This is a genomic window from Simplicispira hankyongi (genome assembly GCF_003570885.1).
GTDB classification, from domain to species: Bacteria; Pseudomonadota; Gammaproteobacteria; order Burkholderiales; family Burkholderiaceae_C; genus Simplicispira; species Simplicispira hankyongi.
In genome coordinates, this window is the sequence record NZ_QXJC01000005.1 from 225,103 (window position 1) to 271,394 (window position 46,292).

Annotated in this window: 45 protein-coding genes (1 of these 45 running past the window's edge); 33 read left to right on the forward strand and 12 right to left on the reverse strand. The window is 63.4% G+C overall.

Annotated elements, in window-relative coordinates; genetic code table 11:
- From fmt to pyk, 7 genes are all read left to right on the forward strand, one after another.
- Positions 1 to 23, forward strand: the final stretch of a protein-coding gene (gene fmt / locus D3F03_RS13045) for a methionyl-tRNA formyltransferase (protein WP_119109842.1). It extends 964 nt beyond the left edge of the window; 23 of the gene's 987 nt are visible here — the last part of the coding sequence; the start codon falls outside the window, past its left edge; its stop codon occupies positions 21 to 23.
- Positions 20 to 778 carry an AzlC family ABC transporter permease gene (locus D3F03_RS13050; protein WP_199665467.1) on the forward strand — a complete coding sequence of 253 codons (759 nt, stop codon included), beginning with the start codon at positions 20 to 22 and terminating at the stop codon, positions 776 to 778. The genes fmt and D3F03_RS13050 overlap by 4 nt, the downstream gene beginning before the upstream one ends.
- A complete protein-coding gene (locus tag D3F03_RS13055) occupies positions 775 to 1,110 on the forward strand; it encodes an AzlD domain-containing protein (protein WP_119109844.1) in 336 nt (111 codons plus the stop codon). Before D3F03_RS13050 ends, D3F03_RS13055 begins: the two co-directional genes overlap by 4 nt.
- Positions 1,111 to 1,226: 116 nt before the next feature.
- Complete coding sequence (locus D3F03_RS13060; RefSeq protein WP_119109845.1) at positions 1,227 to 2,423, forward strand: phosphoglycerate kinase; 1,197 nt, start codon at positions 1,227 to 1,229, stop codon at positions 2,421 to 2,423.
- A gap of 168 nt (positions 2,424 to 2,591) precedes the next feature.
- Positions 2,592 to 3,284, forward strand: a complete 693-nt coding sequence (locus D3F03_RS13065; RefSeq protein WP_119109846.1) for a hypothetical protein — start codon at positions 2,592 to 2,594, stop codon at positions 3,282 to 3,284.
- A complete protein-coding gene (locus D3F03_RS13070; RefSeq protein WP_119109847.1) occupies positions 3,281 to 3,835 on the forward strand; it encodes a FlgO family outer membrane protein in 555 nt (184 codons plus the stop codon). Before D3F03_RS13065 ends, D3F03_RS13070 begins: the two co-directional genes overlap by 4 nt.
- Before the next feature lie 149 nt (positions 3,836 to 3,984).
- Positions 3,985 to 5,421 (forward strand): pyruvate kinase, encoded by a 1,437-nt coding sequence (pyk, locus tag D3F03_RS13075; protein ID WP_119109848.1) that lies wholly within the window; start codon positions 3,985 to 3,987, stop codon positions 5,419 to 5,421.
- A gap of 65 nt (positions 5,422 to 5,486) precedes the next feature.
- Here the strand turns inward: pyk and D3F03_RS13080 are convergent, their stop codons facing one another.
- Entirely contained in the window at positions 5,487 to 6,062 is a 576-nt protein-coding gene (locus D3F03_RS13080) for a phosphatase PAP2 family protein (RefSeq protein ID WP_425453130.1), read from the reverse strand.
- A gap of 267 nt (positions 6,063 to 6,329) precedes the next feature.
- Between D3F03_RS13080 and D3F03_RS13085 the strand changes: the two genes are divergently transcribed.
- From D3F03_RS13085 to D3F03_RS13115, 7 genes are all read left to right on the forward strand, one after another.
- Entirely contained in the window at positions 6,330 to 7,028 is a 699-nt protein-coding gene (locus D3F03_RS13085; protein ID WP_119109914.1) for a winged helix-turn-helix domain-containing protein, read from the forward strand.
- A 32-nt stretch (positions 7,029 to 7,060) separates the two neighbouring features.
- Positions 7,061 to 8,389 (forward strand): histidine kinase dimerization/phospho-acceptor domain-containing protein, encoded by a 1,329-nt coding sequence (locus D3F03_RS13090; protein WP_119109850.1) that lies wholly within the window; start codon positions 7,061 to 7,063, stop codon positions 8,387 to 8,389.
- 69 nt (positions 8,390 to 8,458) lie between these two features.
- Positions 8,459 to 9,523 (forward strand): class II fructose-bisphosphate aldolase, encoded by a 1,065-nt coding sequence (fba, locus tag D3F03_RS13095; RefSeq protein ID WP_119109851.1) that lies wholly within the window; start codon positions 8,459 to 8,461, stop codon positions 9,521 to 9,523.
- 240 nt (positions 9,524 to 9,763) lie between these two features.
- Entirely contained in the window at positions 9,764 to 11,365 is a 1,602-nt protein-coding gene (locus D3F03_RS13100; protein ID WP_119109852.1) for a Re/Si-specific NAD(P)(+) transhydrogenase subunit alpha, read from the forward strand.
- Positions 11,366 to 11,403: 38 nt separating this feature from the next.
- On the forward strand, positions 11,404 to 12,816 hold the full coding sequence (gene pntB / locus D3F03_RS13105) for a Re/Si-specific NAD(P)(+) transhydrogenase subunit beta (protein WP_119109853.1): 1,413 nt from the start codon (positions 11,404 to 11,406) through the stop codon (positions 12,814 to 12,816).
- 81 nt (positions 12,817 to 12,897) lie between these two features.
- Positions 12,898 to 14,577 (forward strand): long-chain-fatty-acid--CoA ligase, encoded by a 1,680-nt coding sequence (locus D3F03_RS13110; protein WP_119109854.1) that lies wholly within the window; start codon positions 12,898 to 12,900, stop codon positions 14,575 to 14,577.
- A 201-nt stretch (positions 14,578 to 14,778) separates the two neighbouring features.
- Positions 14,779 to 15,537 (forward strand): 5'-methylthioadenosine/adenosylhomocysteine nucleosidase, encoded by a 759-nt coding sequence (locus D3F03_RS13115; protein ID WP_119109855.1) that lies wholly within the window; start codon positions 14,779 to 14,781, stop codon positions 15,535 to 15,537.
- Between the two features lie 150 nt (positions 15,538 to 15,687).
- Here D3F03_RS13115 and corA read toward each other — a convergent pair whose 3' ends face one another.
- The 4 genes from corA to tsaB form a co-directional block, all read right to left on the reverse strand.
- Positions 15,688 to 16,674 (reverse strand): magnesium/cobalt transporter CorA, encoded by a 987-nt coding sequence (gene corA, locus D3F03_RS13120; RefSeq protein WP_119109856.1) that lies wholly within the window; start codon positions 16,672 to 16,674, stop codon positions 15,688 to 15,690.
- Between the two features lie 133 nt (positions 16,675 to 16,807).
- Positions 16,808 to 17,557, reverse strand: coding sequence for a uracil-DNA glycosylase family protein (locus tag D3F03_RS13125; RefSeq protein WP_119109857.1), 750 nt, complete (start codon positions 17,555 to 17,557; stop codon positions 16,808 to 16,810).
- Positions 17,554 to 18,033: a ribosomal protein S18-alanine N-acetyltransferase gene (gene rimI / locus D3F03_RS13130; protein WP_119109858.1), complete on the reverse strand. Its 480-nt coding sequence runs from the start codon at positions 18,031 to 18,033 to the stop codon at positions 17,554 to 17,556. The genes D3F03_RS13125 and rimI overlap by 4 nt, the downstream gene beginning before the upstream one ends.
- Positions 18,034 to 18,088: 55 nt before the next feature.
- Positions 18,089 to 18,781, reverse strand: a complete 693-nt coding sequence (gene tsaB / locus D3F03_RS13135) for a tRNA (adenosine(37)-N6)-threonylcarbamoyltransferase complex dimerization subunit type 1 TsaB (RefSeq protein ID WP_119109915.1) — start codon at positions 18,779 to 18,781, stop codon at positions 18,089 to 18,091.
- Between the two features lie 74 nt (positions 18,782 to 18,855).
- On the opposite strand from tsaB, the gene dacB reads away from it, so the two are divergent.
- The 3 genes from dacB (at position 18,856) to D3F03_RS13150 (ending at position 22,376) form a co-directional block, all read left to right on the forward strand.
- Positions 18,856 to 20,304, forward strand: coding sequence for a D-alanyl-D-alanine carboxypeptidase/D-alanyl-D-alanine endopeptidase (gene dacB / locus D3F03_RS13140; RefSeq protein WP_119109859.1), 1,449 nt, complete (start codon positions 18,856 to 18,858; stop codon positions 20,302 to 20,304).
- 227 nt (positions 20,305 to 20,531) lie between these two features.
- Positions 20,532 to 21,677 (forward strand): SGNH/GDSL hydrolase family protein, encoded by a 1,146-nt coding sequence (locus D3F03_RS13145; protein ID WP_119109860.1) that lies wholly within the window; start codon positions 20,532 to 20,534, stop codon positions 21,675 to 21,677.
- 21 nt (positions 21,678 to 21,698) lie between these two features.
- A complete protein-coding gene (locus D3F03_RS13150; protein ID WP_119109861.1) occupies positions 21,699 to 22,376 on the forward strand; it encodes an OmpW/AlkL family protein in 678 nt (225 codons plus the stop codon).
- Between the two features lie 69 nt (positions 22,377 to 22,445).
- Here the strand turns inward: D3F03_RS13150 and D3F03_RS13155 are convergent, their stop codons facing one another.
- The 4 genes from D3F03_RS13155 to purE are packed head-to-tail and all read right to left on the reverse strand — an operon-like array spanning position 22,446 to position 26,119.
- Positions 22,446 to 23,399 (reverse strand): SGNH/GDSL hydrolase family protein, encoded by a 954-nt coding sequence (locus D3F03_RS13155; protein ID WP_119109862.1) that lies wholly within the window; start codon positions 23,397 to 23,399, stop codon positions 22,446 to 22,448.
- 50 nt (positions 23,400 to 23,449) lie between these two features.
- Positions 23,450 to 24,451 carry an L-threonylcarbamoyladenylate synthase gene (locus tag D3F03_RS13160; RefSeq protein WP_119109863.1) on the reverse strand — a complete coding sequence of 334 codons (1,002 nt, stop codon included), beginning with the start codon at positions 24,449 to 24,451 and terminating at the stop codon, positions 23,450 to 23,452.
- Between the two features lie 10 nt (positions 24,452 to 24,461).
- Entirely contained in the window at positions 24,462 to 25,631 is a 1,170-nt protein-coding gene (locus D3F03_RS13165; protein WP_119109864.1) for a 5-(carboxyamino)imidazole ribonucleotide synthase, read from the reverse strand.
- A complete protein-coding gene (gene purE, locus D3F03_RS13170; RefSeq protein ID WP_119109865.1) occupies positions 25,628 to 26,119 on the reverse strand; it encodes a 5-(carboxyamino)imidazole ribonucleotide mutase in 492 nt (163 codons plus the stop codon). Before purE ends, D3F03_RS13165 begins: the two co-directional genes overlap by 4 nt.
- Before the next feature lie 102 nt (positions 26,120 to 26,221).
- On the opposite strand from purE, the gene D3F03_RS13175 reads away from it, so the two are divergent.
- The gene (locus tag D3F03_RS13175) at positions 26,222 to 27,190 is read left to right on the forward strand and encodes a tetratricopeptide repeat protein (protein WP_119109866.1); all 969 of its coding nucleotides are present in this window, start codon (positions 26,222 to 26,224) and stop codon (positions 27,188 to 27,190) included.
- Between the two features lie 81 nt (positions 27,191 to 27,271).
- Here D3F03_RS13175 and D3F03_RS13180 read toward each other — a convergent pair whose 3' ends face one another.
- Positions 27,272 to 28,192: a phosphoribosylaminoimidazolesuccinocarboxamide synthase gene (locus tag D3F03_RS13180; RefSeq protein ID WP_119109867.1), complete on the reverse strand. Its 921-nt coding sequence runs from the start codon at positions 28,190 to 28,192 to the stop codon at positions 27,272 to 27,274.
- A gap of 336 nt (positions 28,193 to 28,528) precedes the next feature.
- Here D3F03_RS13180 and hpf point away from each other — a divergent pair, with 336 nt between their 5' ends.
- The 3 genes from hpf to hprK all read left to right on the forward strand — a co-directional run bounded on the left by hpf (position 28,529) and on the right by hprK (position 30,428).
- Complete coding sequence (gene hpf / locus D3F03_RS13185; protein WP_119109868.1) at positions 28,529 to 28,876, forward strand: ribosome hibernation-promoting factor, HPF/YfiA family; 348 nt, start codon at positions 28,529 to 28,531, stop codon at positions 28,874 to 28,876.
- 119 nt (positions 28,877 to 28,995) lie between these two features.
- Positions 28,996 to 29,463 (forward strand): PTS sugar transporter subunit IIA, encoded by a 468-nt coding sequence (locus tag D3F03_RS13190; protein ID WP_119109869.1) that lies wholly within the window; start codon positions 28,996 to 28,998, stop codon positions 29,461 to 29,463.
- A gap of 17 nt (positions 29,464 to 29,480) precedes the next feature.
- Positions 29,481 to 30,428 (forward strand): HPr(Ser) kinase/phosphatase, encoded by a 948-nt coding sequence (gene hprK / locus D3F03_RS13195; protein WP_119109870.1) that lies wholly within the window; start codon positions 29,481 to 29,483, stop codon positions 30,426 to 30,428.
- 10 nt (positions 30,429 to 30,438) lie between these two features.
- Here hprK and fur read toward each other — a convergent pair whose 3' ends face one another.
- Positions 30,439 to 30,870: a ferric iron uptake transcriptional regulator gene (fur, locus tag D3F03_RS13200; protein WP_119109916.1), complete on the reverse strand. Its 432-nt coding sequence runs from the start codon at positions 30,868 to 30,870 to the stop codon at positions 30,439 to 30,441.
- A 104-nt stretch (positions 30,871 to 30,974) separates the two neighbouring features.
- Between fur and D3F03_RS13205 the strand changes: the two genes are divergently transcribed.
- The 6 genes from D3F03_RS13205 to D3F03_RS13230 all read left to right on the forward strand — a co-directional run bounded on the left by D3F03_RS13205 (position 30,975) and on the right by D3F03_RS13230 (position 36,906).
- Positions 30,975 to 31,535 (forward strand): outer membrane protein assembly factor BamE, encoded by a 561-nt coding sequence (locus tag D3F03_RS13205; RefSeq protein WP_119109871.1) that lies wholly within the window; start codon positions 30,975 to 30,977, stop codon positions 31,533 to 31,535.
- Between the two features lie 42 nt (positions 31,536 to 31,577).
- The gene (gene dapB, locus D3F03_RS13210) at positions 31,578 to 32,411 is read left to right on the forward strand and encodes a 4-hydroxy-tetrahydrodipicolinate reductase (protein ID WP_119109872.1); all 834 of its coding nucleotides are present in this window, start codon (positions 31,578 to 31,580) and stop codon (positions 32,409 to 32,411) included.
- A 17-nt stretch (positions 32,412 to 32,428) separates the two neighbouring features.
- Positions 32,429 to 33,109, forward strand: a complete 681-nt coding sequence (locus D3F03_RS13215) for a MotA/TolQ/ExbB proton channel family protein (RefSeq protein WP_119109873.1) — start codon at positions 32,429 to 32,431, stop codon at positions 33,107 to 33,109.
- 2 nt (positions 33,110 to 33,111) lie between these two features.
- Entirely contained in the window at positions 33,112 to 33,543 is a 432-nt protein-coding gene (locus D3F03_RS13220) for an ExbD/TolR family protein (protein WP_119109917.1), read from the forward strand.
- 66 nt (positions 33,544 to 33,609) lie between these two features.
- Positions 33,610 to 36,405, forward strand: coding sequence for a leucine--tRNA ligase (gene leuS, locus D3F03_RS13225; RefSeq protein WP_119109874.1), 2,796 nt, complete (start codon positions 33,610 to 33,612; stop codon positions 36,403 to 36,405).
- A 3-nt stretch (positions 36,406 to 36,408) separates the two neighbouring features.
- Entirely contained in the window at positions 36,409 to 36,906 is a 498-nt protein-coding gene (locus tag D3F03_RS13230) for an LPS-assembly lipoprotein LptE (RefSeq protein ID WP_119109875.1), read from the forward strand.
- A 19-nt stretch (positions 36,907 to 36,925) separates the two neighbouring features.
- Here the strand turns inward: D3F03_RS13230 and rocF are convergent, their stop codons facing one another.
- Positions 36,926 to 37,882, reverse strand: coding sequence for an arginase (rocF, locus tag D3F03_RS13235; protein WP_119109876.1), 957 nt, complete (start codon positions 37,880 to 37,882; stop codon positions 36,926 to 36,928).
- A 163-nt stretch (positions 37,883 to 38,045) separates the two neighbouring features.
- On the opposite strand from rocF, the gene holA reads away from it, so the two are divergent.
- The 6 genes from holA to gshB all read left to right on the forward strand — a co-directional run bounded on the left by holA (position 38,046) and on the right by gshB (position 46,171).
- Positions 38,046 to 39,101: a DNA polymerase III subunit delta gene (gene holA / locus D3F03_RS13240; RefSeq protein ID WP_119109877.1), complete on the forward strand. Its 1,056-nt coding sequence runs from the start codon at positions 38,046 to 38,048 to the stop codon at positions 39,099 to 39,101.
- Positions 39,102 to 39,174: 73 nt separating this feature from the next.
- The gene (locus D3F03_RS13245; RefSeq protein WP_119109878.1) at positions 39,175 to 40,455 is read left to right on the forward strand and encodes a glutamate-5-semialdehyde dehydrogenase; all 1,281 of its coding nucleotides are present in this window, start codon (positions 39,175 to 39,177) and stop codon (positions 40,453 to 40,455) included.
- Positions 40,456 to 40,582: 127 nt separating this feature from the next.
- Entirely contained in the window at positions 40,583 to 41,878 is a 1,296-nt protein-coding gene (gshA, locus tag D3F03_RS13250) for a glutamate--cysteine ligase (protein WP_119109879.1), read from the forward strand.
- A gap of 167 nt (positions 41,879 to 42,045) precedes the next feature.
- Complete coding sequence (locus tag D3F03_RS13255; RefSeq protein ID WP_119109880.1) at positions 42,046 to 43,914, forward strand: potassium transporter Kup; 1,869 nt, start codon at positions 42,046 to 42,048, stop codon at positions 43,912 to 43,914.
- 59 nt (positions 43,915 to 43,973) lie between these two features.
- Complete coding sequence (locus D3F03_RS13260) at positions 43,974 to 45,164, forward strand: benzoate/H(+) symporter BenE family transporter (protein ID WP_119109918.1); 1,191 nt, start codon at positions 43,974 to 43,976, stop codon at positions 45,162 to 45,164.
- Between the two features lie 38 nt (positions 45,165 to 45,202).
- A complete protein-coding gene (gshB, locus tag D3F03_RS13265) occupies positions 45,203 to 46,171 on the forward strand; it encodes a glutathione synthase (protein WP_119109881.1) in 969 nt (322 codons plus the stop codon).
- The last annotated feature ends 121 nt before the right edge of the window (positions 46,172 to 46,292 follow it).

The following is a 46,292-nucleotide window of genomic DNA, read 5'->3' on the forward strand; positions in this document are numbered from 1 at the left end:
AACCGAATGGGGCCGCGCCTTGAGCTTGTCGCGGCTGGCGGCACAGCTGCGCCAACCGGCGTTTCGCGATGGCGTAGTGGATTTGATTGGGCCGGCCGTGGGCGTCGGTGCCTGGGGACTTGTGACGGGCGTGGCCATGGTCAAGAGCGGCATGAGCGTGTGGCTGGCGCTGCTGATGTCGCTCGTTGTCTATGCCGGAAGCGCCCAGCTCTCGGTCATCCCTTTGCTGGCGGTCGGTGCGCCTTTGTGGGTCGTGTGGCTCACGGCGACTTGCGTCAACCTGCGTTTCGTGATCTTCAGCACCTTGTGGCGCGGCTACTTTCAGGCGCAGCCCTTGGTTCAACGCCTGGCCATTGGTTACTTCAGCGGCGATGTGATCTTCGTCGCCTTCATGAAGCGCTTTCCACGCGTGGAGCCGGCGCCTGAGCAACTGCCGTATTTCTGGGGTGCTGCCTCGCTCAACTGGCTGGCCTGGCAAATTCCGTCGGTGGCAGGCATCTTGCTGGCAAATGCGATACCGCTCTCGTGGGGGCTCGGCTTTGCTGGTGTGTTGGCCATCCTGGGCGTGCTGCTCTCACTGCTGGTAGACCGTGCAACCGGGGTGGCGACCGCCGTGGCCGCTGCCGCTGCCGTGGCTGCCTGGGCACTACCGCTCAAGCTCAATATCTTGGTCGCGGTCGTTGCTGCCGTGGCGGCCGGTCTCGCCATGGAATCGGGCGAACGCCATGCACGCCAGAATGCCTTGCGCCGCCGTGCTGCCGGGGAGCAGAAGCGATGAGCGCCGAAAATTTGTATGGACTCGCCGCCATCGCCGGCTTGGCCCTCGTCACCCTCATCGCGCGCACGTTCTTCATGCTGCCCGAGCGCGAGCTTCCCATGCCCGACTGGCTCAAGCGCGGTCTCAAGTACGCTCCGCTGGCGGCACTCACCGCGGTGATTGCCCCCGAGGTATTGATGACGCAGGGCGCGCTGGTCAACACCCTGCAGGATGCCCGCCTGCCGGCAGTGCTGTGCGCCTGTGCGTACTACTTCTGGCGCCGCGGCATCCTCGGCACCATCGTGGCCGGCATGGCGGTGTATTTGCCGCTGCATATCGGCTGGGGCTGGTAGCGCCGGAAGCATTGCCGGGCGACTGGGTCAGCGAGGCCTGTCAAAGCGGGTGCCTAAAATGTGGCGACTTCCCAGCCATTCTCCAACGCCGTTTTCGGCCTTGAACAGACACCACCATGCACATTCTTCGTTTTTCCGACCTTTGCGCACAAGGCCAGGTCGCCGGCAAGCGCGTCTTCATTCGTGCCGACCTCAATGTGCCGCTGGATGCGAGTGGCCACATCACCGAAGACACCCGCATTCGCGCCTCGGTGCCCTGCATTCGCATGGCCCTCGAAGCGGGCGCGGCTGTGATGGTCACCAGCCACCTGGGGCGGCCCGTGGAAGGGCAATTCAAGCCAGAGGACTCGCTAGCTCCCGTGGCACGGCGACTGTCGGAACTGCTCGGCCGTGCAGTGCCGCTGCGCGCGGATTGGGTCGGCGGCGTGGCGGTGCAGCCCGGTGAGCTGGTCTTGCTGGAAAACTGCCGCGTCAACCCTGGGGAGAAGAAAAACGACGAGACACTGGCACGCGCTATCGCGGCACTGTGCGATATTTTCGTGAACGATGCTTTTGGCACCGCGCACCGTGCAGAGGCCACCACCTACGGAGTCGCTCAGTACGCGCCTACCGCCTGTGCGGGGCCGTTGCTGGCAGCAGAAATCGACGCATTGACCAAGGCCCTGGCGCATCCAGCACGCCCCTTGGCAGCTATCGTCGCCGGGTCCAAGGTGTCCACCAAACTCACGATTTTGAAAAGCTTGGCGGGCAAAGTGGATCAGTTGATCGTGGGGGGTGGCATTGCCAATACTTTCATGCTGGCTGCCGGCTTGCCTATTGGCAAGAGCTTGGCGGAGCCAGGCCTGGTAGACGAAGCACGCGCCGTGATGGCCGCCATGAAGGCAAGAGGAGCCGAGGTGCCCATTCCAACCGACGTGGTGACTGCCAAATCGTTCTCGGCCGAGGCTCCTGCAGCCACCAAGCGCGCTGAAGATGTGCAGGAAGATGACCTGATTCTCGATATTGGCCCTGAAACTGCCAACCACCTTGCGAGCCAGCTGCATCAGGCGGGCACCATTGTGTGGAACGGCCCCGTGGGTGTATTCGAATTTCCCGCGTTTGAAAATGGCACGCGCGTACTCGCCCAGGCCATTGCCGATTCCAAGGCTTTCAGCATTGCCGGTGGTGGCGACACCTTGGCCGCCATTGCCAAATACGGCATTGAAGACCGCGTGGGCTATATCTCGACTGGAGGAGGCGCCTTTTTGGAGGTGCTGGAGGGGCGTACGCTACCGGCATTCGAGATTCTGGAAAAGCGGGCTGCAGAAAAATAACGCACCGCCGTGAAAGACTGTGACAAAAACAACAAGGGGTGTGTAGTTCAGCGCTCTTAGCGCATCTTTTTCTTGTTTTTGTTGAGCCGCGCGCCCAGAATTATTTTGATCCGGGTTGTGGGTGCCAGTTGGCCCGTTGCCCCCGCTTTCATTCGTTAGGAGGGAATCATGGTGTTTTCAAAGGCAATCAGTGCCGCCTTGTTGGCTGGCGCTGTAGCGAGCATGATGGGCTGCGCGACCAAGTCGCCCATTCCGCTTGCGGAGAATTTCGATCTCACCGTGCAACCCAAGGTGCGTTCGGCGGGCCACTGGGACTTGGTGTCCCGCGATGTGGTTTCCCAGACTCTTGCGACGCTTGATAAGTCGGGTATCCCGGCCGGAACCCAAGTTCACGTGGGCTTGCCCCCCAATCCAAGCCAGTTTGATTTGGCGTTTCGCGATTTCCTGATCACGAAATTCGTGCAGAGCGGTGCAAATGTGCAACAAGCACCTGGGCACGGTCTTGAGGTGAGCTACCACGCTCAGGTGGTGCGCCACAACAGCGACAGGCCGCATTTCATTCCTGGTGAATTCACCATGATTACCGCCGGTGTGATGGCCGCTTATGGTTTGCGCCATGAATACATTGATACGCAGCTTGCGGCCGGACTCGGCCTGGCGGCTTTGGCCGACTACGGTGCAAGTGTCAATACAGGCGGCCCTACCAATACCGAGATGGTACTCACCACCACCGTGATGCGCGGCGGGCAATACGTAGCACGCAAGACCGACGTGTACTATCTTGAGAATGTAGACGCACCGCTGTTCATGCGGTCGCCGCCTCCCTACCAGAGCGTGAACATGAAGGTGGTGTCGCAATGAAATCCTATGCCCTGTTGACTCTGTGCGCCGGCGCCTTGCTGGCCGGCTGTGCCAACAACGCCGCCCCATTGCGTGTTGAACCTACTTACCAGGAGGCGGCCAGCAGCCAGTTTTTGCTGAGCAGTGCCGATGCCATTGCCAAGTTGACGGCTGGCTTTGATATGCCGGCTGTGAGCGGCGGTCCAGTACTCGTGGCGACAATTGTCAATGTCAATGATCTCAGTCGCTCTGCTCCGCTGGGGCGCACGCTCTCCGAGCAGTACGCCTCGTCGATGGCTGACAAGGGCTTCAATGTCAAGGAAGTGAAGCTGCGTGGCGATGTATTTGTGAAGGAAGGTGCGGGTGAATTGCTGCTTTCCCGTGAAATCAAGGACATTGCGCGCAGCCACAACGCAGCTCTCGTGCTCGTGGGCACTTATTCGGCAGCAGCGAACTTCACTTATGTGAGTCTCAAGCTTGTGCGTACCGAGGACAGCCGTATTGTGCGTGGCTATGACTATGCGCTGCCCAACGATAGGGATGTGCAGCGACTGCTTCAGGCCGCACGGTAGGCTGGTACGTCGTTTCAAAATGGGCTCCTTCGGGAGCCCATTTTGTTTTAGCGGGAATGTCGCTCGCTTACCGTCCGGAAGGGCTTTCGATGTAACCGAATTAGTGAGAAAATTGAAACTCAATTACATATCTACCCAGAGAGATTCATATGCCCTTGCGCCGCGCCACCAAAATCGTAGCCACCCTCGGCCCCGCATCGGGCGAGTTGGCCATGTTGGAGAAGATGGTGCTGGCAGGCGTGAATGTGGTTCGACTGAACTTCAGCCACGGGCAGGCGCAAGACCATATTGAGCGCGCCCGCCTTGTGCGCGAGGCGGCCAAACGTGCCGGGCGCGAGGTGGCCATCATGGCGGATCTGCAGGGTCCGAAGATACGGGTTGGCAAATTTTCCGAAGGGCGCGTCATGCTGGAGGAGGGGGCGCCCTTTGTGCTCGATGCGTCGCGTACCGAGCCCGGAGATCAGGCCGGGGTAGGTCTTGACTACAAAGAATTGCCACGGGACACCCGACCGGGCGACGTGCTGTTGCTTAACGACGGCCTGATCGTCCTCGTGGTCGATGCGGTGCGGGGTGAAGCCGTACATACCACCGTGCGAGTGGGCGGGGAGCTGTCCAACAACAAGGGCATTAACAAGCAAGGCGGGGGGTTGACTGCGCCAGCGCTGACGGCCAAGGACATGGAGGATATCCGTACGGCGATGAGCTTTCAGGCCGATTACGTGGCCGTCAGTTTTCCAAAGAATGCGACGGATATGGAAATGGCGCGCCAGTTATGCAACGTGGCAGCGGCGCAGTACCGGCACAAGCCTGGCTTGATAGCGAAGATAGAGCGCGCCGAGGCGATTCCGCGACTGGAAGAGATCCTGCGGGTGAGCGACGGCATCATGGTGGCACGCGGTGATCTCGCGGTGGAAGTGGGCAATGCAGTGGTACCGGCCTTGCAGAAAAAAATGATTCGCATGGCACGCGACATGGACAAACTCGTCATCACCGCGACGCAGATGATGGAGAGCATGATCACCAACGCTTCGCCTACGCGCGCTGAAGTGAGCGATGTGGCCAACGCCGTACTCGATGGAACCGATGCGGTCATGCTCAGCGCAGAAACCGCAGCGGGGCGCTACCCGCTCGAGACGGTGCAAGAAATGGCCAAAATTTGCGCAGCTGCAGAATCTGCAGAGGATGTGCAGCTCGACGCAGACTTCAGTGGGCGGACCTTTGGCGCCATCGACCACTCGATCGCCATGGGCGCACTCTTCACGGCCCACCACCTGGGTGCAAAAGCCATCGTCGCCATGACCGAGAGCGGCTCAACGGCACTGTGGATGAGTCGCCACCGCATCCACATTCCTATCTACGCACTCACGCCCAAGGTTGCCACCCAAAGGCGGATGGCGCTGTACCGCAATGTCCGGCCGATTTTGATGGATACCAGTGCCGACCGCGACACGGCGCTCGAGCAAGCCGAGCGCCATCTGAAGGACCGGGGCATTGTCAGTTCAGGCGACGTCTATGCCATCACTTGTGGTGAACCCATGGGGGCGCCCGGTGGGACCAATATGCTGAAGATTTGCCGCGCTACCTGAATCGGGACGGGACCAGATTCGTATTCGCGAAGATGGCGTGAAAAGGCGCTGGATCGAGCCAGAGTTCAGCTACCAGATCGCACTGCAGGAATGTCGGGCACGCTGTGTGTGGGACGCAGGTGCATGACCACGTCAACCGCCCAGGCACAAATCCAGCACAACCAACCAGTCCAAAGCGTATGGCTTTGGAAATGCGCGCCGCGCATCTGCTGGGCGAAGCCCAAGACCGTGCCTGCGCACAGTGCGCAAGCGAGCCAGACGCGTGCGGCGCGCGGCTGGCTCCTGCGCAATGCGAAGTAGCCGCCGACGAATGCGAAACCCGCTGATGCGTGCCCTCCTGGAAAGCACTTCCCGGCGCCGCCGTCAGCCAAGCCCCACGTCCAGTGCGAGACATACCGTGCGACGCCACCGAATTCGTTGAGGTCCCAGGGGCAACTGGTGGCGCTGGCGTACCTGATGCTCGTCACCAAGGCCACCGCCGCCAAGGTGGTGATCGCCAGTTGCAGGCGCTCAGGGCGGCTCGTCGTGCGCAGCACCCAGAAGGGCCACCAAATGGCGAATACCAGTACCAACACGAGGGCCCAAGCCAGACGTCGTGCGTCCTCGTGCATGACCTGCACCAGGAACCAGTTGCTACGCAAGGGGAATCCCTGGCTACCGCCAAATACATGTGCAAGCGCCCGATCCATGCCGGACGCATCCCACAAAATCAGCGCAGTAAGCGAGACGATTGTCCATAGAAGAAGGTGCCAAAAATTCTTCTGCGCAGATGATTCTGGGTGTGCTGAAGGGTCGAAGTGAACAGGCATGCTGTGCTTTAAGCGGAATGACTTGAGCGCGAATGAAGCGAATCGTGCAATCTACCAAAGAGACAGTTCATGCGGGCCAACTCCTGCAAAAATGCCATCATGCGGATATTGGTAGTCGAAGACGATGCGGGCATCGCCAATGGACTTGTTGTGAACCTCAGCAAGCGTGGATATGCCGTGGACCTGTGCTCCAGCGTGGCTGGTGCCTGGGGCGCCCTGTGCAGCGAGCGTTTTGCTGCCGTCGTGCTTGATCTCGGTTTGGTGGATGGAGATGGTGAAGAGCTGCTCCAGCGTTTGCGCGCGAGTCCCGTTCTGGATGACCGCATCGGGCAGCTGCCGGACCCTGCCACGCCAGTGCTGATCATGACGGCACGCGACGGGGTGGAGCAGCGCATTGCCGGGCTCGACAAAGGGGCGGACGATTACCTCGTCAAACCCTTTGATGTGAATGAACTTGGTGCACGCTTGCGTGCGCTGCTGCGCCGTTCGGTGGGCCGTGCGCAGCCGCTGGTGGAGCATGGGGACATTTCCTTGGACCCGGCAACCCGTACCGTTCTTCGTGCCGGTCAGCAAGTCGATGTGTCGCCGCGCGAATTTGCCATCCTGCTCGTATTGCTGGAAGCGCGTGGTCACGTGCTGTCGCGCGCGCAACTGGAGGAGCGCCTCTACAGTTGGAACACCGCCATCGAGAGCAATGCCATTGAAGTCCATATTCACCATTTGCGCCGCAAGTTGGGCAATGGGCTGATCCAGACCATGCGCGGTGTGGGCTACTTTGTCCCCAGGAGTGCAGATTGAAGTTCCCTCTCGCCTGGCGAGAGGCCTCGTTGATGCGCCAACTGCTGCTGTGGTCCTTGGGCGCGCTGGTAGTCGTATGGGGATGCTTCGTATTCCTTGCGTACCGAACGGGAATAGAAGAGGCCGATGAGCTGACCGATGGGCATCTGGCCAGCGTCGCGGTACTTTTGCTAGGCATTCAGGACTTGCCGTCATTGAGGCAGGTACCAGAAGTCCTGCGGCTGCGCCAGGAGCGACTCAAAAACCACGATTATCAGCAATCGTTCAGTGTGCTTGTGTGGGATGCGCAGGGCAAACTGCGCTGGCGCAGCGGCGCTGCGCCAGTGATCGTCTTTGATCCCGGTGAAGGCTACGCAACACTGCTGGCGGGCGATGAGCAGCAAGCTTGGCGAACCTTCTCGCAGTGGAACCAAGAACACACGCAAAAAATCGCGGTCATGCTCTTGTTGGAGAAGCGCGATGCGCTTGCCCAGGATATCGCGGGCCAGATGATGGAGCCTGGACTGTGGTTGCTGCCCGTCGTGGCCCTTGCGTTGGGCCTTGCCATTTCGCGGGGGCTGCTGCCCCTCGTTGAACTCTCCGACGAGGTGGCGGCGCTGGACGTACAGAGTGCGAACAGCCTGGTGGCGCGCCATCCGGTGCGGGAATTTGATTCCGTAGTGGCCTCGATCAACACATTGCTTGAGCGCCAGCAGCAAGCCTTGCTGCGCGAACGGCGGCTTGCAAGCGAGATAGCGCATGAGCTGCGTACGCCACTCACGTCTATCGTTCTGCAAGTACAAGCGCTGGAGGCAGACCCCAGGTTTCAAGCACAGGGCGACGTATTGGCGCGTATTCGATTGGACACCCTGCGTGCCGGTCACGTGTTGACGCAGCTCCTGGCCTTGGCACGGTCAAGCCGAGGTGGTGCGGGAGGCGCGCCGGAGCTTGTAGACATCACCCAGCTCGTGCGCCTCGTCGCTGCGCAATACGCCCAATCTGCCTGGAAACGACGTGACTCCATCGAAGTGCAAGCTCCGATGTCCGTACGCGTAGTCGGTCAGCCGATGCTGCTGGACATCGCCCTACGCAATTTGGTCGAAAATGCATTGCGCCATACGCCAAAAGGAACGCGCATCAGCATCCAGTGCGGAGCCGTTGGCGAAGGAGGGGCAGCATGGCTGCAGGTGTGCGACGATGGGCGGCGCGCCAATGCGGATGCCGACCCTCCACCTGCCGACAGCCTTCACCTGGGGCACGAAATTGTCGGGCGAGTGGCTGCTGCACATGGGGCGGTTTTTTCGGCTGCTCCTGCGCCTACCCCCTACACCACCTGCTACCGGATCGATTTCCCTGCCAACGCTTGCCAAGGGCTTGGCTAAAATGCAGAGTTACCAAGCGGTTACATGTCGTGTGCCGCGTCCTACTACTTTCACCGGATACACAAGATCATGCCTCTCGTCTCGATGCGACAGCTCCTGGACCACGCCGCCGAATGTGGCTACGGCATTCCCGCTTTCAACGTCAACAATCTTGAACAGGTGCAGGCTGTCATGGCAGCCGCTGATGAAACGGGTGCGCCGGTGATTCTTCAGGCCAGTGCCGGTGCGCGCAAATATGCCGGGGAAGCCTTTGTCAAGCACCTGATCCAGGCTGCGTGCGAAGCCTACCCCCACATTCCGCTGGTCATGCACCAAGACCATGGCACATCGCCCGCCATTTGCCAGGGTGCGCTCACTCTGGGATTTGGCTCGGTGATGATGGACGGCTCGCTGATGGAGGATGGCAAGACGCCGTCGTCCTTCGACTACAACGTGGACGTGACACGCAAGGTCGTCGCCATGGCCCATAAGGTAGGTGCCACGGTTGAAGGAGAGCTGGGTTGTCTGGGTTCGCTGGAAACTGGAGAGGCGGGTGAGGAAGACGGCGTGGGAGCGGTAGGCAAACTCGACCACAGCCAGATGCTCACCGACCCTGAGGAAGCGGCCCAATTTGTCAAAGCGACCCAGCTCGACGCGCTGGCCATTGCCATTGGCACCAGCCACGGCGCCTACAAGTTCACGCGCAAGCCCACGGGCGACATTCTGGCCATCAGCCGTGTCCAGGCGATCAATGCCCGCATTCCCAACACCCACTTGGTGATGCACGGGAGTTCCAGCGTCCCGCAAGACTTGCTTGCCATCATCAACCAGTACGGTGGCAAGATGAAGGAGACCTATGGCGTGCCGGTTGAGGAGATCCAGAAGGCCATCCAGTTCGGGGTGCGCAAGATCAACATCGACACAGACATTCGCCTGGCCATGACGGGCGCGGTACGCAAGTTTCTGGCAGAGAACCCGGAAAAATTCGACGCCCGTGAATGGCTCAAGCCTGCGCGCGAGGCGGCCAAGGCCATCTGCAAACAGCGCTATATCGAGTTTGGTTGCGAAGGCCAGGGCGGCAAGATCAAGGGCGTGTCGCTGAGCGTGATGGCGCAGCGGTACGCCGCAGGCGACTTGGCCCAAGTCGTGAACTGAAAGTCCAGCATCCCATCCCGTGCAAACCGGCAGCCTCGTGCTGCCAGTTTTGTATTGAGGCACTTCTCGACAGAAACGTATCCGATGGGCGATAGAAGCCGAATATTCTTAATGTAAGCTCGCGGTCAGTTAACCCGTGCGGGCTGGGGTACTGAGCGGAGCCTCCTGGCTAGGCGCTATCGCGCATGCAAGCCTCCGGGGTGCCGGTGCAACGATTTTGAAACTCGGAGGAGGCGATTCATGCAAACAAGCCCAACACCAGCGGTGCAGTGCATCGGCGTGCCCAGGGAAACCTTCCACGGCGAAAAGCGTGTGGCCACCGTGCCGGACGCGGTGGAAAAACTCGTCAAACTCGGTTTCAAGGTCGCTGTTGAGTCTGGCGCTGGCGATGCAGCCCATTGCAGCGATGACACTTACCGCGCCGCAGGCGCAGAGGTGTTGCCAAGTGCCGCCGCGCTGTGGGCTGCTTCGGATATTGTGCTCAAGGTCCGTCCGCCAAGCAGTGACGAAGTCGCGCTGATGCGCGAAGGCGGCACGCTCATCGGGTTTATCTGGCCTGCGCAGAACCCGGAATTGGTGCAGCAGCTCACGGCCAGGAAAGCCACGGTACTGGCCATTGACTGCCTGCCGCGGACCTTGAGCCGCGCACAGAAGATGGACGCGCTGACCTCTACCGCCGGTGTGAGCGGTTACCGCGCCGTCATTGAAGCGGCCAACGCCTTCGGCCGCTATTTCAACGGCCAGATCACGGCAGCGGGCAAGGTGCCTCCGGCCAAAGTGTTCATTGCCGGTGCGGGCGTCGCGGGCCTGGCAGCCATTGGCACGGCAGCCAGCCTGGGCGCCATCGTGCGCGCCAACGATACACGCGCCGAGGTGGCCGACCAGGTCAAGTCGCTGGGTGGCGAGTTCATCAAAGTCGACTATGAGGAAGATGGTGCCGGCGGGGGTGGTTACGCCAAGGTGATGAGCGAGGGTTTTCAGGCCGCGCAGCGCCAGATGTATGCCACACAGGCGAAGGACGCTGACATCATCATCACCACGGCGCTGATCCCCGGCAAGCCGGCGCCCAAGCTCATCACCGCCGAGATGGTGCAGTCAATGAAGCCCGGCAGCGTGATCGTGGACATGGCTGCCGAGCAGGGCGGCAACTGCGAGCTGACCGTCCCGGGTGAAGCCGTGGAGCGCCACGGCGTGACCATCATTGGCTACACCGACCTGCCCTCGCGCCTGGCCAAGCAATCGTCCACGCTGTATGCCAACAACCTGTTGCGCCTGGTCGAAGAATTGTGCAAGGCCAAGGATGGCGTGGCCGTGGTCAACATGGAAGACGATGCGATCCGTGGCCTTACCGTCACCAAGGACGGCGCCATCACCTGGCCGGCACCGCCACTCAAGGCGGCGCCGGCTCCCGCGCCCAAGCCAGCGGCTGTGCCCGTGGCCGAGAAGAAGGGCGGCCACGGTCATGGCGGCCCCGTGCCTGCCAAGAATCTGGCCATCATCTTTGCCGTGGCCGCGCTGGCGTTCTGGTTCATCGGAGCCTATGCGCCTGCCGCTTTCCTGGGGCACCTGACGGTGTTCGTGCTCGCCTGCTTTATTGGCTACATGGTGGTGTGGAACGTGACGCCTGCGCTGCATACGCCGCTGATGAGCGTGACCAACGCCATTTCCAGCATCATCGCCATCGGTGCGCTGGTGCAGATCGCACCGCCGGAAGCGGCCGTCAATGGGCGCCCGGGTGGGTTGATCCTCTGGCTGGCTTTTGCCGCCCTCGTGCTCACGTCCGTCAATATGTTCGGCGGCTTTGCCGTGACGCGCCGCATGCTTGCCATGTTCCGCAAATAAGAACACGACACCACTAGAACAAGCTAGGAAAGACGCACATGTCCCAAAGTCTCGTCACGGTGGCGTATATCGGCGCCGCCATTCTCTTCATCCTGAGCCTGGGGGGGTTATCCCATCCGGAAAGCTCGCGGCGCGGGAATCTGTTAGGCATGGTCGGCATGGCATTGGCCGTGTTGGCCACGGTGTTCGGCCCGCGCGTGGGTAGCGCGGGCATCGCCTGGATCGTCGGGGCGCTGGTCGTCGGCGGCAGCATTGGCCTGTATGCGGCCAAGGTTGTGAAGATGACGCAAATGCCCGAGCTGATCGCACTCATGCACAGCCTGGTGGGTCTGGCGGCCTGCATTGTGGGCTTTGCCAGCTACGTGGATACCTCGCTTCAGTTGCAAGGTACGGAAAAAACCATCCACGAGGTGGAGATCTACATCGGCATCCTGATTGGCGCGATCACCTTCTCGGGTTCGCTGATTGCCTTCGGCAAGCTCAACGGCAAGATCGGTGGCAAGCCACTTCTATTGCCCGCGCGCCATTGGCTCAACCTGGTTGCGCTGCTGTTGGTGATCTGGTTTGGCAAGCAATTCTTGGTTGCGCACGACGTGCAGGCCGGCATGCTGCCGCTGATCGTGATGGCCGCCATTGCCTTGCTGCTTGGCGTCCACATGGTCATGGCCATTGGCGGTGCCGATATGCCGGTGGTGGTGTCCATGCTCAACAGCTACTCGGGCTGGGCCGCTGCGGCCACGGGCTTCATGCTGGGCAATGACCTGCTGATCGTGACCGGTGCGCTGGTGGGGTCCTCGGGCGCCATCCTGTCCTACATCATGTGCAATGCGATGAACCGCAACTTCATCAGCGTGATCGCGGGCGGCTTCGGCTCAGGCGGCGGCAAGCCTGCCAAGAAGGGCGAGGTTGCCGAGCCCCAGGGTGAAGTGGTGCCCGTCAGTTCCGCCGAGACCGCCGAGCTGTTGCGCGATGCCAAGAGCGTCATCATCGTGCCCGGCTATGGCATGGCGGTGGCCCAAGCGCAGCACACGGTGTACGAAATTACGCAAACCCTGCGCGAGCGAGGTGTCAATGTGCGCTTCGGCATCCACCCGGTCGCCGGTCGCATGCCCGGCCACATGAACGTGCTGCTGGCCGAGGCGAAGGTGCCCTACGACATCGTGATGGAAATGGATGAGATCAACGAGGACTTCCCCGACACCGATGTGGCCATGGTGATCGGTGCCAACGACATCGTGAACCCGAGCGCGCTGGATGACCCGTCCAGCCCGATTGCCGGAATGCCAGTGCTTCAAGTATGGAAGGCCAAGACCTCGATCGTGATGAAGCGCTCCATGGCCTCGGGCTATGCGGGAGTGGACAACCCACTCTTCTACAAGGACAACAACCGCATGCTGTTTGGTGACGCCAAGAAGATGCTCGACGAGGTGCTGGTGGCGCTCAAGAGCTGACGAGGCAGAAAAAAGTATGACCGTGCCAAATAATTTTGGCACGGTCAAAACTACGCGAAAGTAGACCAGGAGATTTTGGAGATGACCGAGCGCATTTGGCTGAAAAGTTACCCGACGGGCGTGCCCGCCGACATCGATCCCGGGCAGTATCCGTCCCTTGTTGCGCTGATGGAAGAGGCCTTCCGCACGCATGCGCTCAAGACCGCGTACAGCTTCATGGGCAAGGACATCACCTATGCCCAGGCCGATTCGCTGAGCAGCGCCTTTGCCGCTTATCTGCAGAGTCTTGGCTTGGTCAAGGGCGACCGGGTCGCCTTGATGATGCCCAATGTGCCGCAGTACCCGGTGGCGGTGGCAGCGGTGCTGCGCGCTGGCTACGTGGTGGTGAACGTGAACCCCATGTACACGCCGCGCGAGCTTGAGCACCAGTTGCGCGACTCGGGTGCCAAGGCGATGGTGATTCTGGAAAATTTCGCCACCACCTTGCAGGCTTGCCTGGCCGATACACCGATCAAGCACATCGTTGTTTGCAGCATGGGCGATCAACTTGGGCTGCTCAAGGGGGCGTTGGTCAACTACGTGGTGCGCAACGTCAAGAAGATGGTGCCTCCCTGGAACCTGCCGGGCGCGGTGCGGTTCAACGAGGCCGTGGCGCGCGGCACGCGTGGCGTACTCAAGCAGCCTGAGATCAGGCCAGACGACATTGCACTGCTGCAGTACACCGGCGGAACCACGGGTGTGAGCAAGGGCGCCGTGCTGCTGCACCGCAACGTGATTGCCAACGTGTTGCAGTCCGAAGCCTGGAACTCCCCGGTCATGAAACTGGTGCCTGAGGGCGAGCAGCCCACCAGCATTTGCGCGCTGCCGCTGTACCACATCTTCGCCTTCACGGTGAACATGATGCTCAGCATGCGCACCGGTGGGAAAACCATTCTGATTCCCAATCCGCGCGATTTGTCGGCGGTGCTCAAGGAACTGTCCAAGCAGCGTTTTCACAGCTTTCCTGCGGTCAACACGCTGTTCAACGGCCTGGCGAACCACCCGGATTTCAGTACTGTCGACTGGAGTCACCTCAAGGTGTCCGTGGGTGGCGGCATGGCCGTGCAGGGCGCGGTGGCCAAGCTCTGGCTTGATAAAACGGGCTGTCCGATTTGCGAAGGCTACGGTCTCTCTGAAACCAGCCCCTCTGTCAGCTGCAATCCGGTCACGAACAAGGAATTCACGGGCACGATCGGCGTGCCGCTGCCGAGCACCTACATGAAGCTGCTGGACGACGAAGGGCAAGCTGTCAGCGCTCTGGGGCAGTCGGGCGAGATTGCCATCAAGGGGCCGCAGGTGATGGCGGGCTACTGGCAACGCCCGGACGAGACGGCCAAGGTCATGACCGACGACGGTTACTTCAAGTCTGGCGACATCGGCATCATGGACGAGCGCGGCTACTTCAAAATTGTGGACCGCAAGAAAGATATGGTGTTGGTGAGCGGCTTCAACGTCTACCCCAATGAGGTGGAAGAGGTGGTGGCCGAGTGCCCAGGCGTGCTGGAGTGCGCGGTCGTCGGGGTACCCGATGAAAAAACCGGGGAAGCCGTCAAGCTCGTGATCGTCAGGAAGTCTCCAGAACTGACGGAGGCACAGGTGCGCGCGTTCTGCCGCACCAATCTCACGGGCTACAAGCAGCCGCGCGTGATCGAGTTTCGTGAGGAATTGCCCAAAACACCGGTAGGCAAGATTTTGCGGCGCGAACTGCGCGACAAGAAGTAATCCGCGCCCCGAGCCATTCCGGCCCCTGCTGCCCTGGGGCGGGACCCCATGATGCCGCGCTGGCGCACGGCAGCCTGCACCTTCCGAAGGTTCTATGGCGCCGATCTGAGGTAAACAGACGCGTGCGCAAAGCGCGTAGGCTCTGCACCCTGGCGCTTCGCAAGAGCCCCAGGGTTTTCTTTTGTCCGATTCTTTCCCAGCATGACCACCGCCATCCTCAGCGCATTACCCGAAGAACAATCCGGCCTGCTGGCGCGACTGGAGCAGGGCCAGCGCCTGGTGCACGCCGGGCGCGTGTTCTGGCGCGGCAGCCTGCATGGGCACAGCGTCGTGCTGGCGCTTTCGGGGATTGGCAAGGTGGCGGCGGCGACGACCGCCACCGTGCTGATCGAGCGCTTTCGCGTGGCGCGCATTGTGTTCACCGGGGTGGCGGGTGGGGTGGGTGAGGGCGTCGCCGTCGGGGACATTGTGGTGGCGCAGGACTACGTGCAGCACGACATGGACGTCTCGCCTCTGTTCGAGCGCTGGCGCGTGCCGGGGTACGAGGGGGTTTGCCTTCCGTGTGACCCCACGCTGACCGCTATTCTTTCCGAAGCTGTCAACGTATGCCTGGTAAGCGCTGGCAGCTATTTCGACCATGAATTCATGGACACGGCCCCACGCCTGCACCTGGGGCTGGTGGCCAGTGGCGACCGCTTCGTCACCTGCTCCGAGGTGGCGCGCGCACTGCGCGATCCGCTGGTGGCGGCCGGCCACGACGTGTTGGCTGTGGAAATGGAAGGCGCTGCCGTCGCCCAGGTGTGCCTGGACTACCAACTGCCGTTCGCAGCGGTGCGCACGGTATCGGACCGCGCCGACGCCAGCGCGCATGTCGATTTTCCGGCGTTCATGGAAAAAGTGGCCAGCCGCTACGCCGAGCGCATCGTGCAGCAGTTTTTAGAAGAGCTTCAAAAACAATAGCTGAACGCGCTTGCCCCATAAGCGCCAAAGCCTGTTTTAACCAGATTTTCCAAATGGGCGTAGCCCCTTCAGCGCCACCGGGGAACCGGCTTTGCCGGGCCACCGGTGGCGGCCCCCTCAGGGGAAGGCGCGCAGCGCCGCAGGGGGAGCCTATTTCAGCCAGCCGCGCCTTCTGAAGTACCACATGGGCACCAGGGCGCTGGCCAGCATCAGCACCAGCACATAGGGGTAGCCCAGTGTCCAGTCCAGCTCCGGCATGAACTTGAAGTTCATGCCGTAGATACTGGCGATCAAGGTGGGTGGCAGCAGCGCCACGCTGGCCACCGAGAAGATCTTGATGATCTTGTTCTGGTTGATGTTGATGAAACCGACGGTGGCGTCCATCAAGAAGTTGATTTTGTCGAACAGAAAGGCGGTGTGGCTGTCGAGCGATTCGATGTCACGCAAAATTTGCCGCGCTTCCTCGAACTGCTCGGCGTTGAGCATCTTGCTGCGCATCATGAAGCTGACCGCGCGGCGCGTATCCATCACGTTGCGGCGGATGCGGCCGTTCAGGTCTTCCTGGCGGGCGATGGCGCCCAGCACTTCGCCAGCGCGCTCGTCGGTCACGTCGCCGGACAGCACCTGGGTGCTGACCTCCTTCAAGTCGTCGTAAATGCCTTCGAGCGTGTCGGCCGAGTATTCGGCGTCGGCGTCAAAGAGCTTGAGCAGCACGTCGCGTGCGTCTTCGATGAGCCCCGGCGCGCGCCGGGCACGCAGGCGCAGCAGGCGAAACACGGGGATGTCTTCGTCGTGAATCGAGAACAGCACGCCCTTGCTGCGCAGGTCAGGGTTGGTGAGGTTGAGGATGAAGGCGACGCGCACCGAGCGCGAGTCTTCGTCGTCGTCAATGAGGAAGTCACTGCGGATGTGCAGTTCACCGTTGTCTTCTTCGTAAAAACGCGCCGACTCTTCGATGTCGGTGTCCATCGCGTCGTGTGGAATCGACAGGCCGTAGTACTGCGTGACCCAGCGCTTTTCGTCTGGCGTGGGGGCGTCCAGGTCCACCCAGATGGGCTGGAACCTGGAGAGCTCTTCGAGCGACTCGATTTCTTCCTGAACGAGCCGCCCGTTGGCGAGCGTGAAGATGTTGAGCATGGGCTCACTCCCTGGATACGAGGCCGGTGGCTGGGGCGGATGGGGCGCTTTCAGCCCCGGTGCTGGCCTGGGAGCTGAAAGCTATCGACTGGGATAGGCTTCCATGGGTCTTGGTAAGAATTAAGACGCGCGATTATGGCATTGGCGTGGCAACGCCAGGCCCCGCCAGAGCCCTGGCGCGGCACAAATCGGCCCAGGCGGCGCTTTTCGATTCGGGACTGCGCAGCAGAAAATGGGGGCCAAAGGTGACCACAACGGGCACTCCCGCAATCGCCAGCGCTGCGCCGCGCAACTTGCCCAGAGGCTCGCTGCGCGCCAAGGCGGCACGCACCGCGCCGCGCCCCATTACCAGGACAACGGAAGGTGCAAAGGCCTCGACATGGTGCGCAATGACCGTGGCTGCGTCGCTCTCACTGCCGTTTGCGGCGCTGGGGTCCGCCTGGTGCACGCTGCACAGCGCCACACGGGGGTGGTGGTGCAACTGCAGGGCGTGCAGCATGTTGCCCAGCAAGCGCTCGGCGGCTTGCGCCGCGCCGTCGCCCGCCGCAAACGCTTCTGCGACGACCAACCAACCCGCGCCGAGCGCGGGTGGGGCGAGCGACGGGTCGGCCTCTGGGTAGAGCAGGCGCGGTGCCTGCACCTGCCAGTGGGTGGTGGCTGTGGCGCCGCGGTCCTGGCTGCGGAGCGGATGCGGCCCGGGCGCCGCGCGCAACGCCCGGGCCGGCGGCTCCTCGTGCGGTGCAGGTGTGGCCTCGACCGTCGGGTGGGTGGCCGCTGCCGGGTTCGGGCGTGCCATGGCACCTGCCTGCGCGTGGGGTGTGGGCCAGACGCGCACGCCCATGTCGAGCAGCATGGCGCGTTGGCGGGCGTCCAGTGTCTTCACAGTTCCAAGCTCATCACAATGGCATCTTCACGCCCGCCGCTTGCTGCCGGGTAGTAGCGTGGCCGTTCGCCAACCCGGCGAAAACCATGGCTTTGGTACAAAGCGCGTGCTGGCGCGTTGCTGGCGCGCACTTCCAACCAGAGCCAGTGGGCGCCCTGGGCGCGCGACCACAGCACCAGCGCGTCGAGCAGCAGGCGTGCCCAACCCTGGCGCTGAAAGGCGGGCGCCACCGTGAGGTTGAGCAAATGCGTTTCCTCCACACCGCGCATGGCGACGTAGTAACCGAGCAAATGCTCGCCCGCGCACAGGAGCTGCACGGCATAGCCGCTGGCGAGCGAATCGGTGAAATTGCCACGTGTCCAGGGAAATTCGTAGGCTTGCGCCTCGATTTCCAGCACCTGTTCCAGGCGGCCCAGCGTGAGCGTCTCCAGCCGCACCTCGGGTCGGCCAGGGGGGTGCGCCAGGATGCTGCTCATGGGGTGATCTCCGCACTGCGCGTTGCGGATGTTCTTAGGGTGGCCCGGCGCGCGCTCATATTTTTTCCCTCTGTGCGGCGCGCTCGGCGGTGGTTTGCGCCACCTTGTCGCGTACGTACAAGGGCAGCGCTGCGCTGGCAGGCTGTCCCAGGCCGCGTGCCAGCAACCGCGGGGCCAGGCGCAGCAAGGCCTGTGCCTGCGGCAAGGCATCCACGTGCCGTGCATGGGGCGCGAGGCGCTGGCCATAGACGTTCAGCGCATTGCCGGCCACGGTCCAGCCTTCGGGGACCTGCACCGCCTCCGGGGCGCACACGGCAAAGTCGCCGCTGCCATGCCATCCGTGCTCACCAAACTCGTAGCGTGCGCTGTAGACCTCGTCCATGCGCGCATCGAGCACCGCCACGACCTGCGTGCAGCCGCAGCGCTCGCGTGCATCTTCGGCCACGGCGAGCAAGGTATCGACTGGCAAGACGGCGACCCCCAGACCGCCGCGTGCGCCGAAGGCAAGCCCCTGTACCACGGAGCACGCCGTGCGCACGCCGGTGAACGAGCCCGGCCCGCGCCCGAATACCAGCGCATCCAGCGCGTCAAGCGAAAGATCTGCCTGCGCCAGCAGGCTGCGAACCGTGGGAATCAGGTGGGTGGAGGCCTGCGCGCCGCCTGCGCCGCTGTACGTCCATACGCGCGACGCGTGCTGCACCGCGACGGACAAATGCGCGGTACTTGTGTCCAGGGCGAGCAGGTTCAGGGGCAAAGACAAAGCCATGGGCGGATTATCCGTGTGCCGGACGATGCTGGTTGCGCGCATAAACTTGGCGCCCTATGTGCCCACCGCGACTTTCCTCTTGGCGCCATGCCTGCGCCGTGTTCGCCAGCGTGCTCACGCTGTGGTCTGGGCCGGCTGCGGCACAGCCCCAACAGACCCTGCCGACGGAAGTCGCCGTGGCGCTCGATCGTGCCGGCATCCCGCGCGAGGCGGTGGCCGCAGTGGTGGCGCCGGCGGATGGAAATGGCCCTGCGCGCCTGGCATGGCGCATGGACGTGCCTCTGAACCCGGCGTCGGTGATGAAGCTCACCACCACCTTTGCCGCGCTTGACCTGCTCGGCCCCGCCTACACCTGGCGCACGCCCGTATTTGTGGACGGGCCCATTCGGGCGGGTACTTTGCAAGGCAATCTGTACCTGCGCGGCAGTGGCGACCCGACATTGGTCATGGAGCGCCTGTGGCTGCTGTTGCGCCAGGTGCAGGCGCGTGGCATCACCACGATTGCGGGCAATATCGTGGTGGATGGATCGGCCTTTGCGCACCAGATGCGCGATCCAGCGGCCTTCGATGGGCAGCCCCTGCGGGCTTACAACGCAGCGCCCGAGGCTTTTCTGGTGAATTTCAAGTCGGTGGTGCTCGACTGGGCTCCGGATGTGGCGGCTGGTGTGGCTCGCATTCAAGTCTCTCCCCCGCTGGCCGGTCTTGCCGTGCAAGCCACGGTGCCGCTGGCGCCGGCTGGAACGCCTTGTGGGGATTGGCGCGCGCGCACGCAAATGCAGACCGAGGACGCCGGGCGCTGGTCGTTCAAGGGCAGCTACCCGGTGTCCTGCGGGGAGCGCAGTTGGGCCATTGCGCCGGCTCAGCCAGAGCTGTTTGCGCCGCGGGCGGTGGCCGGGATGTGGCTGGCGCTCGGCGGAAAGCTCGGTGGCAAGGCCACCCTGGGCAGCGTGCCGGTGGGGCTCGCTCCGCTTTTCGTCTACGCCTCGCAGCCACTCTTCGACGCGGTGCAAAGCGTCAACAAGTTCAGCAACAACGTCATGGCGCAGCAGATTTTCCTGACCCTGGGGCTGGAACAAAGCGGGGTTGGTAGCCCCGAGGCTGCGCGCAGCGTGCTGCAGGCCTGGTGGCAAAAGCGCATGGGGGGAGCCGCGATGCCGGTTTTCGACAATGGCGCTGGACTGAGTCGTGAGGCGCGCATCAGCCCCGCGGCGCTGGCACACATGCTGCAGGTCGCCTGGACATCGCCCGTGATGCCGGAACTCATGGCCTCCATGCCCATCGTGGGCATGGACGGTACGCTGCGCCGCAGCCACAGCAGAGCCGTGGGCAGCGCCCATCTCAAGACCGGGAGTCTGGAGGGCGTACAGGCCATGGCTGGCTATGTGCTGGGCAGCGACGGGCGTCGCTGGGTGCTGGTGGCGCTGGTGAACCACGATCGCGCAGCAGCGGCGCGGCCGGCGCTGGAGGCCTTGATCGATTGGACAAGCGCGCCGGGGCATCCTTGATGTCTCGCCGGCTCGCAGAGCCGCAAGGCGGAAAGCGTATTGAAAACTCTCTTTCGCTGCAGCCAAGGCGTTGCAGGCCTTGTGTTCTGAACGTCCGCATCGACGGCTGGGGGGCTTTTGCCTGTCGGCTATTGGCGTTTACCCGCTGGAGCCTGCTCACAGCTAGCGGTAACATTTGGAATTAAATAGAACGGTCGTTCTTTTTTTTAATTTCAGGAGTGCGGTGTATGGATTTCCAGCGCAAGACAAGGTGGGCTCTATTGGCGGTGGCTGCAGCAGTGCTGTCGGCCTGCGGCGGCGGGGGGTCGGATACCACGCCGGTGGCACCGATCACCGGGGTCAAGGTCATGGGGGACAGCTTGGCCGACAGCGGCACTTTCGGATTCAAGTTCACGGTTCAGGGAGCGGCTCCTACCGGAGCGGGCTCCACCGCCATCTGGCCTGAGCGCGTCGCCAGTGAATACGGCGTCTCGCTGTGCCCCAAGTACCAATTCACTGGGACGGCCTTCAACGCTGCTGCCGGATGCACCAATTACGCCATCGGTGGCGGGCGCATCAACAACTTCACCGCGCCGACTTCACCGGTGTCCATCACCACGCAACTGGCCGATGCGGGCGCCGCAGGCTTTGCCGCCGGGGATCTTGCGCTGATAGACGGCGGTGGGAACGATGCAGCCGATCTGGTGGGCGCCTATCTATCCGCCTCCAAGGACGGTGGCGCTACCTATAAGGCCCTCTTGACCACGCTGCTGCCAGCTTCCATGGTCGATGCGGCCTTCGCTGGCGGCACGACCGGGATGGCCCAGGTGGGCGGTGCCTACATGCAGGCACTGGCCGACAAATTCACGGCCGCCATTGCTGCCAACGTTCTGGGCAAGGGCGCGCAGCACATCGCCATATTGAATGTGCCGGGTATCGACCAAACGCCCCGTCTTCAGCAATTGCTGGGCGGGATCGCTGCCGCGGCTGGGCCGGCCGCCAGCGCCCAGGTTCAGGGGCTGGTCAAGGCGTGGGTGGAGGCCTTCAACGCCAAGCTCGCCGCCAATTTTGCTGGCAACGACAAAGTCGTGGTTGTCGATTTCTACACCTCGCTCAATGATCAGGTGGCGCATCCCGAGCAGTTTGGGCTGACCAACGCAAAAGATACGGCTTGCCCCATCACCGGCGTTGGCACCGATGGCCTGCCCACCTACACCTTCCCTTCTTGCACGGTTGAAGCGTTGTCCGCCATGCCGCCACCTGCCGGTGCGACGGGTGGCGCGGACTGGTGGAAGACCTACGCGTTTTCCGACAGTTTTCACCCCACGCCCTACGGACACCAGTTGCTGAGCCAACTGGTCTCGCGCTCCATTGCCCAGGCAGGCTGGCTGTAATTGTCCAACCGAGGAAACACCATGAAAAACACAAACCAATGGCGTTGGGTGGCCGGTGCACTGCTGCTGGCAGGCGCACCTCTGGCACAGGCACAAAGCGCAGGCAGTTGGCTTGCACGCGGCGGGGTGACGCAGATTGCCCCGGACGTCAGCAGCGGCAACCTTACGGCGCCCAGCTTTGCCAATACCAAGGTGGACGTGCGCTCGGATACGGAGCTCTCAGGCGGCATCACCTACATGATGACCGACCATTGGGCCATCGATGTGCCGCTGGCATTGCCCTACAAACACGACACGGTGGGTGCTGGCGCGATTGCCGGCGTGGGCAAGATCGGCGAGGTCAAGGCCTTGCCGATCACCATCTTCGCGCAGTACCGCTTCCTGGAGCCCCAGGCCAAGATACGCCCGTATGTGGGTCTGGGCCTGACCTACGCCAAGTTCTACAAGGAGCGCGGGACGGCAGCGCTCAACGGCTTGACGGGCGGTACGCCAGCCAATCCGACGACGCTCAGTGCAGAGTCCAATTTTGGCCTGACGCCGCAGGTGGGGGTGAGCATTGCGCTCAACGACCGGTGGTTCGTGGACCTGGCGTACTACAAGACGTTTGTGAAAACACGCAACACGCTCTCCACGGGCCAGCATATCGATATCAAGCTCAACCCCAACGTGTACGCGATTGGCATTGGCTACCGATTCTGAGTTCTGGCCTATTGCCAGCCAACAAAAAACCGGCCTCGGCCGGTTTTTTGTTGGCTGCATGCCCTGTGACTACCAGCGCGCACGCAAGCGATCGTAGGCGTAATCGCCGAGTTGGCGCTGGGCGGAAGGCGTAAGGTAGACCGCGTCGGCAAATACATAGAGGCTGGCATTGGCACCCGAGACCAAGGTTGTGGGTGTGCACAGCGCAGAATTCACCTGCCCGGCGCCGATTCCGATGCCTGCGCCAGGATCCACCGAGGTGCATACGGGGGTGGTGGAGTTCGAGAAGGAATAGGCCGTCGGCGTGGTGTGAAACAGGTTCACGTAGTAGGCCGCGTCGATGTACAGGACATGGGCGCCCAGGTCGTTGATGTCAATCAGCAAGCCTTGGTTGAAGGCACTGCTGGCCCGGCTGAGAAGATCGACGCGGTCGATGGTCACCGCCCAGGGCGTCACGCTCAGGTCGTAGGGCCCAGACACCAGCACATGCGGTGCGCCTGCATCCACCAGGCGTTTGACCTGTGCTGCCAGCAGCTTGCCATTGGCGCGGGCGTTGGCTACGAAAGCGTCTTCCGACAGTGTGCCTGCCTGCACGGCGGCCATGTCGACAATCAGGTCGCTGATGCCACCGTTGAGCACGACCAGATCGTTCAGGGCAAAGCTCTGTGCGGCCAGAAATTTGTCAATCTGCGCCGTCACCGTCGGGGTGGCCGCGTTGCCGGCCGCGTCGGGCGTGGCGGCGATGCGGGCATTGCCCTGGGCGTAGCTCAGTCCTCCCGCTGAGACGCTGGTCAAGGATTTGCCGTAGCGGCTGGCCAGTTCCTGCGTCCAGTTGTTGATGCTGCCGTCGTTGACGGTGTAGCGCGAGCCGGTCTGCCCCAGGTCGCTGTAGGCATCGCCAAACGCGATGAAGCGGTCGGGGGTGATGGCCGATTCGGTGCTGCTTGAGCCGCAGGCTGCAAGCAGGGCTGCCCCCGCGCAAGCGGCTGCGAGCAGGCTGCGGCGCATCCAGTGTGTTGCCATGGTGTGTGTTCTCCAATAGGACGGGCTAGTTTAACGATGTGGCTTGCGGTTCAGGCTGCTGCGCGCCGCAGGCGGTCGCGCACGCCTTCCCACTTGGGGGTGTCGGGCGGCGTTTCGACCCAGATCAGGCGCACTGCCGCGTCGTCGAAGCCGCGCAGCACGGCAAACAGCTGCTGTGCCGTCGCCTCGGCATCGTCGGGCATGCGGCGCAGCAGCACGCGCGATGAGGCGCTCTTGAGCGGCGTGCGGGCATACACCGCCAGATGCGCAGCTTCGGCGCCCAGCAGGTCCAGGCCGGTCTGCAGCGCGCGGGCGTCCATCAGCCGCAGCTTGGCTTCTGGGGCGTAATGCGATTCCAGGGTGCCGGAGGCGCGCGGCGCCGGATCGGGCAGATCGTCTTTCAAGCGCAACTTGCGCTCGCAGACGGCCTCGATTTGTGCGCGGGTAATCGCGCCGGGGCGCAGCAGCACTGGGGCGCCGCGCGTGCAATCGACGATGGTCGATTCAATGCCCACGGCGCAGGCGCCGCCATCGAGTACCAGCAGCTCGCGGCCCAGTTCGTCCTGCACATGCTGCGCGGTGGTGGGGCTGACGCGGCCAAAGCGGTTGGCGCTGGGCGCGGCCAGGCCGGCGATGGCGCGCTCGCCTGGAGGGGGTGCGGCGCAGGCGGCCAGCAAGGCCTGGGCCACCGGGTGCGCGGGGCAGCGCAGACCGATGCTGTCCTGCCCGCCAGCGGCGGCCGCGGCCACCCCTGCGCGGCGCGGCAAAATCAGCGTGAGTGGCCCGGGCCAGAACGCGCGCACCAGCGCCTGCGCAAAATCCGGCACCTCGCGGGCGAAGTGCTGCAGCGCGTCGGCGCTTGCCACATGCACGATCAAAGGGTGGTCGCTGGGCCGCCCCTTGGAGGCAAACACCTGCGCCACGGCAGCGTCGCTGTCCGCGTCGGCGGCCAAGCCGTACACGGTTTCGGTGGGCAGGCCCACCAGGGCGCCGCTGCGCAGGGCACGCGCGGCCTGGGCAATGGAATCGGGCAGATGGCCGTCGAGGATCATTGCGGCACGCTCAGAAGGCCGGTAGACCAAGCAGTGCCGCAGCCTGCAGCGCGGTGCTGCGCGCTTGCGCCGCACTGGCCGCCGTCACGTTCAGGTGGCCCATCTTGCGGCCGTGGCGCGCTTGCTCTTTGCCATAGAGGTGCAGATGCGTGCCCGGTAAGGCGAGTACCTGGGCCCACGGGGGGTCCTGCGGTGCCTCGCCCTGGGCAAACCACAAATCGCCCAGCAGATTGAGCATGATGGCGGCGCTGTGCTGGCGCGGCGGCGTCAGCGGCAAGCCAGCGAGCGTGCGCACCTGCAGCTCGAACTGCGAAACGTCGCAGGCGTCCACGCTGTAGTGGCCGCTGTTGTGCGGGCGCGGGGCGATCTCGTTGACCACGAGGCGGCCGCCCTCCAGCACAAAAAATTCGACGCACAGCACGCCCACGTATTCCAACTCGTCAGCTATGGATTTTGCAGCTGCTAGCGCTTGCTGCATAAGCGCTAGAGGCACATTTTCCTCATAAACTTCGGTCACCGCCAGAATCCCGTCCCGATGCAGGTTGCGCTGCAGCGGCAGGTGCACAGAGTGGCCGTCCGCGCCGCGCGCGACGATCACCGAGCACTCCAGCGCCAGGGGCAGGAGCTGTTCCAGCACGCAGGGCGCGCGGCCCATGGCGTCCCAGGCGGTGGCCAGCTCGGCGGGCGTCTGCACGCGCGCCTGGCCCTTGCCGTCGTAGCCCATGCGGGAGGTTTTCAGGATTCCGGGAAAGAGCGACTGGTCGGCACTGGCCATTTGTTCCGGCGTTTCGATCACCGCATACGGCGCGCAGGGCACGCCGCAAGTGGTGAAATGGGCCTTCTCTTCGGCCCGGTTCTGCGCCACGGCCACGGCGCGGGCGGCCGGCGAGACGGTGCACCGGCCGGCCAGCGCCGCCAGCGCCACGGCGGGAACGTTTTCAAACTCGGTGGTGACGGCGGCGCACAGGCTGGCAAGCTGGCGCAGACCATCGGGGTCGTCGTAGGCGCTCTGGATATGGTGGTGGCTCACGCGCCCCGCCGGGCTGGCCGGGTCGGGGTCGAGCACCACGGTGAAGTAGCCCATGGCCTGCGCCGCGTGCACGAACATGCGGCCGAGCTGGCCGCCGCCGAGTACGCCCAGCGTGGCGCCAGGCAGGATGGGGAGCATGTTGGTGCTCATTCGGGGGGCAGCCGCATGGCGCGCGCGGCCTCGGTTTGCGCCTTGCGGAAGACGCGCAACTGCTCGCGCAGCGCCGGATTCTGGTTGGCCAGCATGGCCACGGCGAACAGCGCCGCATTGGCCGCGCCCGCCGCGCCAATGGCAAAGGTGGCGACCGGAATGCCCTTGGGCATCTGCACGATGCTGTGCAGCGAATCGACGCCCTGTAGGTGGCGGCTGGGCACCGGCACACCCAGCACCGGCACGGGCGTTTTCGCTGCCAACATGCCCGGCAGGTGCGCCGCGCCGCCCGCGCCGGCAATGATGGCCTGCAGGCCGCGCTCGGCTGCGGCCTCGGCGTAGGCGAACATGTCGTCGGGCATGCGGTGCGCCGAGACCACCTGTGCTTCGTAGGCGATCCCGAATTGGCTGAGAATCTCGACTGCATGCTGCATGGTGTCCCAGTCGCTGCTGGAGCCCATGACGACGCCGATCTGGAGGCTTGTCATAGTGTCTGGAGGCGCAGCGCCCGCGGGTCTGCGCTAGAGTGAACCTGCAATTTTACTTTTGGGGCGGCAAGCACGCCCCGCTGCCCTTGGAAAACGATTCCCATGATCGATGTCACCCTGGTAAATTTTGAAGCCGAAGTCATCACCGCCTCGCTCCGCGCCCCGGTGTTGGTGGATGTCTGGGCCGAGTGGTGTGGTCCGTGCAAGCAGCTCGGGCCGCAGCTGGAGTTGCTGGAGACCGAATACGCCGGCCGCTTCGCCCTGGCCAAGCTCGACGCCGACAAGGTGCCCGAGATCGCCGGCCAGTTGTCGCAGATGTTCGGCACGCGCAGCATCCCGCTGTGCGTGCTGTTCGTGCAGGGCCAGCCGGTGGACGGTTTCGTCGGCGCGCTGCCGCCTGCGCAACTGCGCGCCTTCCTCGACAAGCATGTGCCCTCCGAAGGCGCGCTGGAAGCCGAGGCCGAGGTGGACGAAGCCCATGCCCTGCTCGACGCGGGCGACACGCAGGCCGCGCTCGCCAAGATGGCGGACGCGCTGGCGGCAGACCCCACCAACGACGATGCCCGATTTGACTATGTGCGTCTGTTGATCGGTACGGGCGCCTACGAAGAAGCGCAGGCGCTTTTGCACGAGCCGCTGGCGCGCATCCCCAAGCCGCTGCGCTTTGAGGCCTTGTCGCACTGGCTGGGCGCACTGCAGTTCGTGCAGCAGGACGATCGCGGCAACTGGCCGCTGGAGCAGTTCGACGCGCAGATTGCCCAGAACAAGCGCGATTTCGACACCCGTTTCGCCAAGGCGCGCGTGCTGATGGCCGAAGGCCAGTGGACCGCCGCCATGGACGAGCTGCTGGAGATCCTCCTGCGTGACAAGGCCTGGCAAGACGGCGCGGCGCGCAAGACCTATGTCGCCATCCTCGAACTGCTCACGCCCCCGAAGCCCAAGGCCGACGCCGGCGTCCCTGGCAAGAGCGCGGGCGGTATCGAGCTGATGGGCAAGGCAGGCGCGCAGGAAGACGAAGCCACGGCCCTGCTGAACAGCTACCGGCGCAAGCTCAGCATGGCGCTGAACTGAGTTCTGGCGTTCAATTACTATTAAAAAAATAGCTGCTAGCACTTATGGGATAAGCGATAGAGCCCTATTTCTTTAAATATTTCAACCCGTCAGGCGCTCCAGCGCCTCGCGGTATTTGGCGGCGGTCTTCTCGATCACCGCCTGCGGCAGGCGCGGGGCGGGCGGCGTTTTGTCCCAGGGCCTGCCGCCCACCTGGGCCTGCTCCAGCCAGTCGCGCACGAACTGCTTGTCGTAGCTGGGGGGGTTCTCGCCTGCGGCCAGCGCGGCCTCGTAGCCTTCCACCGGCCAGTAGCGTGAGCTGTCGGGGGTCAGCACCTCGTCCATCAGCACCAGCGTACCGTCCGGGGCCAGGCCAAACTCGAACTTGGTGTCGGCAATGATCATGCCCTTCTCAAGCGCAATGGCGGCCGCTGCCTGGTACAGCGCAATGCTGAGGTCGCGGATGCGGCTGGCGTGATCAAAGCCAATCATCTCCACCGTGCGCTCGAAGCTGATGTTCTCGTCGTGTTCACCGGCCGCTGCCTTGGCCGCTGGCGTGTAAATGGGCGTTGGCAGTTTGGCGGCGTTGGTCAGGCCCGCAGGCAGCGGCACGCCGCAAACCGATTGGGTGGCCTGGTATTCCTTCCAGCCGCTGCCGGCCAGGTAGCCGCGCACCACCGCCTCGACGGGCAGCGGTGTGAGGCGCTGCACCAGCATGGAGCGGCCGCGCACCTGCTCGACTTCGTCTGGGCGTACGACGCTCTCGGGCGCCTCACCGGTCAGGTGGTTGGGGCAGATGGCGCCGAGCTTGTCGAACCAGAACAGCGCCATCTGCGTCAGCAGCTCGCCTTTGCCCGGAATGGGCTCGCCCATGATCACGTCAAAGGCCGAGAGCCGGTCGCTGGCGACCATCAAAATACGGTCACTCCCTACCGCATAGTTGTCGCGCACCTTGCCACGCGCAAGCAATGGCAGCGAAGTGAGCGTGGAGGTGTGCAGGGCAGGGCTGGCGGATGCGGTCATGGGAAGGGTGTATCAAGCGAGGGGGCGCTGGCGGACGCCAGGCAGGGGATTTTATGCGCCAGCGCCGGGTGCAGCGCATGCGATTACCGGCTGGCGCAGCATCGTCCAAGGTGCTCGCACGGAGGGGCGCTGCACCCCAATCCAGCCATTGTGCGCTCTTTCCCGCCTTCAGGCGACCGGCGGGCAAGAGCCCCGCTGCCGCTTGCTGGAATGGCGTTGCCTTGCCTGCGGGTGCGGTGCATAGTGGGGGCGTGTGCCCTGCAGACTGACTTTTTCGGGCCGCCCATTCACACGGGTGGTGCGGCATTTGTTCCCAAGAGCCAAGGAGACTCCCTCATGAATCTGACGATCAGTGGTCACCATCTCGAAGTTACGCCGTCGCTGCGCAGTTACGTCACCTCCAAACTTGATCGCATCACGCGCCATTTCGATCAGGTGGTGGATGTGAAGGTGCTGCTCACAGTGGAAAAGCAAAAGGAAAAGGAAAAACGCCAGCGCGCGGAATGCAATATCCGGGTCAAGGGCAGCGACCTGTTTGCGGAAAGCGCCAACGAGGATCTGTACGCCGCGGTCGATGAGCTGGTGGACAAGCTCGATCGGCAGGTGGTGCGCCACAAGGACCGCATGCAAGACCACCAGTTCCAGGCACGCAGGCGCGAGCAGCCGGCGCAAATGACCGCCTGACGCCGGGTTCCGGTGCTGGTTGGGCACCCCGCCGCCGCCTTCAGGGCGGCTTTTTTTGTGCCGCGCCCTGGGAAATACCCGCAGGCGCACAGGCGGTGCATAATTCCTCCCGATACGCCATGAACCGCCTCGCTTCCATCCTGCCCGCAGCCCAAGTGCTCGTGAGCGTTGACGCCACCAGCAAGAAACGCGCCTTCGAAGAAGCCGGGCTGCTGTTTGAAACCCTGCACGGCCTCTCGCGCGCCCTCATCACCGACAGTCTTTTTGCGCGTGAGCGCCTGGGCTCCACGGGCCTTGGTCACGGTGTGGCCATTCCGCACGGGCGCATCAAGGGCCTCAAGGCGCCGATGGCAGCAGTGTTCCAGCTCGAACGCCCCATCGGTTTCGATGCGCCTGATGAGCAGCCCGTGGGCCTGCTCATTTTTCTGCTCGTGCCCGAAGCGGCCACGCAGAAGCATCTGGAGATACTGTCTGAAATTGCCGAACTGCTCAGCGACGCGCCGCTGCGTGAGCGCATCAAGAGCTGTTCGGATGCGGTGCAGTTGCACGGTCTGATTGCCGACTGGCAGTCTACGCAGACCGCCTAAAGCGCCCCATCTGCGCCGTGAAACCTAACGTCGTCAGCGCGGACGTCTTATTCGAAGCCTTTCGTACGCACCTGAAATGGGAGTGGGTCGCGGGCCTGGGGGCTTCCGAACGGCGCTTTGACGAAGTCGCGGTGCGCTCGGCGCGCTCGGGTGCTGATTTGGTGGGCTACCTCAATTACATCCATCCCTACCGCGCGCAGATTCTGGGCGAGCGCGAGATCAATTACCTGCTCAACGGCACGCAGGAAGACGCGGTGCGCCGTGTGGCGCGCATCGTCACGCTGGAGCCTCCGGTGTTGGTGCTGGCCGATGGCCAGACGGCGCCCGATGCGCTGCTCTCCATCTGCGAGCGCGCGCAGATTCCCATGTTTGCCACGCGGGAGTCCTCGGCCTTTGTGATCGACGTGCTGCGCGCGTATTTGTCCAAGCATTTCGCCGATCGCCTCACCATGCATGGGGTGTTCATGGACATCCTGGGCCTGGGCGTCATGATCACAGGCGAATCGGGCCTGGGCAAGAGCGAGCTGGGCCTGGAGCTCATTTCACGCGGCCAGGGGCTGGTGGCCGACGACGCAGTGGATCTGTACCGCATCAACCAGACCACCATCGAGGGCAAGTGCCCCGATCTGCTGCAAAACCTTCTTGAAGTGCGCGGCATCGGCCTGCTCGATATTCGCGCCATCTTTGGCGAGACAGCGGTGCGGCGCAGAATGCGCCTCAAGCTCATCGTGCACCTGGTGCGCAAGGAAACGCTGGAGCGCGACTACGAGCGCCTGCCCTACGAGCCGCTGACGCAGGACGTGCTCGGCGTGCCGATTCTGAAGGTGGTGATCCAGGTGGTCGCCGGGCGCAACATTGCCGTCCTGGTCGAAGCGGCGGTGCGCAATACCATTTTGCAGCTGCGCGGCATCGACACCTACCAGGAATTCGTCGAGCGCCATCGGCGCGCGATGGAGCAGGGCTAGGCTGCGCGCCTCAGGCCTTTTGCGCGCGGGCCTTGGCGCAGTTGGCGCACTGGCCGTACAAGGCCATGGAATGGTCTTCCACCACCCAACCCTTGGCTTTCGCCACCGCCTGCTGGCGTTTTTCGATTTCCGGGTCGTAGAACTCTTCCACCTTGCCGCAACTGGTGCAGACGAAGTGGTCGTGGTGCTGTCCTTCGTTCAGTTCGTAGATGGCCTTGCCGCTCTCGAAATTGCTGCGCAGCAGGATGCCGGCTTGTTCGAACTGCGTCAGCACGCGGTACACCGTGGCCAGACCGATGTCGGAGCGCTCATCAAGCAGCACGCGGAACACGTCCTCGGCTGTCATGTGGCGCTGCGTACCCTTTTGAAAGACTTCGAGAATCTTCAGGCGCGGCAACGTGGCTTTCAGCCCCGTGCTCTTGAGTTCATCGATGTTCGTCATGGCAAGGTCTTTCGTGCCGCCTGGCATGCGGCGGGCGGCCGGGCGCCGTGGGCACCAGGCCCTGTCGCTACAATCGAGCGATCATAGCCCCAAGACTACACCCCATGTACGCTCCAGCCCACTGCGGTGCCCGTCTGGGCGCCATCCTGAGCTTTGGCGCCCTGCTTGCAGGGTGCTCTGCCTTCAACACCGCGAGCAGTTCGGTCGCCAGCGTGGTGACCCCCTACCGCGTCGAGGTGGTGCAGGGCAATTTCGTCTCACGCGAGCAGGTTCAGGCGCTGCAGCCTGGCATGGGCCGCCAGCAGGTGCGCGAAATTCTCGGAACGCCGCTGCTTACCAGCCTGTTCCATGACGACCGCTGGGAATACGTGTTCACGCTTAAGCGCCCCGGTGTCGACGCACAGACGCGCAAGCTCACGGTCTACTTCAAGGGCGACGCGCTGGATCACTTCGAAGGCGACGAAATGCCGACCGAGAGCGATTTCGTCGCCTCGCTTGAGACACGCAAAGGCAAGGGCAAAGTCCCGGTGTTGGAGGCGACCGAGCAGCAGCTGGCGCGTTACCCCGCCCCTGCTGCCGATGGAAAAACCGGCGCTGCGCTCGAGCCTACTGCGCAAGCGACACCTGGGCGCAGCTATCCCCCTCTTGAACCCACAACGCGCTAAGCGCTTTGCGCACACGGCCTTTTTTCCAGTCTGGACCCTACGATGGCGAACCTCGCGCCCGAATCTTCCAATGCCCCTATCCGCGTCGCGGTGGCGGGCGCCAGCGGCCGCATGGGCCGCATGCTGATTGAAGCCATCCGTGACAGCGGCGACTGCGTGCTGATGGGGGCGCTGGATGTGCCCGCGAGCCTTGGCATCGGCTCCGATGCCACCGCTTTCCTGGGGCTTGCCAGCGGTGTGCCCATCACGGCGGACATTGACCAAGGCCTGGCCGGGGCTGATGTGCTGATCGATTTCACACGTCCAGAAGGCACGCTTGCGCACCTGGCCGCTTGCGCGCGCCTGGGCGTCAGCGCGGTGGTGGGAACGACCGGTTTTACCGAAGCCCAAAAGGCTGAAATTGCGGCCCATGCCCAGCGCATCGCCATGGTGATGGCGCCCAACATGAGCGTGGGTGTCAACGTCACGCTCAAGCTGTTGGACATGGCGGCGCGTGCGTTGGCCACCGGGTACGACATCGAAATCATTGAAGCCCACCACCGCCACAAGGTGGATGCGCCTTCGGGAACCGCGCTCAAGATGGGTGAAGTGATCGCCCATGCCCTGGGGCGCGACCTGAAGGAATGCGCCGTCTACGCCCGCGAGGGAGTCACCGGCGAGCGCGACCCATCCTCCATCGGGTTCGCCAGCGTTCGCGGGGGCGACATCGTGGGCGACCACACGGTGCTGTTTGCCGGCACCGGCGAGCGTATCGAAATCACCCACAAATCCGCCAGCCGCACCACCTATGCGCAGGGGAGCCTGCGCGCGGTGCGCTTCCTGCGCGGACGCACCGCAGGCATGTTCGACATGTTTGATGTTCTCGGCTTGAACTGAGCGAACCTGCCCACGTGATGAGCAGTCTGCACTGGTGGCGCAGCGGCGATGCAGTGACGCATACGGCGGCGCTCGTGCTGCTGCTGATGTCGGTTGCAAGTTGGGTGGTGATGCTGTGGAAGCTGCGTATGCTGCAGCGCGCGGCGCCAGACATCGCACGCAGCCAGGCCGCCTTTTGGCAGGCGCCGAGCTGGGACTCTGCCGCATCCGCTGCAGCCGCTTTTGACCGCGATGCCTTGGTACTGCCGCTCGTGGCGGCAGCCCTTGAAACGCGTTCCCTTGAAACGCATTCCCCGGCCTTGGCGCCGGTGCCGCCAGAGAGCGGATCGTTCCACGCCAGTGTCGCCGCCCGTGCCACCCGCTTGCTGCGCGGCGCGCTGCTTGCCAGCATTGCGCGGCTGCAGTATGGCCAGGTCTTGCTGGCCACCGTAGGAGCGACAGCGCCTTTTGTCGGGCTGCTTGGCACCGTCTGGGGCATCTACCACGCGCTGACTGCCCTGGCAGGTTCCGGTCAGATCAGCGTCGAGCGCCTGGCCGGCCCGGTGGGTGAGGCCCTCATCATGACGGCCGCCGGGCTGGCGGTCGCGATTCCGGCGGTGCTGGGCTACAACCTGCTCGGCAGGCAGGTGGCACGCCTTGAGGCCGAGCTTGAAGGCTTTGCGCACGATCTGCGCGAACTGTGCTCGGCGGGCGGCTGAACATGGCATTTGGCCGGATCGAGCGCAGCGCCTCGGCGCGCCCCCTGAGCGACATCAACGTCACGCCGCTGGTCGACGTGATGCTGGTGCTGGTGGTGATCTTCATTCTGGCCGCGCCGCTGCTGGCCGGCTCGCTGCGCCTGGAACTGCCGCGCGCCCAGGGCACGGCGCCCGCAGCGCCGGGGCCTTCCCTGCTGATTGAAGTGGATCGCACGGGAGGGCTGCAACTCGACGGCCAAGCGATTGCCGAGGATGCGCTCGCGCCACGCCTGGCGGCGGTGGCTGCCGAGCGGCCAGGCACCGAGATCGCACTGCGCGCCGACGCAGCCGTGCCCTATGGCCGCGTGGTCGAACTGATGGGGTTTGCACATGCCGCCGGCCTCACGCGCATCGCCTTCGTGGCCGAGCCGGCGTCCGCTCGGCCCGCGCGCTGAAGCCGCGCGCCTAAAATCTCCCGCAATGGCAGCGGTTTGCGGCTGCTTTCTTTCTTTTTGAGCCCCATGGACACCAAATACCAACCCGCCGAGGTCGAGCGCGCCGCCCAGGTGCACTGGAGCGCGCAGGACGCCTACCGCGTCACCGAAGATGCGAGCAAGAAGAAGTTCTACGCCTGCTCGATGCTGCCCTACCCCAGCGGCAAGCTGCACATGGGCCATGTGCGCAACTACACCATCAACGACATGCTCACGCGCTACCTGCGCATGAACGGCTACAACGTGCTCATGCCCATGGGCTGGGATGCGTTCGGCCTGCCGGCGGAAAATGCCGCGCTGAAGAATGGCGTGCCGCCCGCGCAGTGGACGCTGGACAACATCGCGTACATGAAAAAGCAGATGCAGGCCATGGGCCTGGCCATCGACTGGAGCCGCGAAGTCGCCACCTGCGACCCCACGTACTACAAGTGGAACCAGTGGCTCTTTTTGAAAATGCTCGAAAAAGGCATTGCGTACCGCAAGACCCAGGTGGTGAATTGGGACCCGGTGGACCAGACCGTGCTGGCCAACGAGCAGGTGATTGACGGCAAAGGCTGGCGCACCGGTGCGGTGGTCGAGAAGCGCGAGATTCCCGGCTACTACCTCAAGATCACCGATTACGCCGAGGAATTGCTCGACTACGTCACCGGCGACAAACTCCCCGGCTGGCCGGACCGCGTCAAGCTGATGCAGGAAAACTGGATTGGCAAGAGCGAGGGCGTGCGTTTTGCCTTCCCGCACGGCATCCGCGGCGACGATGGGGCGCTGATTGGCGATGGCCGCATGTACGTCTTCACCACGCGCGCCGACACCATCATGGGCGTCACTTTCTGCGCAGTGGCGCCCGAGCACCCGCTGGCCACCCACGCAGCCAAGACCAACCCCCAGCTTGCCGCCTTCATTGAAGAATGCAAAAGCGGTGGAACGACCGAAGCCGAGCTTGCGGTGCAGGAGAAAAAGGGTTTGCCCACCGGCCTCTCGGTCACGCACCCGCTCACCGGCGAGCCGATTGAGGTCTGGGTCGGCAACTACGTGCTGATCGGCTATGGCGACGGCGCCGTCATGGGCGTGCCGGCGCACGACGAGCGCGACTTTGCCTTCGCCCTGAAGTACGGCATCGCCATCAAGCAGGTGGTGCTGGTCGATGGCGAACATTTCGACTTCCACCAGTGGCACGACTGGTACGGCGACAAGGCGCGCGGCGTCACGGTCAATTCCGACAGCTTTAGCGGCTTGGCCTACAAGGACGCGGTCGATGCCGTGGCCCACGCGCTGGCGCAAAAAGGCCTGGGCGAGAAGAAGACCACCTGGCGCCTGCGCGACTGGGGCATCTCGCGCCAGCGCTACTGGGGCACGCCGATTCCCATCATCCATTGCGACGAGCACGGCGCCGTGCCGGTGCCCGAGCAAGACCTGCCGGTGGTGCTGCCGCGCGACTGCATCCCCGACGGCTCGGGCAACCCGCTGCACAAGCATGAGGGGTTCCATGCCGGCGTGACCTGCCCGGTCTGCGGCAAGGCGGCGCGGCGCGAAACCGACACCATGGACACCTTCGTGGACAGTTCCTGGTACTTCATGCGCTACTGCGACCCGCACAGCAGCGAGGCCATGGTGGCGGAGGGCACCCGCTACTGGATGCGCGATGCCCAGCACGCGAGCGGCGGCAGTGGCATGGACCAGTACATCGGCGGCATCGAGCACGCCATCCTGCACTTGCTCTACGCCCGCTTCTGGACCAAGGTGATGCGCGACATGGGGCTGGTGTCGGTGGACGAGCCTTTCACCCGACTGCTCACGCAAGGCATGGTGCTCAACCACATCTATTCGCGCCGCACGGACAAGGGCGGCAAGGACTACTTCTGGCCGCACGACGTCGAGCATGTACTGGGCGACGGCGGCAAGATAGTGGGCGCGAGGCTGGTGAACGCCGTCGGCGATCTGCCTGTGGGCACGCCCATCGACTACGAGGGCGTGGGCACCATGTCCAAGTCCAAGAACAACGGCGTTGATCCGCAGGACCTGATCGAAAAGTACGGCGCCGACACGGCGCGCCTGTACACCATGTTCACCGCGCCGCCCGAGGCCACGCTGGAATGGAACGACGCGGCGGTCGAAGGCAGCTCCCGGTTCCTGCGCCGGGTGTGGAACTTCGGCATGAAGTTGGCTGCTATGGATATGGAAGCTGCTAACGCAATATCCATAAGCGCTAGAGGCCTAAAAGATATAAAATTTTCCGACGCCGCCAAGGCGCTGCGCCGTGAAGTTCACACGGTGCTCAAGCAGGTGGACTACGACTACCAGCGCATGCAGTACAACACCGTGGTCTCGGGCGCGATGAAGATGATCAACGCGCTGGAGAGCTTTGCCCCCACGCTCGACACTTGCGTGTCCTCGCTGTCCCCCGAGGGGGCTCTCGCGGCTAGGGGTGGCCCGTCGCCGCTCGACTTCAAAGCCAGCGACTCCGCTGGCGGCCAGGTGGCCTTGGTCGAAGGCTTTGGCATTCTGCTGCGCTGCCTCTACCCGGCCACGCCGCACATCGCGCACGGCCTGTGGAGCCAGCTTGGCTATGCCGGCGTGCTGGGCGAGCTGCTCGATGCGCCGTGGCCGCAAGTCGATGCCAGTGCCCTGGTGCAGGACGAAATCGAGCTGATGCTGCAAGTCAACGGCAAGCTGCGCGGCAGCGTGCGGGTGCCGGCGCAGGCCGACAAGGCCGAGATCGAGCGCCTGGCCCTGGCGAGCGACGCGTTCGCCGCGCACTCCGGTGGCGCTAGCCCGAAGCGTGTGGTGGTGGTGCCGGGGCGCTTGGTCAACGTAGTGGTGTGAGCTATGCGCAAACGCAGCCTTCTCCTCGCCGCGCCAGCCCTTTTGCTCGCCGGCTGCGGCTTTCGCTTGCGCGGTGTGCCGCAGTTCGCCTTCCACTCGCTCTACCTCGTGGCCCCTGCCGGCTCGCTTCTGGCGCTGGAGTTGCGCCGCACCTTGCAAGCTGCGGGTGGCAGCCTTGTGGTGATCACCGACCCAGCGATGCTGCCCAAGGCCGAAGCGGTGTTCGAGCTGCTTTCCGAGCAGCAGGAGCGCTCGGTGGTCGGTCTCAATGCCTCGGGCCAGGCGCGTGAACTTGAGTTGCGCCTGCGCATCCGCTTTCGGCTGCACCGCCAGGACGGCACCGAGCTGATCGTGCCGACCGAAATCCTGCAGCAGCGCGAGCTCAGCTACAACGAAACCATCGCTCTCGCCAAAGAAGCCGAAGAGGCGCTTTTGTACCGTGACATGCGCACCGACCTGGTTCAGCAACTGGTGCGCCGGCTGGCTGCTGCCAAGGCTTGAGCCGCGGCGGCGCGGGCTTCTATTGCGCAGGCCGCTGGCGCATCAGCGTGCTCTTGCCGAACAGTGATTCGATCAAGTCCACCGCCAGGCAGGCGGTCTTGTTGCGCACGTCCAGCGCCGGGTTGAGTTCGACGATATCGAGCGATGCCAGGCGGCCGCTGTCGGCAATCATTTCCATGCACAGCTGGGCCTCGCGGTAGGTTGGCCCACCCGCGACGGTGGTGCCCACTCCAGGAGCGAGTTCCGGGTCGAGAAAATCCACGTCGAAGCTCACGTGCAGGTGGGTGCTCTCGTCTACGCCAGCGAGGGCGCGCTGCATGGTCTCGCGCATGCCGGTTTCGTCGATGAAACGCATGTCGTAGACCTCCAGCCCCTGCGCGTGCACCAGTTCTTTCTCGCCCGCATCCACGCTGCGAATGCCGATCTGGCGGATCTGCGCCGCCCGCAGCGCCGGCGAGCCATCCGGCAGGCGCGCCAGGCGGGTCAGCGGGTCCGGCCCCAGGCCGAACAGGCAGGCGACCGGCATGCCATGCAGGTTGCCGCTGGGGGTCAGCGTGCTGGTGTTGAAGTCGGCATGCGCGTCGAGCCACAGGACGCGAAGCTGCTTGCCAGCGTCAAGGCAGTGGCGGGCGACGGCGGCAATGCTGCCCAGACCCAGGCAGTGGTCGCCGCCCAGCAGCAGCGGCAGATGCCCCGCTTGCAGTTCCGCGCGCACGGCGTCGAAGACCAGTTGGTTCCATGCGACCACTTCGGGCAGATGGCGGTAGCCCTCCAGCGGCGGCTGCCAGGGGTTCGCCGGGCCATTGAGATTGCCTCGGTCGAGCACGTGCAGGCCGTGGCTCTCCAGCGCCGATTGCAGCCCGGCGACGCGCAGCGCCTCGGGCCCCATGGACGCGCCGCGCGCGCCGGCGCCGATATCGGTGGGCGCGCCAATCAATGCGACGGTGGGGGCGGCATGTTGAACGGACGGTTTCATGGTGGGTAGTGTCAGGGGCGGTGGCCAGATAAAGGCCCATTGTGCGCAATCGCCCTCCCAGGCAGCAGAGGGCACGCCGTGCAGTTTGGCTTGATAACTGGCGATTGGGCAGCGGCATCTGGCGATTTGCACCGCATGCCTCAGCATTGCTAGACTTGTCGCCATGCACCTCGCCCTGGCCCAGCTTTCCGCGCACCTGCAACGGGGGCTGGCTCCGCTGTACCTTCTGCATGGCGACGAGGCGTTGCTGGTGGAAGAAGCCGCCGATGCGATTCGCGCTGCCGCGCGCGCTGCCGGCCATACCGAGCGCAATGTGTTTGTCGCCGCCGGGGCGCGGTTCGACTGGAGCACGGTGCTGGCGGCGGGCGGCAGCCTGAGCCTGTTTGCCGACCGCCAGACCGTGGAAATCCGCGTGCCCTCGGGCAAGCCTGGCAAGGACGGCAGCGCCGCGCTGCAACACATTGCCGCCGCTGCCGAACCGGGTGGCAGCACGCTGACCATGGTGCTCCTGCCGCGGCTGGACAAGGCCACGCGCACCGGCGCCTGGTTCAGCGCGCTGGCCGACGCGGGCGTCGCGGTGCAGGTGGATGTGGTGGAGCGCCCAGCCCTGCCGCAGTGGATCGCGCAGCGCCTGGCCGTCCAGGGCCAGCGCGTGCGGCAGGGCGAAGAGGGCCAGCGCACCCTGCAATTTTTTGCCGACCGCGTGGAGGGCAACTTGCTCGCGGCGCACCAGGAAGTCCAGAAGCTGGGCCTGCTGTACCCGCCGGGCGATCTGAGCCTGGAGCAGGTCGAAGCGGCCGTGCTCAATGTGGCGCGCTACGACGTCTTCAAGCTGGCTGAGGCGGTGCTGGCGGGGCAGGTGCTGCGCGTGCAGCGCATGCTCGATGGCCTGGAGGCCGAAGGCACGGCGGCCGTGCTGGTGCATTGGGCGCTGTCGGACGACATCCGTGCGCTCAAGCGCGTCGCCGATGCGATGGCTGCTGGGCGACCCCTGCCCATGGCGCTGCGGGAAGCCCGTGTTTGGGGTGCGAAGGAGAAGCTGTACGAGCGCGTGCTTGGCCACCTCGCGCCTTCCACCGCAGGGCGGTTGCTGCAGTCGGCGCATCTGGTGGATGGCATTGTCAAGGGACTCAAAGTGCCCGACTGGCCGCAAGACCCCTGGCAGGCACTGCAGCGGCTGGCGCTGCAGTGCACGCGGACTTTTGCCGCTGTACGCTGACGCGTCAGCGCGTCCGGTGCGATCGTCTGGGCCGCAGGCGAGTTCTTGCACGCCATCTGCCAGAATCCTGCCCATGAACGCCCTCAACGTCACCGAATACGTCCAAACCCTGGGTTTGCAGGCAAAAGTGGCCTCAGCGCTTATGGCGTCTGCGCCTGTAGCTATCAAAAATAAAGCATTGAAGGCGCTTGCAGCGCTGTTGCGCACGCAGGGCCCCCAACTGCAGCAAACCAATGCGCTCGACTTGGAGCGCGCCCGCGCTGCCGGCCTGGCCGAACCCATGATCGACCGGCTCAAGCTCACCCCCAAGGTGCTGGAAACCTGTGCCCTGGGCTGCGAGCAGCTCGCCGCCATGCCCGACGTGATCGGCGAAATCCGCGGTCTGCAGCAGCAGGAGAGCGGCATCCGCGTCGGCCAGATGCGTGTGCCGATTGGCGTCTTCGGCATGATCTATGAGAGTCGCCCCAACGTCACCATCGAGGCGGCGAGCCTGGCCATCAAAAGCGGCAACGCGGCCATTCTGCGCGGCGGTTCTGAGGCCATCGAGTCAAACCGGGCGCTGGCATTGCTGGTGCAGCAAGCGCTGCTCGCCGCCGGTTTGCCGCAGGACGCCGTGCAATTGGTGCAGACGACCGACCGCGAGGCGGTGGGCCAGCTCATTGCCATGCCGCAATTTGTGGATGTCATCATCCCGCGCGGTGGCAAGGGCTTGATCGAGCGCATCAGCGCCGGCGCCAAGGTGCCCGTCATCAAGCATCTGGACGGCAACTGCCACAGCTACGTGGACGACCCTTGCGACCTCGACATGGCGCTGCGCGTGGTGGACAACGCCAAGACGCAGAAATACAGCCCCTGCAATGCCAGCGAAAGCCTGCTGGTGGCGCGTGCCGTGGCGCCGCAGTTCTTGCCGCGCATGGGCGCCGTGTTCGCAGAAAAAGGCGTCGAAATGCGGGTCTGCGCGGAATCCATGGCGTTGTTAGCGGAAGTTTCAGGCGCAAAACTGGTGCCGGCAAGCGAGCAGGATTGGTCGCAAGAGTATCTGGCGCCCATCATCAGCATCAAAGTGGTCGAAGGCGTTGACGAAGCCATCGCCCATATCAACCGCTATTCCAGCCACCACACCGACGCGATTCTCACGCGCGACCACATGCACGCGCAGCAATTCCTGCGCGAAGTCGATTCGGCCAGCGTCATGGTCAACGCCAGCACGCGCTTTGCCGACGGCTTCGAGTACGGGCTGGGCGCCGAAATCGGTATCAGCACCGACAAGTTCCATGCGCGTGGCCCGGTAGGCATCGAAGGGCTGACTTCGCTCAAATGGGTGGTGCTGGGGCAGGGCGAGGTGCGCGGCTGAAGGCTGGCACCGTCCTTTCAAGCGCTCTTTGTGGCATTTCGCCTGGGCGCTTGGGCCTTGCCAGCGCCCATTTTTTGGTGCGCTTGCGCACTTCTACAATTGTCCGATCCCTCTTGCAAGGCCCCGCATGGTTCCGCACCTTATCACCGCCCTCACGGGGCCCATTAACGAGCTTGAGCAGCGCATCATCGATTCGATGCCAGCGACCGAGCGCTGGTTTCGTCTGGAGTGGATGGAGCACACGCCGCCGTTCTACACCTCGGTGGACATCCGCAATGCAGGCTTCAAACTGGCGCCAGTCGACACCAATCTGTTCCCCGGCGGCTGGAACAACCTGACACCCGAGATGCTGCCGCTGGCGGTGCAGGCGGCCATGGCGGCGATTGAAAAAATCTGCCCCGAAGCACGCAACCTGCTCATCATTCCCGAGAACCACACGCGCAACAGCTTCTATTTGAGCAACCTGGTGCAGTTGCAGCGCATCTTCAACATGGCGGGGTTGAATGTGCGTGTGGGTTCCGTCAGCCCAGACGTGAAGAAAACCACCGTGCTTGAGCTGCCGCACGGAGAGAGCCTGACCCTTGAGCCCGTGGTGCGCACACGCGGGCGCCTGGGGCTCAAGCACTTCGACCCCTGCACCATCTTGCTCAACAACGACCTGTCTGCTGGCGCGCCTGGCATCCTGGAAGACTTGCACGAGCAGTATCTGTTGCCTCCCTTGCATGCGGGGTGGTCGGTGCGCCGCAAGAGCAACCACTTTCGCAGCTATGAGGAGGTGTCCAAGCGCTTTGGCAAGGTGCTGGGCATCGACCCCTGGCTCATCAACCCGCTGTTCGGAAAATGCAGCGACGTGGACTACAGCACCGAGACGGGGCTGGACGCGGTGCAGACCCAGGTCGATGTTGTGCTTGGCAAGGTGCGGCGCAAGTACAAGGAATATGGGATCAAGGAAAAGCCGTTTGTCATCGTCAAGGCCGACAACGGCACCTACGGCATGGGGGTGATGACGGTGCGCGACGCCAAGGACCTGGAAGTGCTCAACCGCAAGACCCGCAACAAAATGGCTGTGGTAAAGGATGGCCAGCCAGTGCACGACGTCATCGTGCAGGAAGGCGTGCTGACGCAGGAGCGCCTGAACGGTGCAGTGGCCGAGCCGGTGGTCTACATGATGGACCGCTACGTGGTCGGTGGTTTCTACCGCATGCACCCAGACCGCGGCGTGGATGAAAACCTCAACACCCCCGGATCGGCCTTTGTGCCGCTGGCCTTTGACCAGAGCACGCACATGCCGCAGCTGGGCGCAAGGCCAGGCGCGAGCGCGCCGAACCGCTTTTACATGTACGGCGTCATCGCGCGCCTTGCCATGCTGGCCGCCAGCTACGAGCTGGAGGCCACCAATCCAGACGCCGAGATATACGAGTGAGCGCTCACCTGCAAGGGGGGAGTTGTCCTGTTGCAACAATTGGCAACAGCGCCCCACCGCGACGGCACGCAGCGCTTTGTGCGGCGGCCGCCCCGGCGCAGAATGGCCGGCCTGATTCTCTGAAGCGGCTGGGTGCCTGAAAGCGCCCATTGGCTGTTCCTGCCCCAGTGCAAACTTCCAAGTCATCCCTCTCGGCTCTCACCCTTGCCGCCATAGGCGTCGTCTACGGTGACATTGGTACCAGCGTTCTGTACGCCATCAAGGAGGTTTTTGGCTCGGGTTACGTGCCATTTACCCAGGACAACATCTACGGGATTTTGTCCATCTTTTTCTGGACGCTGACCGTCATCGTGTCCCTGAAGTATGTGGTGCTGGTGCTGCGTGCGGACAACAACGGGGAAGGCGGCCTGGTGGCAATGCTGGCCCTGGCGTCCCAGGCCGTTCTGGACAAACCGCGTTTGCGCAAGACGCTGTTGGCAGTCGGTATTTTTGGCACTTCGCTGTTCTATGGCGATGGTGTCATCACCCCGGCTATTTCAGTCTTATCGGCGGTCGAAGGCTTGGAGGTGGTGTCGACACAGTTCACGGAGTACGTGATACCAGCGACCTTGCTGGTGCTGTTTTGCCTATTTTTTGTGCAAAAGCGCGGTACGGGCGGCATAGGGAAGTTCTTTGGTCCGATTACCCTGGTGTGGCTGCTTAGCATCGGGCTGCTCGGCCTCTCGCACATTGCCGAACATCCGGAAATCCTGTGGGCGCTCAGCCCCCATCACGCGCTGAGGTTCATTTTTGCCAACCCAGGCACGAGCTTTGTCGTTCTTGGTTCTGTGGTGTTGTGCGTCACGGGGGCGGAGGCGCTGTATGCCGATCTTGGCCATTTTGGCAAGACGCCGATACGCATTGCGTGGTTTACGGTGGTCATGCCAGCGCTCACGCTCAACTATTTTGGGCAAGGCGCCTTGTTGCTGGCGCATCCTGAGGCGGTGAAGAATCCGTTCTACATGATGGCGCCTGACTGGGCGCTGCTGCCGTTGGTGATCTTGGCCACAATGGCCACGGTGATTGCCTCGCAGGCCCTGATCACAGGCGCGTTCAGCGCGACCAAGCAGGTGATCCAGCTAGGGTATTTGCCGCGCTTGAACGTTCAACACACCAGTGTGCGCGACACGGGGCAGATCTATCTGCCCTTTGTCAACTGGGGGCTATTCGCAGCCATCGTACTTGCCGTGGTGCTGTTTCGTTCATCGAGCAATCTCGCTGCAGCGTATGGCATCGCCGTGACGCTGAACATGCTGATCACCACGGTGCTGACATTCTTTGTCTTGTACTACGGCTGGCGCTATCCCTTGGTGCTGTGCCTGGGCGCCACCAGCTTTTTCTTCTTGGTCGACCTGGCATTCTTCACGTCAAATCTGCTCAAGCTGTTCCAGGGCGGTTGGTTCCCGCTGATGATTGGCGGGGGGGTCTTCACGCTCATGATGACTTGGAAAGAAGGTCGTCGACTGCTTAATGAGAAGCTGCGCAGTGATGCTATCGATCTGTCCGATTTTCTTGAATCGGTCTTCGTCAACCCGCCAACGCGCGTCGAGGGGACGGCGGTGTTCTTAAGTGCCGAATCCGGCACCGTGCCGAATGCACTGCTGCACAACCTCAAGCACAACAAAGTGCTGCATGGCACCAACGTGTTCGTCACAGTGAACAACCACGAGGTGCCTTGGATTGGCCTCGATGGCCGCTTGCAGGTGGAATCCTTGGGGCACGACTGCTGGCAGGTGGTCATTCACTACGGCTTCAAGAACGATCCCGATGTGCCTCGCGCCCTGCAACTGCTGCGCGGGCGTGGTTGCGATCTTGAGCCTATGACGACCAGCTATTTTCTGTCCCGCGACACCGTCATTCCCACCATTGGCAGTGGCATGGCGCCGTGGCGAGAAAAATTATTTGCCCAAATGCACCACAACGCCGGCGCGGCTGCAGACTTCCTCAACTTGCCGAACAACGCCGTGGTGGAACTGGGTTCGAAAATCGAGATTTGACAGGCTCATGAGCCAGAGCGCATCGTCGATAGAACGGTGGGCCGGGCACAATGCGTGCCATGCAATTTTTCAAAGACCTGAGCGTCTCGGCCGTCAGCGCAGGTTTTGTCGCCGTGCTCGTGGGCTTCACGAGTTCGGTGGCGATTGTGTTTCAGGCGGCGCAGTCGTTTCACGCCACACCGGGCGAAATGGCCTCCTGGATGTGGGCCCTGGGGCTTGGCATGGGGCTGTGTTCGTTGCTCCCATCCTTGTGGCTGCGCAAGCCAGTCATGATCGCCTGGTCCACGCCGGGAGCTGCGGTGCTTGCTGCTGCGGGTGCCACGGGCCGGTTCGATATGGCGCAGGCGGTGGGTGCCTTCCTCGTGTGCGCTGCACTGATCACCCTGGTGGGCGTTACCGGATGGTTCGAGCGCGTGATGAACCGAATTCCCACGGAAATAGCAGCGGGCCTGCTTGCTGGTGTGCTGGCGAGATTCGGTATGGACGCGTTTTCTGCAGCGCAGACGGCTTTGCCGCTGGTTCTGGTGATGCTCGGCGTTTATCTGGTTTCTCGCAGCGTTGCGCCGCGTTATGCAGTGGTGGCCACGCTCTGTGCAGGAGTTGCCTATGCCGCCATTGGGGGGCAGATGCAGTGGTCCGCAGTGACCTGGACATTGGCGTCACCACAGCTTACGGTGCCCCGATTTGGCTGGAGTGCGACCATGGGCTTGGCCCTGCCGCTCTTTGTGGTGACGATGGCCTCCCAGAATCTTCCGGGTGTGGCGGTGATTCGTGCCTCCGGCTACCAGCTCCCGATCTCGCGTCTGATTACCTTGACCGGCGTTGCCACTCTGGTGCTTGCACCGTTCGGCGCCTTCGCTCTGAACTTCAGCGCCATCACGGCCGCTATTTGCATGGGACCACAAGCGCATGCAGACCCAGCCCGGCGCTACACGGCGGCGGCCTCCTGCGGGGCGTTGTATGTCCTGATTGGGGTCTTTGGTGCGGTCGTGACGGGCTTGCTGACCGCATTCCCACGGGAACTCGTGGTGGCGATCGCAGGCCTGGCCCTTCTAGGCTCTATTGGCGCCGGACTTGCCAGTGCGCTTCGGGAAGAGACGCACCGGGAAGCTGCCTTGATCACATTTCTGGTGACGCTTAGCGGTGTGGTCATTGCGGGCATTGGTTCGGCATTCTGGGGGGTGGTCGCCGGCAGCCTCGCGCTGTTTGTGCAACAGTACGCCAGCAACCCGCGTCGCCGCGCTATGTGAGCGATTCCTGAATTCCCGCTGGACTTCTCCTGAGCTGTATGAATCTACTTTTTGTTGCCGATCCGCTCGAAGCCTTTAATCCGAAGAAAGATACGACTTTCGCCATGATGCGTGAAGCGCAGAGACGTGGGCACTCTGTATCGGCCTGCGAGCCTGCGCATTTGCAATGGAAGCTCGGGAGCAAGGTGTTTGCACGTGTGCGCCACATTGCGCTGACGGGTGAGCTCACCAATTGGTTTGGCGAGCTTGGTGCCGAAGACCGGGCTCTGGCAAGCTTTGATGCAGTGGTAATGCGCAAGGATCCGCCGTTTGACAGCGAATATTTTTATGCCACCCATCTCCTGGAGCAAGCAGAGCGCGAAGGTGCACGCGTTTACAACAAGCCACGAGCGCTGCGTGACCACCCGGAAAAACTGGCTATTCTGGAATTCCCGAGCTTGATTGGCCCCACGCTGGTTACGCGCAGTGCAGTCCACATCCGTCAGTTCCATGAGGAACATCGGGACATCATTTTGAAGCCCCTGGACGGCATGGGTGGCATGGGCATTTTTAGGGTCGGACCGGACGGCATGAACCTCGGCAGCATCATCGAAACGCTCAATCGCGGAGGCGAAGAAAGCGTGATGGTGCAGAAGTTTCTGCCCGAAATAGTCGATGGCGACAAACGTATCCTGATCATTGGGGGAGCGCCCGTTCCTTACTGTCTGGCGCGTATTCCGCAAGGCACCGAGGTCAGGGGGAATCTGGCTGCGGGGGGCAAGGGGGTCGCTCGCGCACTTAGTCCGCGCGATTGGGAAATAGGCCGGGCTTTGGGGCCTGTCCTTGCTGCGCGGGGGCTGCTGCTTGCCGGCGTGGATGTCATTGGCGACTGTGTCACCGAGATCAATGTGACCAGTCCCACCTGTTTTCAGGAAATACAGCAGCAGACAGGTTGCGACGTGGCATCCCTGTTCCAGGATGCGTTGGAGAATGCTGTCCTGCAGGCATCTCCCGCTGTTGCGCAATAAATTTTCAGGTTTCTCTGCGACATGGGGCAAACCCGTACTACAATGCAAGGCTGCGCTGCTGACGGCAGGTAAGCCCCGAGAGGGGTTTGCTGGATGCGGTGGTGCGGCGGGTGAAGTAGGT

Coding starts and splice junctions, on each gene's coding strand:
- purE (WP_119109865.1), bottom strand. CDS start 26,119: ATGACAAGCCTCCAGATCGGCGTCGTCATGGGCTCCAGCAGCGACTGG.
- D3F03_RS13145 (WP_119109860.1), top strand. CDS start 20,532: ATGGATTTCCAGCGCAAGACAAGGTGGGCTCTATTGGCGGTGGCTGCA.
- D3F03_RS13205 (WP_119109871.1), top strand. CDS start 30,975: ATGTACGCTCCAGCCCACTGCGGTGCCCGTCTGGGCGCCATCCTGAGC.
- dapB (WP_119109872.1), top strand. CDS start 31,578: ATGGCGAACCTCGCGCCCGAATCTTCCAATGCCCCTATCCGCGTCGCG.
- D3F03_RS13090 (WP_119109850.1), top strand. CDS start 7,061: ATGCGCCAACTGCTGCTGTGGTCCTTGGGCGCGCTGGTAGTCGTATGG.
- D3F03_RS13220 (WP_119109917.1), top strand. CDS start 33,112: ATGGCATTTGGCCGGATCGAGCGCAGCGCCTCGGCGCGCCCCCTGAGC.
- gshB (WP_119109881.1), top strand. CDS start 45,203: ATGAATCTACTTTTTGTTGCCGATCCGCTCGAAGCCTTTAATCCGAAG.
- D3F03_RS13085 (WP_119109914.1), top strand. CDS start 6,330: ATGCGGATATTGGTAGTCGAAGACGATGCGGGCATCGCCAATGGACTT.
- D3F03_RS13230 (WP_119109875.1), top strand. CDS start 36,409: ATGCGCAAACGCAGCCTTCTCCTCGCCGCGCCAGCCCTTTTGCTCGCC.
- D3F03_RS13055 (WP_119109844.1), top strand. CDS start 775: ATGAGCGCCGAAAATTTGTATGGACTCGCCGCCATCGCCGGCTTGGCC.
- leuS (WP_119109874.1), top strand. CDS start 33,610: ATGGACACCAAATACCAACCCGCCGAGGTCGAGCGCGCCGCCCAGGTG.
- D3F03_RS13260 (WP_119109918.1), top strand. CDS start 43,974: ATGCAATTTTTCAAAGACCTGAGCGTCTCGGCCGTCAGCGCAGGTTTT.
- holA (WP_119109877.1), top strand. CDS start 38,046: ATGCACCTCGCCCTGGCCCAGCTTTCCGCGCACCTGCAACGGGGGCTG.
- D3F03_RS13165 (WP_119109864.1), bottom strand. CDS start 25,631: ATGAGCACCAACATGCTCCCCATCCTGCCTGGCGCCACGCTGGGCGTA.
- D3F03_RS13150 (WP_119109861.1), top strand. CDS start 21,699: ATGAAAAACACAAACCAATGGCGTTGGGTGGCCGGTGCACTGCTGCTG.
- D3F03_RS13115 (WP_119109855.1), top strand. CDS start 14,779: ATGACCACCGCCATCCTCAGCGCATTACCCGAAGAACAATCCGGCCTG.
- fba (WP_119109851.1), top strand. CDS start 8,459: ATGCCTCTCGTCTCGATGCGACAGCTCCTGGACCACGCCGCCGAATGT.
- rimI (WP_119109858.1), bottom strand. CDS start 18,033: ATGAGCAGCATCCTGGCGCACCCCCCTGGCCGACCCGAGGTGCGGCTG.
- corA (WP_119109856.1), bottom strand. CDS start 16,674: ATGCTCAACATCTTCACGCTCGCCAACGGGCGGCTCGTTCAGGAAGAA.
- fur (WP_119109916.1), bottom strand. CDS start 30,870: ATGACGAACATCGATGAACTCAAGAGCACGGGGCTGAAAGCCACGTTG.
- dacB (WP_119109859.1), top strand. CDS start 18,856: ATGTGCCCACCGCGACTTTCCTCTTGGCGCCATGCCTGCGCCGTGTTC.
- D3F03_RS13190 (WP_119109869.1), top strand. CDS start 28,996: ATGAACCGCCTCGCTTCCATCCTGCCCGCAGCCCAAGTGCTCGTGAGC.
- rocF (WP_119109876.1), bottom strand. CDS start 37,882: ATGAAACCGTCCGTTCAACATGCCGCCCCCACCGTCGCATTGATTGGC.
- D3F03_RS13155 (WP_119109862.1), bottom strand. CDS start 23,399: ATGGCAACACACTGGATGCGCCGCAGCCTGCTCGCAGCCGCTTGCGCG.
- D3F03_RS13180 (WP_119109867.1), bottom strand. CDS start 28,192: ATGACCGCATCCGCCAGCCCTGCCCTGCACACCTCCACGCTCACTTCG.
- D3F03_RS13060 (WP_119109845.1), top strand. CDS start 1,227: ATGCACATTCTTCGTTTTTCCGACCTTTGCGCACAAGGCCAGGTCGCC.
- D3F03_RS13245 (WP_119109878.1), top strand. CDS start 39,175: ATGAACGCCCTCAACGTCACCGAATACGTCCAAACCCTGGGTTTGCAG.
- pntB (WP_119109853.1), top strand. CDS start 11,404: ATGTCCCAAAGTCTCGTCACGGTGGCGTATATCGGCGCCGCCATTCTC.
- D3F03_RS13100 (WP_119109852.1), top strand. CDS start 9,764: ATGCAAACAAGCCCAACACCAGCGGTGCAGTGCATCGGCGTGCCCAGG.
- D3F03_RS13070 (WP_119109847.1), top strand. CDS start 3,281: ATGAAATCCTATGCCCTGTTGACTCTGTGCGCCGGCGCCTTGCTGGCC.
- D3F03_RS13160 (WP_119109863.1), bottom strand. CDS start 24,451: ATGATCCTCGACGGCCATCTGCCCGATTCCATTGCCCAGGCCGCGCGT.
- D3F03_RS13065 (WP_119109846.1), top strand. CDS start 2,592: ATGGTGTTTTCAAAGGCAATCAGTGCCGCCTTGTTGGCTGGCGCTGTA.
- gshA (WP_119109879.1), top strand. CDS start 40,583: ATGGTTCCGCACCTTATCACCGCCCTCACGGGGCCCATTAACGAGCTT.
- D3F03_RS13215 (WP_119109873.1), top strand. CDS start 32,429: ATGAGCAGTCTGCACTGGTGGCGCAGCGGCGATGCAGTGACGCATACG.
- D3F03_RS13110 (WP_119109854.1), top strand. CDS start 12,898: ATGACCGAGCGCATTTGGCTGAAAAGTTACCCGACGGGCGTGCCCGCC.
- pyk (WP_119109848.1), top strand. CDS start 3,985: ATGCCCTTGCGCCGCGCCACCAAAATCGTAGCCACCCTCGGCCCCGCA.
- D3F03_RS13175 (WP_119109866.1), top strand. CDS start 26,222: ATGATCGATGTCACCCTGGTAAATTTTGAAGCCGAAGTCATCACCGCC.
- hpf (WP_119109868.1), top strand. CDS start 28,529: ATGAATCTGACGATCAGTGGTCACCATCTCGAAGTTACGCCGTCGCTG.